This window comes from Kitasatospora sp. NA04385 (assembly GCF_013364235.1).
Lineage (GTDB): Bacteria > Actinomycetota > Actinomycetes > Streptomycetales > Streptomycetaceae > Kitasatospora.
This window is the reverse complement of record NZ_CP054919.1, coordinates 4,354,069-4,409,930: the sequence shown is the minus strand read 5'-3', so window position 1 is coordinate 4,409,930 and position 55,862 is coordinate 4,354,069. Positions and strand designations below refer to the sequence as shown.

The 55,862-nt window shown below is 74.0% G+C and carries 54 protein-coding genes, 2 pseudogenes and 1 riboswitch (1 of these 57 running past the window's edge); of the genes and pseudogenes, 37 read left to right on the top strand and 19 right to left on the bottom strand.

Translation table 11 applies throughout. The features are described from left to right. Nucleotides 1-48: 48 nt before the first annotated feature. Entirely contained in the window at nt 49-864 is an 816-nt protein-coding gene (locus HUT16_RS19755) for a hypothetical protein (RefSeq protein ID WP_176189454.1), read from the top strand. Nucleotides 865-936: 72 nt separating this feature from the next. Here the strand turns inward: HUT16_RS19755 and HUT16_RS19750 are convergent, their stop codons facing one another. Continuing rightward, nucleotides 937-1,731: a M23 family metallopeptidase gene (locus HUT16_RS19750; RefSeq protein WP_254897892.1), complete on the bottom strand. Its 795-nt coding sequence runs from the start codon at nt 1,729-1,731 to the stop codon at nt 937-939. 10 nt (nt 1,732-1,741) lie between these two features. Further along, nucleotides 1,742-1,904, bottom strand: a riboswitch (cyclic di-AMP (ydaO/yuaA leader). Nucleotides 1,905-2,141: 237 nt separating this feature from the next. Here HUT16_RS19750 and HUT16_RS19745 point away from each other — a divergent pair. The 16 genes from HUT16_RS19745 (at nt 2,142) to HUT16_RS19675 (ending at nt 15,379) form a co-directional block, all read left to right on the top strand. Further along, nucleotides 2,142-2,432, top strand: a complete 291-nt coding sequence (locus HUT16_RS19745; RefSeq protein WP_176189453.1) for a YiaA/YiaB family inner membrane protein — start codon at nt 2,142-2,144, stop codon at nt 2,430-2,432. Between the two features lie 125 nt (nt 2,433-2,557). Next, nucleotides 2,558-3,412, top strand: coding sequence for an alpha/beta fold hydrolase (locus tag HUT16_RS19740; protein WP_176189452.1), 855 nt, complete (start codon nt 2,558-2,560; stop codon nt 3,410-3,412). Then, complete coding sequence (locus tag HUT16_RS19735; RefSeq protein WP_176189451.1) at nt 3,412-3,996, top strand: TetR-like C-terminal domain-containing protein; 585 nt, start codon at nt 3,412-3,414, stop codon at nt 3,994-3,996. Before HUT16_RS19740 ends, HUT16_RS19735 begins: the two co-directional genes overlap by 1 nt. Nucleotides 3,997-4,026: 30 nt before the next feature. After that, nucleotides 4,027-4,221 carry a hypothetical protein gene (locus HUT16_RS19730; RefSeq protein ID WP_176189450.1) on the top strand — a complete coding sequence of 65 codons (195 nt, stop codon included), beginning with the start codon at nt 4,027-4,029 and terminating at the stop codon, nt 4,219-4,221. A 217-nt stretch (nt 4,222-4,438) separates the two neighbouring features. Beyond that, the gene (locus tag HUT16_RS19725; RefSeq protein WP_176189449.1) at nt 4,439-4,663 is read left to right on the top strand and encodes a hypothetical protein; all 225 of its coding nucleotides are present in this window, start codon (nt 4,439-4,441) and stop codon (nt 4,661-4,663) included. 130 nt (nt 4,664-4,793) lie between these two features. Beyond that, nucleotides 4,794-7,010, top strand: a complete 2,217-nt coding sequence (locus HUT16_RS19720) for a SpoIIE family protein phosphatase (protein ID WP_176189448.1) — start codon at nt 4,794-4,796, stop codon at nt 7,008-7,010. An 88-nt stretch (nt 7,011-7,098) separates the two neighbouring features. Next, nucleotides 7,099-8,385, top strand: coding sequence for an ATP-binding protein (locus HUT16_RS19715; RefSeq protein ID WP_217712087.1), 1,287 nt, complete (start codon nt 7,099-7,101; stop codon nt 8,383-8,385). Continuing rightward, entirely contained in the window at nt 8,369-8,779 is a 411-nt protein-coding gene (locus HUT16_RS19710) for a roadblock/LC7 domain-containing protein (RefSeq protein WP_176189446.1), read from the top strand. The genes HUT16_RS19715 and HUT16_RS19710 overlap by 17 nt, the downstream gene beginning before the upstream one ends. Next, nucleotides 8,776-9,120 carry a DUF742 domain-containing protein gene (locus HUT16_RS19705; RefSeq protein ID WP_176189445.1) on the top strand — a complete coding sequence of 115 codons (345 nt, stop codon included), beginning with the start codon at nt 8,776-8,778 and terminating at the stop codon, nt 9,118-9,120. Before HUT16_RS19710 ends, HUT16_RS19705 begins: the two co-directional genes overlap by 4 nt. Then, a complete protein-coding gene (locus tag HUT16_RS19700; protein WP_176189444.1) occupies nt 9,098-9,694 on the top strand; it encodes an ATP/GTP-binding protein in 597 nt (198 codons plus the stop codon). Before HUT16_RS19705 ends, HUT16_RS19700 begins: the two co-directional genes overlap by 23 nt. Then, nucleotides 9,691-11,103 (top strand): cytochrome P450, encoded by a 1,413-nt coding sequence (locus tag HUT16_RS38340; protein ID WP_254897891.1) that lies wholly within the window; start codon nt 9,691-9,693, stop codon nt 11,101-11,103. The genes HUT16_RS19700 and HUT16_RS38340 overlap by 4 nt, the downstream gene beginning before the upstream one ends. After that, nucleotides 11,100-12,182 carry a cytochrome P450 gene (locus HUT16_RS19695; protein ID WP_254897890.1) on the top strand — a complete coding sequence of 361 codons (1,083 nt, stop codon included), beginning with the start codon at nt 11,100-11,102 and terminating at the stop codon, nt 12,180-12,182. The genes HUT16_RS38340 and HUT16_RS19695 overlap by 4 nt, the downstream gene beginning before the upstream one ends. Nucleotides 12,183-12,309: 127 nt before the next feature. Further along, nucleotides 12,310-12,567 carry a hypothetical protein gene (locus HUT16_RS19690; protein ID WP_176189442.1) on the top strand — a complete coding sequence of 86 codons (258 nt, stop codon included), beginning with the start codon at nt 12,310-12,312 and terminating at the stop codon, nt 12,565-12,567. A gap of 74 nt (nt 12,568-12,641) precedes the next feature. Then, nucleotides 12,642-14,375, top strand: a complete 1,734-nt coding sequence (locus HUT16_RS19685; RefSeq protein WP_303392085.1) for a pyruvate dehydrogenase — start codon at nt 12,642-12,644, stop codon at nt 14,373-14,375. 184 nt (nt 14,376-14,559) lie between these two features. Continuing rightward, entirely contained in the window at nt 14,560-15,165 is a 606-nt protein-coding gene (locus HUT16_RS19680; RefSeq protein WP_176189441.1) for a helix-turn-helix domain-containing protein, read from the top strand. Nucleotides 15,166-15,199: 34 nt separating this feature from the next. Next, the gene (locus tag HUT16_RS19675) at nt 15,200-15,379 is read left to right on the top strand and encodes a DUF6126 family protein (protein WP_254897889.1); all 180 of its coding nucleotides are present in this window, start codon (nt 15,200-15,202) and stop codon (nt 15,377-15,379) included. On the opposite strand, the gene HUT16_RS19670 is transcribed toward HUT16_RS19675, so the two are convergent. Beyond that, complete coding sequence (locus HUT16_RS19670; protein WP_176189440.1) at nt 15,367-16,797, bottom strand: PLP-dependent aminotransferase family protein; 1,431 nt, start codon at nt 16,795-16,797, stop codon at nt 15,367-15,369. The two genes, HUT16_RS19675 and HUT16_RS19670, sit on opposite strands and share 13 nt — an antisense overlap. Before the next feature lie 50 nt (nt 16,798-16,847). Here HUT16_RS19670 and HUT16_RS19665 point away from each other — a divergent pair, with 50 nt between their 5' ends. Continuing rightward, nucleotides 16,848-17,321 (top strand): carboxymuconolactone decarboxylase family protein, encoded by a 474-nt coding sequence (locus HUT16_RS19665; RefSeq protein ID WP_176189439.1) that lies wholly within the window; start codon nt 16,848-16,850, stop codon nt 17,319-17,321. 139 nt (nt 17,322-17,460) lie between these two features. On the opposite strand, the gene HUT16_RS39805 is transcribed toward HUT16_RS19665, so the two are convergent. The 4 genes from HUT16_RS39805 to HUT16_RS19650 form a co-directional block, all read right to left on the bottom strand. After that, nucleotides 17,461-17,586, bottom strand: a complete 126-nt coding sequence (locus HUT16_RS39805) for a hypothetical protein (RefSeq protein ID WP_368662701.1) — start codon at nt 17,584-17,586, stop codon at nt 17,461-17,463. Beyond that, on the bottom strand, nt 17,532-18,074 hold the full coding sequence (locus HUT16_RS38330; protein WP_254897888.1) for an NUDIX domain-containing protein: 543 nt from the start codon (nt 18,072-18,074) through the stop codon (nt 17,532-17,534). Before HUT16_RS38330 ends, HUT16_RS39805 begins: the two co-directional genes overlap by 55 nt. Nucleotides 18,075-18,080: 6 nt before the next feature. Next, a complete protein-coding gene (locus HUT16_RS19655; protein WP_176189437.1) occupies nt 18,081-18,788 on the bottom strand; it encodes an NUDIX domain-containing protein in 708 nt (235 codons plus the stop codon). 404 nt (nt 18,789-19,192) lie between these two features. Then, complete coding sequence (locus tag HUT16_RS19650; RefSeq protein WP_176189436.1) at nt 19,193-20,410, bottom strand: helix-turn-helix domain-containing protein; 1,218 nt, start codon at nt 20,408-20,410, stop codon at nt 19,193-19,195. 103 nt (nt 20,411-20,513) lie between these two features. On the opposite strand from HUT16_RS19650, the pseudogene HUT16_RS38325 reads away from it, so the two are divergent. The 7 genes and pseudogenes from HUT16_RS38325 to HUT16_RS19620 all read left to right on the top strand — a co-directional run. Continuing rightward, nucleotides 20,514-20,746: pseudogene (locus HUT16_RS38325) on the top strand (XRE family transcriptional regulator); the annotation flags it as partial. Between the two features lie 30 nt (nt 20,747-20,776). Further along, nucleotides 20,777-21,247: an NUDIX domain-containing protein gene (locus HUT16_RS19645; RefSeq protein ID WP_176189435.1), complete on the top strand. Its 471-nt coding sequence runs from the start codon at nt 20,777-20,779 to the stop codon at nt 21,245-21,247. Nucleotides 21,248-21,412: 165 nt separating this feature from the next. Next, on the top strand, nt 21,413-22,030 hold the full coding sequence (locus tag HUT16_RS19640) for an SDR family oxidoreductase (protein ID WP_176189434.1): 618 nt from the start codon (nt 21,413-21,415) through the stop codon (nt 22,028-22,030). Between the two features lie 63 nt (nt 22,031-22,093). Beyond that, nucleotides 22,094-22,561 carry an SRPBCC domain-containing protein gene (locus HUT16_RS19635; protein WP_176189433.1) on the top strand — a complete coding sequence of 156 codons (468 nt, stop codon included), beginning with the start codon at nt 22,094-22,096 and terminating at the stop codon, nt 22,559-22,561. Between the two features lie 76 nt (nt 22,562-22,637). Beyond that, nucleotides 22,638-23,384 carry an HAD family phosphatase gene (locus HUT16_RS19630; RefSeq protein ID WP_176189432.1) on the top strand — a complete coding sequence of 249 codons (747 nt, stop codon included), beginning with the start codon at nt 22,638-22,640 and terminating at the stop codon, nt 23,382-23,384. Further along, nucleotides 23,381-25,783 carry a glycoside hydrolase family 65 protein gene (locus tag HUT16_RS19625; RefSeq protein WP_176189431.1) on the top strand — a complete coding sequence of 801 codons (2,403 nt, stop codon included), beginning with the start codon at nt 23,381-23,383 and terminating at the stop codon, nt 25,781-25,783. The genes HUT16_RS19630 and HUT16_RS19625 overlap by 4 nt, the downstream gene beginning before the upstream one ends. Nucleotides 25,784-25,918: 135 nt before the next feature. Next, nucleotides 25,919-27,094, top strand: coding sequence for a S8 family serine peptidase (locus HUT16_RS19620; protein WP_176189430.1), 1,176 nt, complete (start codon nt 25,919-25,921; stop codon nt 27,092-27,094). 58 nt (nt 27,095-27,152) lie between these two features. On the opposite strand, the gene HUT16_RS19615 is transcribed toward HUT16_RS19620, so the two are convergent. Further along, a complete protein-coding gene (locus HUT16_RS19615) occupies nt 27,153-27,698 on the bottom strand; it encodes a GNAT family N-acetyltransferase (protein ID WP_176189429.1) in 546 nt (181 codons plus the stop codon). 37 nt (nt 27,699-27,735) lie between these two features. Next, nucleotides 27,736-29,502: an ABC transporter ATP-binding protein gene (locus tag HUT16_RS19610; protein ID WP_176189428.1), complete on the bottom strand. Its 1,767-nt coding sequence runs from the start codon at nt 29,500-29,502 to the stop codon at nt 27,736-27,738. 202 nt (nt 29,503-29,704) lie between these two features. On the opposite strand from HUT16_RS19610, the gene HUT16_RS19605 reads away from it, so the two are divergent. Beyond that, nucleotides 29,705-30,241, top strand: a complete 537-nt coding sequence (locus tag HUT16_RS19605; RefSeq protein WP_254897887.1) for a SigE family RNA polymerase sigma factor — start codon at nt 29,705-29,707, stop codon at nt 30,239-30,241. Nucleotides 30,242-30,306: 65 nt separating this feature from the next. After that, entirely contained in the window at nt 30,307-31,656 is a 1,350-nt protein-coding gene (locus tag HUT16_RS19600) for an LCP family protein (protein WP_176189427.1), read from the top strand. A gap of 63 nt (nt 31,657-31,719) precedes the next feature. Here the strand turns inward: HUT16_RS19600 and HUT16_RS19595 are convergent, their stop codons facing one another. Together HUT16_RS19595 and HUT16_RS19590 are read right to left on the bottom strand one after the other, a co-directional pair. Continuing rightward, complete coding sequence (locus tag HUT16_RS19595; RefSeq protein ID WP_176189426.1) at nt 31,720-33,399, bottom strand: serine/threonine-protein kinase; 1,680 nt, start codon at nt 33,397-33,399, stop codon at nt 31,720-31,722. A gap of 124 nt (nt 33,400-33,523) precedes the next feature. Continuing rightward, nucleotides 33,524-34,408, bottom strand: coding sequence for an aminoglycoside phosphotransferase family protein (locus tag HUT16_RS19590; RefSeq protein ID WP_254897886.1), 885 nt, complete (start codon nt 34,406-34,408; stop codon nt 33,524-33,526). Between the two features lie 109 nt (nt 34,409-34,517). Between HUT16_RS19590 and HUT16_RS19585 the strand changes: the two genes are divergently transcribed. The 3 genes and pseudogenes from HUT16_RS19585 (at nt 34,518) to HUT16_RS38315 (ending at nt 37,036) form a co-directional block, all read left to right on the top strand. After that, nucleotides 34,518-35,066 carry an RICIN domain-containing protein gene (locus HUT16_RS19585; RefSeq protein WP_176189424.1) on the top strand — a complete coding sequence of 183 codons (549 nt, stop codon included), beginning with the start codon at nt 34,518-34,520 and terminating at the stop codon, nt 35,064-35,066. Between the two features lie 281 nt (nt 35,067-35,347). After that, nucleotides 35,348-35,857, top strand: a pseudogene (locus HUT16_RS38320) (carbohydrate binding domain-containing protein); the annotation flags it as partial. Between the two features lie 258 nt (nt 35,858-36,115). Further along, the gene (locus HUT16_RS38315) at nt 36,116-37,036 is read left to right on the top strand and encodes a chitinase (RefSeq protein ID WP_254898328.1); all 921 of its coding nucleotides are present in this window, start codon (nt 36,116-36,118) and stop codon (nt 37,034-37,036) included. A 101-nt stretch (nt 37,037-37,137) separates the two neighbouring features. Here HUT16_RS38315 and HUT16_RS19575 read toward each other — a convergent pair whose 3' ends face one another. The 4 genes from HUT16_RS19575 to HUT16_RS19560 all read right to left on the bottom strand — a co-directional run bounded on the left by HUT16_RS19575 (nt 37,138) and on the right by HUT16_RS19560 (nt 41,707). Then, on the bottom strand, nt 37,138-38,481 hold the full coding sequence (locus HUT16_RS19575) for a GH1 family beta-glucosidase (protein ID WP_176189423.1): 1,344 nt from the start codon (nt 38,479-38,481) through the stop codon (nt 37,138-37,140). A gap of 72 nt (nt 38,482-38,553) precedes the next feature. After that, nucleotides 38,554-39,396 carry a carbohydrate ABC transporter permease gene (locus tag HUT16_RS19570; protein WP_176189422.1) on the bottom strand — a complete coding sequence of 281 codons (843 nt, stop codon included), beginning with the start codon at nt 39,394-39,396 and terminating at the stop codon, nt 38,554-38,556. Next, nucleotides 39,393-40,391, bottom strand: a complete 999-nt coding sequence (locus HUT16_RS19565; protein ID WP_254897885.1) for a carbohydrate ABC transporter permease — start codon at nt 40,389-40,391, stop codon at nt 39,393-39,395. Before HUT16_RS19565 ends, HUT16_RS19570 begins: the two co-directional genes overlap by 4 nt. Before the next feature lie 5 nt (nt 40,392-40,396). Then, a complete protein-coding gene (locus tag HUT16_RS19560) occupies nt 40,397-41,707 on the bottom strand; it encodes a sugar ABC transporter substrate-binding protein (RefSeq protein WP_176189421.1) in 1,311 nt (436 codons plus the stop codon). 143 nt (nt 41,708-41,850) lie between these two features. Here HUT16_RS19560 and HUT16_RS19555 point away from each other — a divergent pair, with 143 nt between their 5' ends. The 4 genes from HUT16_RS19555 (at nt 41,851) to HUT16_RS19540 (ending at nt 46,916) form a co-directional block, all read left to right on the top strand. Further along, nucleotides 41,851-43,086 (top strand): ROK family transcriptional regulator, encoded by a 1,236-nt coding sequence (locus tag HUT16_RS19555; protein ID WP_176189420.1) that lies wholly within the window; start codon nt 41,851-41,853, stop codon nt 43,084-43,086. A 414-nt stretch (nt 43,087-43,500) separates the two neighbouring features. After that, nucleotides 43,501-43,803, top strand: a complete 303-nt coding sequence (locus tag HUT16_RS19550; protein WP_176189419.1) for a hypothetical protein — start codon at nt 43,501-43,503, stop codon at nt 43,801-43,803. Then, on the top strand, nt 43,800-45,647 hold the full coding sequence (locus HUT16_RS19545; protein WP_176189418.1) for a BTAD domain-containing putative transcriptional regulator: 1,848 nt from the start codon (nt 43,800-43,802) through the stop codon (nt 45,645-45,647). Before HUT16_RS19550 ends, HUT16_RS19545 begins: the two co-directional genes overlap by 4 nt. A 273-nt stretch (nt 45,648-45,920) precedes the next feature. Further along, entirely contained in the window at nt 45,921-46,916 is a 996-nt protein-coding gene (locus HUT16_RS19540; protein ID WP_176189417.1) for a LuxR C-terminal-related transcriptional regulator, read from the top strand. Nucleotides 46,917-47,002: 86 nt separating this feature from the next. Here HUT16_RS19540 and HUT16_RS19535 read toward each other — a convergent pair whose 3' ends face one another. Next, nucleotides 47,003-47,437 (bottom strand): MarR family winged helix-turn-helix transcriptional regulator, encoded by a 435-nt coding sequence (locus HUT16_RS19535; RefSeq protein ID WP_176189416.1) that lies wholly within the window; start codon nt 47,435-47,437, stop codon nt 47,003-47,005. A gap of 92 nt (nt 47,438-47,529) precedes the next feature. Between HUT16_RS19535 and HUT16_RS19530 the strand changes: the two genes are divergently transcribed. Next, complete coding sequence (locus tag HUT16_RS19530; RefSeq protein WP_176189415.1) at nt 47,530-48,501, top strand: zinc-binding dehydrogenase; 972 nt, start codon at nt 47,530-47,532, stop codon at nt 48,499-48,501. Nucleotides 48,502-48,576: 75 nt separating this feature from the next. Here the strand turns inward: HUT16_RS19530 and HUT16_RS19525 are convergent, their stop codons facing one another. Continuing rightward, nucleotides 48,577-48,972: a cupin domain-containing protein gene (locus HUT16_RS19525; protein WP_176189414.1), complete on the bottom strand. Its 396-nt coding sequence runs from the start codon at nt 48,970-48,972 to the stop codon at nt 48,577-48,579. Nucleotides 48,973-49,024: 52 nt separating this feature from the next. Between HUT16_RS19525 and HUT16_RS19520 the strand changes: the two genes are divergently transcribed. Next, nucleotides 49,025-50,035, top strand: a complete 1,011-nt coding sequence (locus HUT16_RS19520; RefSeq protein ID WP_176189413.1) for a GlxA family transcriptional regulator — start codon at nt 49,025-49,027, stop codon at nt 50,033-50,035. Nucleotides 50,036-50,290: 255 nt separating this feature from the next. On the opposite strand, the gene HUT16_RS19515 is transcribed toward HUT16_RS19520, so the two are convergent. From HUT16_RS19515 to HUT16_RS19505, 3 genes are all read right to left on the bottom strand, one after another. Then, nucleotides 50,291-51,889, bottom strand: coding sequence for an LCP family protein (locus HUT16_RS19515; RefSeq protein ID WP_176189412.1), 1,599 nt, complete (start codon nt 51,887-51,889; stop codon nt 50,291-50,293). Between the two features lie 520 nt (nt 51,890-52,409). After that, nucleotides 52,410-53,648: an arginine deiminase gene (locus HUT16_RS19510; RefSeq protein WP_176189411.1), complete on the bottom strand. Its 1,239-nt coding sequence runs from the start codon at nt 53,646-53,648 to the stop codon at nt 52,410-52,412. A gap of 345 nt (nt 53,649-53,993) precedes the next feature. Then, a complete protein-coding gene (locus HUT16_RS19505; RefSeq protein ID WP_176189410.1) occupies nt 53,994-55,421 on the bottom strand; it encodes a basic amino acid/polyamine antiporter in 1,428 nt (475 codons plus the stop codon). Nucleotides 55,422-55,721: 300 nt separating this feature from the next. On the opposite strand from HUT16_RS19505, the gene HUT16_RS19500 reads away from it, so the two are divergent. Then, on the top strand, nt 55,722-55,862 hold the beginning of the coding sequence (locus tag HUT16_RS19500; RefSeq protein WP_176189409.1) for an acyl-CoA carboxylase subunit beta. 1,473 nt of this gene lie beyond the right edge of the window; the window shows 141 of its 1,614 coding nt (coding positions 1-141); it begins with the start codon at nt 55,722-55,724; its stop codon lies off the right edge, out of view.

Genomic DNA, 55,862 nt, shown 5'->3' with positions numbered 1-55,862 from the left:
CCGGCTACCGTACCGGGCCGCCGTCCGGGGACCGGCTACCGTACCGGGGTGGACGACGAAGACCTGCACCTGCTGCCCCGCACCCGCTCCGCCGACCTGTTGGACTGGGCGGTCGCGGAGGGGTTCGACCCGGTGCCCGAGCCGGCGGTGCGGACGGTGCTGACCCTGCTGGAGCTGGGCGGGGCCCGGCTGCACGACGGCCTTCCCGAGCTGTCCTCCCCGGTGCTGGAGCGCCTGCTGTACGAGCAGCTGCACCTGTACGTCCAGCCGGACGGCGACCCGGCCGCGTACCCGGCGGCGGTGCGGCTGCTGATCGAGTGGCAGCGGGCGGCCCGTCGGCTGAACGCCAAGCGGGCGGAGAAGCTGCGCGCCGAGGCGGACTGGCAGGGCGAGGTGCTGCTCTCCCTGCTGCGCCGCTCCGACCTGGTGACCTGGCCCCGGCTGTACGCGCTGCTGCTGCGCGCGGACGGGGTGCCGTCCGACGACGGCCCCGGCCCGGTGCGGGAGTGGCTGGCGGCCTTCCGGGAGCTGCCGCCGGAGGAGCGGTTCGCCGCCTTCGACCGGGTGCCGGGCCTGGACGGGGACGGCAACTGGGACCAGCCGGGGCGCCCGCTGCTGATCGGGGTCTCCACCGACGGGGCGCGGCGGCTGCTGGAGCAGGGCCTGATGCGGCGCAGCTACCGCAACCTGGCCGAGCGGTCCGCCCGCGGGCTGCCGATGCCCGCCGAACTCTCCGGCGCGTTCGAGGAGTTCGAGGAGGCGGTGGCGCAGGCCGCGATCGACCTGTGCGGGGAGTGGACCGTCCCGGGGCTGCCGCGCCTGCTCCTGGAGGAGTTCCCGGAACTGGCCCCCGAGGAGTACTGAGGGCCCCGGGACCACCGGCCCGGGGGTACGGCGGGCGGCCTCCGGGTGGAGGTGCCGCGCGCCGCCCGCGGGCTACGGCCGGAGGCCGAGCTGCCGCAGCCAGGGGAGCGGGTCGACCGGGGCGCCGCCGGCGGGGCGGACCTCCAGGTGGAGGTGCGGGGCGGTGGCGCTGCCGGTGCTGCCGACGGTGCCGAGCACGGTGGCCGGGGTGGCCTCGCCGGCGGCGGTGCTGATCCGGGAGAGGTGGCAGTACCAGAGCTCGGTGCCGTCGGGGAGGGTCTGGATGACGCGGTAGCCGTAGGTGCCGGACCAGCCGGCCGCGGTCACGGTGCCCGCGGTGACGGCGGTGACGGGGGTGCCGGTGCGGGCGGCGAAGTCCAGCCCGTGGTGCAGCTGCGCCCAGTGCGCGCCGGCCTGGGCGAACGGCGCGGCCAGCCGGTAGTCGGCGACGGGCAGGGCGGGCGCGGAGTGGTCGGCGGGGGCCGGGGCGGCCGTCTCGGCCTGCCGGTCGGCGCGCTTGGCCTCGGCCTCCTGCGCGGCGGCGAGCCGGGCGGACTCCTCGGTGCTGGTGCGCTGCCCGTCGGCCTGCTGGAGGATGCGGGCGGCGAGGGCGAGGCCGGGGTCGGCGGCGGGCAGGCCGTCGGGGGCCTCGTCGGCGGCGGTGACCGGGGCCGGGGCGGGCACGGGGGCGGCCTGGGCGGTGGCGGTGGCGAGGCCGGTGGCGCCGAGCGCGGCGGTCATCGCGGTGACGCCCAGCAGGGGCGCGCCGGTGCGGGCCTGGCGGGGCAGCCGGTGCCGGAGGGGCTCGGCCTCGACCGGGTGGTCGAGCAGCTGGGTGCCGGTGCTCTCGGTGTAGGTCGACGCCACGGGGGCGCGCTCCTTCCTTCCCTGCCGCCGACCGGGTTAGCTGACGGGTTCGGAGGTGGAAGGTCTCCTACGGTCGGGCCCAGGGCCGTCCCGATTCACCCCGGTGGAACGTGGTTCCCCGGCTCCTGGACCTGCCGCGGGGCAGGACCGGATGGATTAGGCGTGGCGCACGGTGCCGCATGGTTACGGCGTTGCCGACCGCGCTGCGTTATCAAACGTTAATCCTATGGACCCCATGATTCCAAGCGCCTTCCGAGGTGCAGTGAAACTTTTCTGACGCCCTATGGGCGATTTGTGACGATTCGTCGATTCGCTCGGATTCGGCCGCCGCGAGGCCGCGACGGAACGTGACGGAGCAGTTGAGTATCCGTACTCACGACCCGCCCTTCGAGTGGCGGGACCCTGGGCGCATGACCGCTCCCGTGCCGCACCGCACCACGTCCGCCTACTTCCTGCAGGCCGTCGCGTCCTTCGCGTTCGCCACGGTCGCCCTGGTCCTGGGGATCGCCTACCTCCCGGTCAGCGCCTGGATGCGCGCCTTCCTCGCCGTCGGCCTGCTCTACGAGATCACCTCCGCGTTCACGCTGGCCAAGGTGATCCGGGACCGCCAGGAGGAGGGCGCGATCACCAGCCGGGTCGACCAGGCCCGGCTGGAGAAGCTGCTCTCCGAGCACGACCCGTTCAAGGTGGAGGGGATCTGAGCGGACCTCCGGGAGTCGGGCCGGGCTTGACGGCTAAGGCTATTAGCCTTAGCTTTATGGCTATCGGCAGCAGCCGGGCGCGCAGAGCCCGGGGCGCCGGACGACGCCCGCCCAGGAGGCCCGCGATGAACAGCACCCTCGGCACCACCACCCGGTACCTCGACGTCACCGGCGGCCGGATCGCCTACGACGACACCCCCGGCCCCGGCGTCCCGGTCGTCCTGCTGCCCGGCATGCTCGACAGCCGCGCCGTCTACCGCCACCTCGCCCCGCTGCTGACCGCCGCCGGGCACCGGGTGGTCACCATGGACCTGCGCGGCATGGGCGAGTCCTCCACCGGCTTCACCGACCACACCCCGGCCGCGCTCGCCGACGACCTGGCGGCGCTGCTGGACCACCTGGACCTGCGCGGCGCCGTCCTGGTCGGCAGCTCGTACACCGGCGCCACCGTGGTCCGGGCCGCGGCGCTCGCCCCCGGGCGGACCGGCGGGGTGGTGCTGGTCGACGCCTTCATCGAGAACCTGCCGCTGAACGGCTTCCAGAAGGCGCTGTTCGGGCTGGTCGGCCCGCTGGTCGGCGCCTTCCCCGGCCTGTGGGGCGCGGCGCAGAAGTTCTACTACCCGGCCGGCGCCCGGCCCGCCGACTTCGACGCCTACCGGGCCGACCTGGTGCGGATGCTCCGCGAGCCCGCCCGCCGGGCGGCGCTGCGCGGCTACCTGAAGGGCGACTCGGCGCCGGTCGGCTGGTGCGCGGCGGTCGACGTGCCCGCGCTGGTGCTGATGGGCGACCGGGACCCGGACTTCCCGAAGCCCGAGCTGGTCGCGGACCGGCAGGCCGCCGCGCTGCGCGGCCGTAGGGTGATGATCGGGGGCGCCGGCCACTACCCGATGGCCGGCCACCCGCAGGCCGTCGCCGACGCCCTGCTGCCCTTCCTGGCCGGCCTCGCCGGTCCGGCCGACGAGAACGGGACCGCCCGCTGATGCCCCGCGCCGGACTCTCCACCGCCGCCGTGGTGGACCACGCCCTGGAGCTGATCGACGAGCGCGGCGCCGAGGCGCTGACCCTGGCCGCCGTCGCCGCCCGGGCGGGCGTGGCCACCCCCTCGCTGTACAAGCACGTGGCCGGGGGCCTGCCCGAGCTGCGCCGCCTGGTGGCCGTCCGCACCGTCGAGGAGCTGGCCGGCCACCTGGCCGCCGCCGTCCTCGGCCACGCCCGGGACGGGGCCGTCCGCGCCCTGCTGGCCGCCTACGCCGGGTACGCCCTGGGCCACCCGCGCCGGTACGCGGCGCTGCCGCAGGCGCCGGAGCCGGACCCGGGCCCGGAGCTGGTCGCGGCCTCCGAGCGGCTGGTGGGGGTGCTGTACGCGGTGCTGCGCGGCTACGGGCTGGAGGGCTCGGAGGCGGTGCACGCGGCGCGGACGCTGCGGGCCGCGGCCCACGGGTACGCCTCGTTGGCCACGGCGGGGGCGTTCCAGCTCGCCGAGGGGACGGACGTCACGCTGGAGCGGCTGACCGGGGTGCTGGTCGAGGGGCTCGCCAACTGGCCGGGCGCGGAAGGCGCGTGACCTCTGGGGCGCTGCCGCGTTCTACCCGGTATGAAGAAGCGCAGCCTGCTCGCCTTTGCCTCGCTCGCCGTCGGCGTGGTCGCCTCCCTCACCGCCCCCAGCGCGCACGCCGCGCCGGAGCACTCGACCGGGCTCGGCCCGCTCAAGGACGCCGTCTCCGCCCCGGACCTGCCGGTCGCCGAGGGCCTCGCCCAGCAGGCCGCGACCGAACTGCCGGGCGTCTGACCGGGGGGCGCCGACCGCCGTTCCCGGTCGGCGCCGGGAGGGGCGCACGGGGCACGATCGACGGGGGAAGGCGCTGGTCGCGCGCCATGCACACCCTTTCGCAACCTCTCCCCCACCGTTTCGACACCATCGGTGCGTAACACTGTCCTTCGGTCGGGAAGTCATACCGCGTGGAGACCTTCCACGGGTGTGGCCGACAAGCACGGAGGATCAGGGAATGCCGCAGGCGACTCAGCACATCGAGCCTGGCACGGGGCTGATCCCCGCTCCCCGGACGGCACCGGACGACGCGCCCGGCGGCCCGCGCCCGGCGGTCGGCACCGGTCGGGAGGACTGGGCCGCCGCACTGCGGCACGGGGTCGCGGTGCTGCGCGGACTGCGCTCGCTGCGGCCGGTCGCGGCGCGTCCGCAGCGCGGCTACGGCGAGGTCGACGGCCAGTAGCGGGCCGGTCCGCCCCCGGCGGGATGCCGGAAATGTCGCGGATCCACCACGTGTCGCGAAAGCGGCCGGTTGCCCGGTGCGTCCATAAGATGGTCAGCACTGGCACGTCGACCGGAAGCGGGCGCTTCGCATGGACCAGAGCTCTCCGCGTCGTGCCAGCCGTTCCGAACTCCGCTGCGTGCGGGCGCTGCTGCGGGCGTCGAGCGCCGCGGAGCTGCTGGCCGCGCTGCTGGCCGAGGGCCCGGCGTGGATCACCGGCGAGGGCTCGGCGCTGTACCTGCTGGACGGCGGGACGCTCCGGCTGACCGCCTCGCACGAGCTGCCCGCGTGGGCGCACCGCAAGTACGCGGTGGTCGACCCGGCGAGCGAGCTGCCCGCGGCGCTGGCGCTGCGGCGGCGGGAGCCGGTGCTGCTGAGCCCGCAGCAGACCAGCACGGACTACCCGAACACGGCGGCGGGCCTGGGCACCGGCCTGGTCGCGCTGGCGGTGCTGCCGCTGGTGGTGGACGGGGACCCGGTGGGTTCGCTGGCGCTCGCGCTGGCCCACCGCGGGGCCGTCCCGAGGCGGGACGTCGAGCTGCTGGAGACCTTCGCCGACGTGGCCGCGCACCGGCTCTCGCACCTGCTGGACCACGTGCACGCGGCCGACCCGGCCTCGGACCGGCCGCGGTCGGAACTCCCCTCCGCCGACGGCGAGTTGCTGTCGCTGGCGGTGCGCTCGGCGGGTGCCGGGGCGTTCGAGCGGGACTTGGTGACCGGCGAGACGCTGTGGGACGCGCAGGCGTACCGGGCGGTGGGCCTGCGGCCGCCGGGGGCGACCGGGCGGGCGCCGGACCTGGCGGACGTGGTGCACCCGGAGGACCTGCCGGACGTGCAGGCCGCGCTGGCGGAGGCGCTGGCGACCGGCGGCCCGTACCGGATCTCGTACCGGGTGGTGCGCCCGGACGGTGCGCCCTGGCAGGTGGACGAGGCCGGCGAGGTGATGCTCGACGTGCACCAGCGGCCGGTGCGGACGGCCGGGCTGCTGACCGGGCGGGAGTGGCGGCCGGGCCCGACCGGCGGTTCGGCGGCGGCCGCGGCGGCGGGGGCGCGCTCCACCCTGCTGCTGGCGCTGACCAGGTCGCTGTCCCGGGCGGTGACGGTGCGCGAGGTGACCACGGCGCTGACCGACGTGGCGCGCCCGGCGCTGGGCGCGGCCGGCGTGGTGCTGGACCTGGTGGACGAGGGCCGGCTGACGCCGGTCTCCCCGGCGGTGTTCGGCGGCCCGCACCGGGCGGAGCTGAACCGGCTGCACGACCTGGCGGGCGGGGTGATGGAGCACGTGCTGGCCCGGGCCACGCCGCTGTTCAGCGAGCCGGGCCAGGAGCGCCGGGGCGCGGACGCGCCGGCCGCCTGGACGGTGCTGCCGCTGGTGGCCTCGGGCCGGCAGGTCGGCTCCTGCCTGATCACCTTCGCCACCGAGCGGTCCTTCAGCCGCGAGGACCGCACCATGTTCTCGGCGTTCGCGGGCATCCTGGCGCAGTCGCTGGAGCGGGCCCGGCTGTACGACGTCCACCACGAGCGGGCGAGCGAGTTGCAGCGGGCGATGCTGCCGCGCTCGCTGCCGTCGCTGCCGGGGATCTCCTCGGCGGCGCGCTACCTGCCGTCCACCGAGGGCATGCAGATCGGCGGCGACTGGTACGACCTGCTGCGGCTGCCGGACGGCCTGGTCGGGCTGGTGATCGGCGACGTGCAGGGCCACAACGCGGAGGCGACCGCGGTGATGGGCCAGCTGCGCTCGGGCCTGTGGGCGTACGCGACGGACGGGCACGACCCGGCGACGACGCTGGAGCGGACCAGCCGGCTGCTGGCCGGGATGGAGACCGAGCTGTTCGCCACCTGCCTGTACGTGGTGCTGGACCCGGCGACCGGCGCGCTGCGGGCGGCCCGGGCCGGGCACCCGCCGCCGGTGCGGATCTCGGCGGCCGGGGCGGTGGAGCTGGAGGTGCCGGGCGGCCCGCCGCTGGGGGTGCTGCCCGAGGTGCGCTACCCGCTGGCCGGCGCGCGGCTGGAGCCGGGCGAGACGCTGCTGGCCTACACGGACGGCCTGGTGGAGGTCCGGGACGAGGACTACGACGACTCGGTGCAGCGGATGCTGGGCGGGCTGGAGCTGTGGACGGCGGAGGCGGGCGGGGCCGGCCGGCTGGAGCAGCCGGAGGCGCTGGAGCGGCTGGCCGACCTGCTGACGCTGAACGTGACGGAGCGTGAGGTCCGGCAGGACGACGTGGCCCTGCTCCTGCTGCACCGGGTGCTCACCGGCGCGGTGGGCCGAGAGCGGAGCGATTCCGCCCGACCTGTCCGAAATTGACGGAATCTGAACGACAGAAGTTGGAACCGTTCATACGCAAGTAGTAACACCACCATAAACTCCGCGTGTGACGACCACTCAATGGTGCTTGGCAGCAGCCGCATTGCTCGCCCTCCTCGCCCTCGCGGCCGCCGCCCGCGCCCGGACCGTCACCCGGACCCTGCGCCGCCGGCTCGCCCACAGTGAGCGGGAACTCGCCGACGTCCGCGGGCGGTTGGCGGCCGAGCTGGCCGACCGGAAGGCGAGCACCGAGACCGCCCTGCACGAGCAGGAGCTGAACGCGGCCACCCGCCGGGCCTTCCTCAACGTGGCCCGCCGGATCCTGGTGATGGCGCACGACCAGCAGGCCGGGCTGGACGAGATGGAGCGCACCCACGACGACCCGGTCCTGCTCGACGGGCTGCTGCGGGCCGACCACGCCGCCGCCCAACAGGCCCGCCTGGCCCAGACCCTGGCCGTACTGTGCGGCGCCAAGGCCGGCCGGACCTGGCCCGAGCCCGTCCCGCTGGAGGACGTGGTGCGCGGCGCCCAGGGCCGGATCCTGCCGTTCCAGCGGGTGGTGGTGCACAGCCGGGTGGACACCGCGGTGCTCGGCGCGGCCGCCGAGGCGCTGATCCACGCGGTGGCCGAGCTGCTGGACAACGCCACCCGCTACTCGGCGCCCAACTCGCAGGTGTACGTCACGTTGCTGCCGGTGCACAACGGCGCGGTGCTGGAGATCGACGACTGCGGCGTCGGCATGACCGACGTGACGGTCGCCAAGGCCACCGCCGCGCTGGCCGGCGAGGGCTCGTTGGAGGTCTCCCGGATCGGCGAGGTCCCGCAGCTGGGCCTGGCCGCGGTCGGCCTGCTCGCCCGGCAGTACGGCTTCCGGGTCACCGTGCACTCCACCCCGTCCCCGTACGGCGGCGTGCGGGTGGTGGTGCTGCTGCCGACCGCGCTGCTCACCGACCCGCTGCCGCAGCACGGGCTGCCGAGCGCCCGCCCGCAGGCGGCCCAGGCCGCCCCCCGGGTCCAGTCCCACCCCCAGCCCCATCCCCGACCGCACCACCAGTCCCAGCCCCACCCTCAGGCGCAGCCCCCGCTGCCCACCCGCCCGGTCTCCCCCCGGACCGGGAGCGCCCCCTCCGCCGCGGTGCCCGGACAGGGCGGCCAGCTGCCCCGCCGGAGCAACCGCCGGGGCACCGCACCGCAGTACCGGTTCCCCGCGGAGCCGGCGGTCGCGCCGCGCTCCGCCGACGAGGCCCAGAGCTTCATGTCGCTGTTCCAGAGCGGCACCGCCGACGGCCGCGACGCAGCCCGGCGGTCCACCGCGGACCGCCCCGACGAATTCCCCGCTTCCCCCCTGGGAGACCCGCATGACGACCAACCCTGACCTCGGCTGGCTGCTGGCCGACATCGTCTCCGTGCCGGAGGTCCGGCACGCCCTCGTGGTGTCCAACGACGGCCTGGAGATCGGCCGCAGCCCGCGGATCGACCGGGACGACGCCGAACGCCTGGCCGCCGCCTGCTCCGGGCTGCAGTCGCTCTCCCGGGGGGTGGCCACCGGCTTCGGCGACGGCCGCACCCGGCAGATCGTCGTCGAGTACGGCGGCGGCTACCTGTTCGTGGTCGCCGCCGGGGCCGGGGCGCACCTGGCCGTGGTGGCCGGAGAGTCGGTCGACGCGGGCCTGGTCGCCTACCAGATGCAGATGCTGGTCGGCCGGATCGGCGAGCACCTGACCGCCGCGCCCCGGCAGGAGGGCGCGAGCGCCGGGGACGTGCGGTGAGCCGCGGACCGGTACGCCCGTACGTCATCACCGGCGGGCGCAGCCGGCCCCACTGGAACGTGCTGGAGTTCGAGAGCCTGGTGCGGGCCGTGCCGGGGGCCGCGGTCGACCCGATGGTGGTCAACCGGGAGCAGCTGGCGATCCTGGAGGTCTGCCGGGAGCTGCTGTCGATCGCCGAGGTGGCCGCCCACCTCGGCCTGCCGATCAGCGTGTTGAAGGTGCTGGTCGGAGACCTGTGGGAGCTGGGCGCCGTCCAGGTGCTGCCTCCCGCCCGCCCGGCCGAGCGCGCCCCGCTCGCCCTGATCGAGGAGGTGCTGGTTGGCCTCCGCCAGCTCCGTTGAGCCCGCGTACCTGCCGCCCAGCGTGCAGGGGGCGGTGAAGATCCTGGTCACCGGCCCGTTCGGGGTCGGCAAGACGACCCTGGTCGGCGCGCTGAGCGAGATCGCCCCGCTGCGCACCGAGGAGACCATGACCTCGGCCGGCGAGGGCGTGGACGACCTGACCGGCCGTCCGCACAAGTCGACCACCACGGTCGCGCTGGACTTCGGCCGGATCACGCTCAGCAGCCGGCTCGCGCTGTACCTGTTCGGCACGCCCGGGCAGCAGCGCTTCTGGCCGCTGTGGGAGGACCTGTCGCGCGGGGCGCTGGGCGCCATCGCGCTGGTCGACTCCCGCCGGATCGAGGAGTCCTTCGACGTGCTCGGGCTGCTGGAGGAGCAGCGCATCCCGTTCGCGGTGGCGGTCAACCTCTTCCCCGACACCCCGGCGTACCCGGAGTCCGAGCTGCGGGCCGCGCTCGACCTGCTGCCCGGGGTGCCGATCCTCACCTGCGACGTCCGCGACGAGGGCGCCGCGCACCGCCTGCTGATCGATTTCGTCGACCACCTGCGGGTCGGCGCCCTGGAGCTGTCATGACCGTTCCCGAACACCTGGCGGCCTCGGGCTGCCCGTACGCCGGACGCCCGGGTGCCGCCCCGCTGTACGGCACGGCGGTCTCCGACGACCCGCACGGCCTGTACGCCCGGCTGCGCGCCGAGCACGGCCCGGTCGCGCCGATCGAGCTGGAGCCGGGGGTGGAGGGCTGGCTGGTCATCGGTTACCAGGAGATGCTCGACCTCACCCGCAACGAGCAGCTGTTCTCCAAGGACTCGCGGCACTGGCGGGTGTCCCGGGAGGGGCGGCTGCGGGCCGACTCCCCCCTGGTGCCGATGACCATGTGGCGGCCCACCCTGCAGAGCATGGACGGCGCCGAGCACCACCGGCTGAGCACCGCGGTCGGCGAGGCGCTGGGCCGGATCGACCACCGGTGGCTGCGGGAGACCACCGAGGCCGCGGCGACGGCGCTGATCGAGAGCTGGGGGCCGGACGGCACCGCCGACCTGGTCGCCCAGTTCACCCGGCGGCTGCCGCTGCTGGTCTTCACCATGCTGCTGGACCTGCCCGAGGAGGACGGTCCGCGGCTGCTGGGGATGATCACCGGCATGGTGGACAGCGGCGAGGAGGCGCAGCGCTCCGCCGCCGCGTTCGGCGGCATGCTGGCGGCCCTGGTCGGGCAGCGGCGGGCCCGGCCCGGCGAGGACCTGGCGTCCTGGCTGCTGGCCCACCCCGCCGGGCTGAGCGACGAGGAGGTGGTGCACAACCTGATGGTGCTGCTGGTCGCGGGCAACGAGTCGACCATCAACTGGATCGGCAACACGGTGCGCCTGCTGCTCACCGACCGCCGCTTCCGCACCAGCCTGACCGGCGGCCGGGCGACCGTCGCGGACGCCCTCGACGAGGTGCTGTGGCGCGACCCGCCGGTGCAGAACTTCCCCGGCCGGTGGGCCACCTCGGACACCGTGCTGGGCGGCCAGTACATCAGCGCCGGTGACATGCTGGTGCTCGGCCTGGCCGGGGCCAACGACGACCCCGCGGTGCACGGCCCGGAGGGCCTCAGCGGCAACCGGGCGCACCTCGCCTGGGGCGCCGGCCGGCACGTCTGCCCGGCCAAGGACCCGGCCCGGCTGATCGTCGAGACCGCGATCGAGACCCTGCTGCACTGCCTGCCCGACCTCCAACTCGCCGTGCCCGCGCACGAGCTGACCTGGCGCCCGTCCCCGTGGTCGCGCGCCCTGGTCAGCCTGCCGGTGCTGTACAGCTCCTTCACCCCGTCCCGCCCCGCACCGCCCGAGAGGACCGCATGGACACCGCAGCCGCAGCCCGGGTCTGCCCCTACAGACTCGATCCCGCCGGAGCCGACCAGCTCACCGAGAACCAGCGGCTCCGCGCTCGCGGACCTGCGACGCAGGTTGAGCTCCCTGGTGGGGTGGTGGTCTGGTCGGTGAGCCACCACGCCACCTTGCAGCACCTGCTCGCCGACCCGCGGGTGGCCAAGAGCCCCGAGCACTGGACGCTGTACCGGGAGGGCCGGCTCCCCGAGGGCTGGCCGCTGATGACCTTCATCACCGTGCCCGGCCTGACCACCTCCGACGGCGCCGACCACCGCCGGCTGCGCGGCCTGGTCAGCCAGGCCCTCACCCCGCGCCGGATCGAGGCGCTGGCCCCGGCCGTCCGGCAGCGGGTCCTCGGCCTGCTGGACGACCTCGTCGGGGCCGTCGGCCCGGACGGGTCGGTCGACCTGCGGACCCGGTTCGCCTACCCGCTGCCGATGGACGTCATCGGGGAGCTGCTGGGCCTGCGGGCCGAGCAGCAGGACCGGCTGCACGAGCTGTCCGACATCCTGGTCAGCTCCTCCGCCGTGCCCGGGGCGGGCGCCGCCGCGGCCCGGGACATGGGCGGGCTGCTGGCCGCCCTGGTCGCCGAGAAGCGGGCCGAGCCCGCCGACGACCTGGCCAGCGCGCTGATCGCGGCCCGCGAGGAGCAGGACCGGCTCAGCGAGGAGGAGCTGATCGGCATCCTGCTGCAGCTCGTGGTGGCCGGCCACGAGACCACCCTCAACCTGGTCTGCAACGCGGTGCTCGCCCTGCTCGGCCACCCCGACCAGCTGGCGCTGGTGCTCGGCGGCGAGGTCCCGTGGTCCGCGGTGGTCGAGGAGACGCTGCGCCGCGACTCCCCCGTCGGCCACTTCCCGATGCGGTACGCGCTGGAGGACATCGACCTGGACGGGGTGGTGATCCCGGCCGGCGACGGCATCCTCGCCTCGTACGCGGCGGCCGGGCGCGACCCCGGCCACTGGGCGGACCCGGACCGCTTCGACCTGACCCGCTCGCCGATCCGGCACCTCTCGCTCGGGCACGGGCCGCACTTCTGCATCGGCGCGGTCCTGGCCCGGCTGGAGGCGGAGACGGCGCTGCGCGAGCTGTTCACCCGCTTCCCCGGCCTGCGGCTCGCCGAGGACGCGCCGTCGCCGATCGCCTCGTTCCTCAGCAACAGCGTCAGCAGCCTGCGGGTGCGGCTGTCCTGACGCCGTCTCCGTAGCGCCGTCTCCGGACCGCCGTCTCCGTAGCGCTGTCTCCGGAGCGCCGTCTCCGGACCGCCCCCGCCGGGTCAATCCACGTGACCGGGCGGGGGCGGCGCTCGTTGCACCTGCCATGAAGAAGCTCACCGCCCTCGCCGCCCTGTCCCTGGCCGGGATCGCCCTCGCCCAGGCGCCCGCCCAGGCCGCCCCGATCGCCCAGGCCGGCGGCCTCGGCCAGGCCCAGGGCCTGGACACCGGCTACCACGGCGCCCTGCCGTCCACCGCCGAGCTGTGCCACCGCGACCTGGCCCAGTACCCGGTGGTCGGCCCGCTCACCGACTCCGCCACCGGCGCCTGCGAGGCCCTCGGCACGACCGTCGACGGGCGGTAGCCACGACCCGGACACCCGAGCCGTTATGGTGCGGATGTCCGTTTCTTCCGTGGTTCCTGGCGTGAGGTGATCCCGTGGGCAGCGTGGCCGACCAGATGGTGGAGGTGCTCCGGCAGGCCGGGGTCGAACGGGTCTACGGGGTGGTCGGCGACAGCCTCAACCCGGTCGTCGACGCGATCCGCCGCGCCGAGGGCATCTCCTGGGTGCACGTCAGGAACGAGGAGGCCGGGGCGTTCGCGGCCGCCGCCGAGGCCGAGCTGACCGGGCGGCTCGCGGTCTGCGCGGGCAGCTGCGGCCCCGGCAACACCCACCTGATCCAGGGCCTGTACGACGCCCAGCGCAGCGGCGTGCCCGTGCTGGCGCTGGCCTCGCACATCCCGTCCGGGCAGATCGGCACCGGCTTCTTCCAGGAGACCCACCCCGAGCGGGTGTTCACCGACTGCAGCTCCTGGTGCGAGCTGCTCTCCAACCCGGCCCAGCTGCCCCGGCTGCTGCGGGTCGGCATCCAGCACGCGCTGGGCTCCCCCGGCGTCTCGGTGCTGGTCTTCCCCGGCGACGTCGCCGCGCTCGCCGCGCCCTCGCCCACCGGCAGCAGCAGCTTCCTCACCGAGCAGGCGGTGGCCGCCCCGCCCTGGTCCCAGGTGCAAGCCCTCGCCGAGGCGCTCAACTCGGCCGGCACCGTGACGGTGTTCGCCGGCGCGGGCGCCCGCGGCGCGCACGAGGAGCTGATGCACCTCGCCGAGACGCTGAACGCCCCGGTCGGGCACTCGCTGCGCGGCAAGGAGTGGGTGCAGTACGACAACCCGTACGACGTCGGGATGAGCGGCCTGCTCGGCTACGGCGCCTGCCACGAGGCGCTGCACGAGGCCGAGTTGGTGCTGCTGCTGGGCACCGACTTCCCCTACGACTCCTTCCTCCCGCAGGCCCGCACCGTCCAGGTCGACCACGACGCGACCCGGCTCGGCCGCCGCACCCCGCTGGAACTCGCCGTGCACGGCGACGTCGCCGCCACGCTGCGGGCCGTGCTGCCGCTGCTGGAGCGCAAGACCGACCGCCGCTTCCTGGACGGGATGCTGGACCGGCACTGCAAGGCGCTGGAGACGGTGGTCGGCGCCTACACCAAGGGCATCGAGAAGCACCGGCCGATCCACCCCGAGTACGTCGCCTCGGTGCTCGACGAAGTCGCCGCCGAGGACGCGGTGTTCACCGTCGACACCGGCATGTGCAACGTGTGGGCCGCCCGCTACCTGACCCCCAACGGGCGCCGCCGGGTGATCGGCTCCTTCCTGCACGGCTCGATGGCGAACGCGCTGCCGCACGCGATCGGCGCCCAACTCGCCTTCCCCGGACGGCAGGTGGTGTCGATGTCGGGCGACGGCGGGATCGGCATGCTGCTCGGCGAGCTGCTCACCGTGGCGAAGTACCGGCTGCCGGTGAAGACCGTGGTGTTCAACAACGGGGCGCTCGGCATGATCAAGCTGGAGATGCTGGTCTCCGGCTACCCCGAGGCCGAGATCGACAACGGCGACGTGGACTACGCGGCGATCGCCCGCGCCTGCGGCATCCCCGCCAAGCGGGTCACCGACCCGGCGAAGGTCCGCGAGGTGCTGGCCGACGCCCTGGACCGCCCCGGCCCGGCCCTGGTCGACGTGGTCACCGACCCCAACGCCCTCTCCATCCCGCCGCACATCACCGCCGCCCAGGTCAAGGGCTTCGCCCTGGCCGCCGGGCGCACCGTACTGACCGGCGGCGTCGGCAAGATGCTCGACCTGGCCCGCTCGAACCTGCGCAACATCCCCCGGCCCTGAACGGCTCCGGGCGATCCTGAGCGGCCCTTCCGGCGCGGGTGCCGGGGGCGGGAGGCGGGGCCGGTCGGCCCTGGTGCCGCGGGCGCGGGGGCGGGAGACTGGGGGGCCGGAGACCGGGGGCGGGCGAGTTTGCCTATGGGGCAAGTTTGTTGCCTCGCAGGCAGGGAGGGTGTCCACTGGTCCCATGACGGACAGCCCCCTCGACGAGGACCAGGAGGTCGCGGGCCTCGGTGCGCGACTGCGGGAGCAGCGGGTCTCCAGCCGCTTGACGCTGGAGGTCGCAGCGGCCCGGGTGGGCCTCTCGCCAGCCTACTTGTCCCGCCTGGAGACCGGGCGCCGGCAGCCCTCGCTGCCGGTGCTGCTGGGCCTGGCCCGGGCGTACGGGACGAACGTGTCCGAGCTGCTCGGCGAGCAGCCCGGCGAGCCCGACCCGGTGATCCGGGGCGGGCGGATCGAACCGGGCCGGGCCGGCGGCTGGGGGTACCGGCGGGCCGGTGCGCAGGGCCGGGCGATGCAGGCGCTGCGGGTGCACGTGCCGCCGAGCACACAGGACGCGGTGGTGCGGGTGCACCCGGGCGAGGAGTGGCTGTACGTCACCGCGGGCCGGATGAAGCTGGTGCTGGGCGACCGGGTCCACTTCCTGGACGAGGGCGACTCGGCGCACTTCGACTCGATGACGCCGCACGTGATCGCCGCGGACTCCGCCGCCGGCCTCGACCTGATCTTCGTCCACACGCTGGTGCAGAGCCCCGGCGGCGACCTGTGCCTGGGCGACGCCCCGCGCCTGTAGCCCCACCACCACCTCCACGTCAGGAGACCGCGCCGTGACCGACACCGGAAAGCCCGCCCAGCACGCCCCCGTCCCGAAGTACGCGGAGACCATCGACGCGGGCTACCGCGCCTCGAACCGGGTGTGGATCCGAGTGTGGATCTACATCGTCTCGGGCCACGTCTTCGTGGCCTTCCTGTTCCTGCTGTTCTACGTGGGCAGTCACAAGGGCTGAGCGAGCAGCGCGCACAGCGCGTCGAGCGCGGCCTCGAAGGCGTGCTCGGGCGGCGTGCCGTAGCCGATCACCAGCCCGGGGGGCCGCCCGGGCCCGGGGGCCGCGCCGGGCGCCAGGCTCCGGCCGAGGGTGTTCAGGGCGAGGCCCGCGCGGCGGGCCCGCCGCAGCAGTTCGTCCTCGCCGGGGCCGTCCGCGGGCAGTTCCAGGACGGCGTGCAGGCCCGCGTTGAGGCCGGTGACCCGCACCGCGGGGGCGCGTTCGGCGAGCACCTCGACCAGCCGGTCGCGGCGGCGGCGCAGCAGGTGCCGGCTGCGCCGGACGTGCCGGTCGTAGTCGCCGGAGCCGATCAGCTCGGCCAGGGTGAGCTGTTCCAGGGCGCCGCTCTGCCCGTCGGCCAGCCGCTTGTGCCGGGCCACCGGCTCGACCAGGGCGGCGGGCAGCGCCAGCCAGGCCAGCCGCAGGCCGGGGGCGAGCGATTTGGCGGCGGTGCCCGCGTACACCACCCGCTCGGGGTCGAGGGCCTGCACGGCGCCGATCGCGTGCCGGTCGTAGCGGAACTCGCCGTCGTAGTCGTCCTCCAGCAGGTAGCCGCCGCTCTGCCGGGCCCAGTCGACCGCGGCGGCCCGCCGGGAGGCCCGCAGCGGGACGCCGGTGGGGAACTGGTGGGCGGGGGTGAGCACGGCCAGCCCGGCGTCGGTGCGGGCGAGCCGGTCGGTCAGCGCGCCGCCCTCGTCCAGCGGCAGCGGGCGCAGCGCGAGGCCGCGGGCGGTGATCGCGGCGTGCTGCGACGGCAGGCCGTACTCCTCCACCGCGACGGCGGCCAGGCCGTGTTCGCGCAGCGCGGCGCAGAGCAGGCCGAGGCCCTGGAGGTAGCCGGTGCAGATCAGCAGCCGTTCGGGGTCGGTGCGCACGCCGCGGGCCCGGGCCAGGTAGTCGGCCAGGGCGCGGCGCAGTTCGATCCGGCCGCGCGGGTCGCCGTAGCCGAACGCCTCGTGCGGGGCGACGGCCAGCGCCCGGCGGGCGGCGGCCAGCCAGGCGGTGCGCGGGAAGCGGCTCAGGTCGGGCGAGCCGGGCTTCAGGTCGTGCACGGGCACGGACGGTGCGGGCAGGCCGGGCGGCGGCGCGGCGGGGCCCGGCTGCGGGCCGCGCTCGGCGACCACCGTGCCGGAGCCCTGCCGGGAGGCGAGCCAGCCCTCGGCGGCGAGCTGGGTGTAGGCCTCGGCGACGGTGTTGCGGGCGATGCCCAGGTCGGTGGCGAGCGCCCGGGAGGACGGCAGCCGCGTCCCGGCGGCGAGTCGGCCGTCGCGGACGGCGGTGCGCAGCGCGTCCTCCAGGGCGGCGCGCAGGCCCAGGCCGCGGGAGCGCCCGGCGTCCAGGTCGAGGTGCAGGTCGCCGCCGAAAGTGGCCCAGGAATCCATCCCGCAAATGAACCACGCCACCGGTCCACCGCGCGCCTACGGTGGGCCGTATGACCCACGACCCCACCGTTCCCGCCCCCGCCCTCCGCATCTCGCTGCGCGACCGCGCCCCCGGTTTCCACCGCTCCCTGCTGGGGGCCTCCCGCGCCGCGATCGAGGGCCTCGGCGACCCGGTCCTCACCGAACTGGTCAACCTGCGCGCCTCGCAGATCAACGGCTGCGCGTACTGCCTGGACAAGCACGCGGGCGACGCCCGCGCGAACGGCGAGCGCGACCACCGCCTCGACGCCCTCGCCGCCTGGCGGGAGACCCCCTACTTCACCGCCCGCGAGCGCGCCGCGCTGGCCCTGACCGAGTCCGTCACCCTGGTCGCCGGGACCCGCGTCCCGGACACGGTGTTCGACGAGGCCGCGAAGCACTTCTCGGAGACCGAACTGGCCCACCTGATCGGCCTGATCTGCGCGATCAACGCCCTCAACCGGGTGGGCGTGACGACCCGGCTGACGCCCGCGCCCAGGCCCTGAGCACGGCGCGCCGCCACTCGGGCGTCCGGGGCCGGGCCGAGGTCGGTCAGTGCGGGATACCGGCGACGATCTCGCGCGCGCCCTGGCGGAGGAGCTCGGCTGCGCCGCGGGCCCCGAGGCGGCGGGGCCTGTCGCCGAGCTACGCCAAGTCGCCCTGCCGCGAGTCCGCTTCGGCCGCCAGGGCGGGGGCACGCTCGCGCAGCGCCGCGATCACCATGTCGGTCTGCGCGAGGGCGAGCGGCGAACTACGGGTGCCGATCCGCAAGGGTCGGGCGGGGTGCTCGGCCGTCGCCACGGAGTTTCGGTTCGGGTCTCTTGATAGGCGACGCTTCCGGGCCAGTGGAGGGGCGAGCGGATCCGGGCGGCGACGGCGGGGTGCAGGAGTCGGCGGGCGTCGTTTCGGTCGGCCCAGCACCACGCGGCCAACTCCCGCCGCTCCAGCTCGATCCGGTCGGTGTCGGCGCTGCTGAGCATCGGCCCGGACCACAGGAACACCACCCGGTCCCGGGCGCCCTCGCGGCGGGCCTGCGCCCACTCGATGCCGAACAGGTCGTCGGGCAGCAGGTCGAGCACCAGGCCGAGTTCCTCGCGCACCTCACGACGGACGGCATCCAGCGGGGATTCGCCCACCTCCACCACCCCGCCCGGCAGGTGCCACGTCCCGACCCCGGCCGCCCGCACGATCAGCAGGCGCGACGCCGGATCGGTGCACAGCACGTAGGACGTCATCGGGTGCCCGGGAGCGGGAGCCACCCCCCTTCACCTCCCCGCACCGAGCGGCACGGCGCCCGCCGGTTCCACGACGGACAGCAGCGGCAGGGGCCGCCGGTAGCCGCGCTCACGCGCATCGAGGACGACCCGGAGATGGGCGACGGCCGCCGGGTGCACCTCGTGGCCCAGCGACTCCGAGGGCACCCACACGATCCGGTCCACCGCATCCCGGGCCCCCGCCGGGACCGGATGCGTGAAGACCGCCTCGGAGGCCACCGTCCCGCCGTCGCACACGTAGTGCGCGTCCTTGACGCTCTCCTCCACCCACCCCAACCCCAGCGAATGCGTCGGCGCACCGCCCAACCCGACCAACTCCCGCAACACCCGAGCCGCGGCCTCCGCCAACTGCTCACCCGGCTCGACCCGCACCCCGGGCAGCACGGGGTACTCCTCCCCGACCGGCCGCACCAGCAGCACCGCACCGTCCGCACTGACCACCAGCACCGAAACACCCACACTCCGCCACGAGCGCTCACCGATCAGATACCGCGCCGGGCCCCTGCTCCGCCGCGGTAACACCTGACCGCGCAAACCACGCTTCTCCAACTGAAGCTCCTTGCATGAGAGTTGCATGTCCATGTGTCCGACTCGGAGGATTTCCGCCGTCACGGAGGGCGGCTCCGTCGCGCAAAGCGGTCCGGGTCCGGCGCACACCCCGAGCGCCAGTGCGCCTGCCGTCGGCGTCGCCTTGGTCATTCGGGTTCCACCTCCGGAACCGCCACCATCGGCACGTCCGCGATCATGCGGAACGGCCGGCGGTCCAGGTGGCGCATCATGTGCATGCGCACCCAACCCTGGACCTTTACAAGGTCGTTGAGTTCGACGGGGACCGTCCCGCACCGGGCGCCGTCCTCGGACTCACCCCGGCACCCCAGCCGATCGCCCGTCCGGCCCGGACCCGCGCGCTCACCTGCGGGTCGTAGTCGTCCAGCGGTCTGCGGCCGACGTCCTGTGCGGCGGCTCGGCCCTGTTGGCGGAACTGATCGAGTGCGGTGTACATGCGGGCCTCCCCGGACCACGAAAGCTCTCCGTGAACAGAGACAGAGACTTCCGTAGCGGCCGGAGAGCGGACAGGGGCGTAGCGTCCTACTTTTTGACGCTTAATCAGCGAGGTTGAGCTGACGGGCCAGTTGGCGCAGTCCTGGTGGATTCTCGGGGCCCGCCAGCAGGTCGGTCACGATCGCCACTGCCAGGGTGTGGTGCCGTATCCAGCCCGGAGCCACCCGGTTGAGCTTCGTCAGAGCGGCTACCGCTTCGGTCGAGTTCCCCAAATCGGTGTAGGCCCTGGCCACGTCGAGCAGCAACCAGGTTCGCCAGGACGTGGGAGTGTCTGCGGAGAGCCGCAACCCTCGTGCCAGCGTCAACGCCTCTTCGGGACGGGCATGTTGGACCGCTAGCCGGACTCGTTCAATGCGGACGGAGGACCGGCTGAACACGGACACCATCCGGCCGTCTCCGGATGCGGGGAGCTTCGGCACACGGGCGGCCGACTTCTCGGCGGCCACCATCATGTCTGCGGCCCCGGTGTAGTCGCCGTTGCGGGCGGTGCTGGTCGCCGCCGACATGATCAGGCCGCCCCATACCCGCAGGTGTTCGGCGCTTGCCATGAGGTGGTCCCGTTCGACCGAATCGGCCGCGGCCACGGCAAGGTGCTGCGCGTCGTCCAATCTGTTCTGGCGCTGGTAGGCCCAGGCGATCGAGTTGCACATCATCGCTGTCAGCAGCGGGTCTTCCGCGGCGTCGGCTGCGGCTACGGCCCGTTCAAGGCTGGTCAGCCCGAGATCCGTTTTCCCCAGCCGGATGGCCAGGTGCCCCGCCAACTGCAGTGCCTTGCCCAAAGCGTGCTGTCCTGCCAGACGACCACGCCCAGCCCCTACCGCAGCCGCCAGCCGGGCGTCCGCGATGGTGTCGGGCAGCAGCTCCATCACCCGCCCGAAATCCGCTGCGTGGTAGAGCGACCAGGCTTCCGCGATCTCCTGCCGCAGCAGGTCCACAGAGAGGTTGTCCGCCTCGTCCCTGACCGGCGGTGGGGCGAACATCGGAGGCATGATCGCGCGGCGCACCGCGACCAGGCCCGCCGGCTCGGCGTCGCCGGTGGACGGCACCGCGGGCGGGTCGCCGATCAGCGCGGCAAGCTCCACCCCCAGCGCGCGCGACAACGCGTGCAGAGTGGGCAGCCGTGCGGAGTGCTTACGCTTCTGCTCCAGCCTCCGCACCACGTCGACATGGACCCCCGCTTTGATGGCGAGCCCTTCTTGGCTCAGTCGGGCATCCCTGCGCAACTTCCTCATGCGGTCACCGATATGAACAGTCCCCATGACTCGAAGGGTACGGCTGCCGGCCACCTCCGGCGGGTAGCAGGCGTGGGGAGGACGGGACGGGCGTGCGCAGCGTGTTCGGGGTCAGCCGTTGAGCACGTTCATCGTTCGAAAACGCGCTGCCGAAGGGTGCGCCGTTCGAATCGCACCTGGTGATCCCGACAGTGAGAACGTGAGGCGACGGGGGAAGAAGAGAAGTTCGGGCACGGCATCGAATCCCGTTGCGGGCTCACCCTCATGCACGACCGACCGTTGCTCGGCACGTCGGGGATCGGGCAGACGACCAGGTGTCGGTGAACGCGCACGCCTGGGGCCAACGCTTTCGCGGCCCCTGTCCGGTAGTCGTGGTGGAGGAGAGCTGATCACATGGCACGGACCGAGTTCTACGACGACCCCGACGCGCCCGAGCCGAACAGGCTGGTGGTCGCGGCGTCCGCAGTGGTGACCGACGGCGAGGGGCGCGTTCTGCTCCAGCGGCGGACCGACAACGGCCTGTACGCGCTGCCGGGGGGTGCCATGGACCTCGGCGAGTCGCTGCCGGGAGCGGCCGTCCGGGAGGTCCGGGAGGAGACCGGCCTCGACGTGGAGATCACCGGACTGGTCGGCACGTACACCGATCCCCGGCACGTGATCGCCTACTCGGACGGCGAGGTGCGGCAGCAGTTCAACGTCTGCTTCACCGCGCGCATCACGGGCGGGGCGCTCCGGATCTCCGGCGAGTCGACCGATCTGCGGTTCGTGGCGCCGAGCGGCTTCGCGGACCTGCCGATGCACCACACCCAGCGGCTCCGGCTCCAGCACTTCCTGGAGGGGCGGGCGACCCCCCATCTCGGGTGACGGTCGCCGCCAGGGGAAACCCGCCCTCCTCGCAGGACCGCGGCGCAGGACGAGCAGGCGCGCCCTCCCGCGACCACGCCGACGTGCGGCTCCCCGCCGCGGGCAGTTCCCCGGGCCCCTCTGTCGGCATGCCGGGCCCCCGCCTCGCGGGTAGCGTCGGGTTCCATGGACGTGGTGATCGCAGGTGGGCACGGAAAGATCGCGTTGCGGCTCTCGAAGCTGCTCTCCGCCCGGGGCGACGCCGTCGCCGGGCTGATCCGCAACCCCGGGCAGGCGGGGGACCTGCACGCGGCGGGGGCCAGGCCGGTGGTGTGCGACCTGGAGTCGGCCTCGGTGGAGGAACTGGCGGAGCACCTCGCGGGGGCGGACGCGGTGGTGTTCGCGGCGGGGGCGGGGCCGAACAGCGGGGCGGCCCGGAAGGAGACGGTGGACCGGGCCGGCGCGGTGCTGCTGGCCGACGCGGCGCGCCGGGCGGGGGTCCGGCGCTACCTGCTGGTGTCCTCGATGGGGCTGGACAGGATCGGCGACCCGGCGGTCACGCCGGAGTTCGACGCGTACCTGAAGGCGAAGTGGGCGGCCGAGGAGGCGGTGAAGGAGCGCCCGCTGGACTGGACGATCCTGCGCCCGGGCGCCCTGACCGACGAGCCCACCGAGCGGCACGCGCACCTCGCGCCGCCGCCGAACCGCTTCGGGGAGGTCTCCCGGGACGAGGTCGCGCACACCCTGGTGCGGCTGCTGGACGACGCCTCCACCATCCACCAGACCCTGGAGCTCACCACCTGAGCGCCCCGGGCGCGGTTGCCCGAGGCCGGGTCGGGCGGGATGGTGGTGGTTGAGGTGAGTGCGATGGCCGAGATCGCCCTGCAGGTCGACGTCGCGGCGTCCCGGGAGCGGCTGCTGGCGGCGCTGGACAGCCGCGAGGGGCTGGCGTCCTGGTGGACCACCGAGGTGGACCGGGACGGCGACGACCTGCTGTTCACGGTGCCGGACGCCCCGCAGCCGCTGCGCCTGCGCCGGGAGCGCGCGGACCTGGAGCGGGTGGCCTGGCGCAGCGTCGGGGTGTTCCCGCCGTCCTGGCAGGGGACGACGGTGACCTGGGACTTCTTCGACCACCCGGACGGCGCGCGGCAGTCGCTGCTGCTGCTGCGCCACCTCGGCTGGGCCGCCGACGCGGGCCCGTCGGTGCCGGTGGCGGCGGGCCGCTGGGCGGAGCTGGTCGTCCGCCTGAAGGACTACGCGCAGAGCGGCCGCCCGCAGCCGCTGTTCGTCCCGGCGGCGCACCCGCACCCGGGGGTGCACGCGGAGGCGGACTGACGGCGCGCGCGGGATGCGACGCGCCGGGCCGGGTGATGACCGGCATGGAGCGGCGCGGACGGGTGAGACTGGCTGCATGTTGGGACTTCCGGACCGCATCAAGGCCTTCCTGTTCGACCTGGACGGGGTGCTCACCCAGACCGCGAAGGTGCACGCCGCGGCCTGGAAGGACATGTTCGACACCTTCCTGCGGGCCGAAGCGGCCCGCACCGGCGGCGAGTTCACGCCGTTCGACCCGGGCGGCGACTACGACAGGTACGTGGACGGGCGCCCCCGGTTGGACGGCACCCGCCAGTTCCTGGCCTCGCGCGGCATCGAGCTGCCCGAGGGCACCCCGCAGGACCCGCCGGGCACCCGGACGGTCAACGGCCTGTCCAGCGCCAAGAACGACACCGTGCTGCGGCTGATCCGCGAGCAGGGCGTCCAGCCGTACGAGGGCTCGGTGGCGTACCTGCACCGGCTGCGCGAGCTGGAGCTGCCGCGCGCGGTGGTGTCGTCCAGCGCGAACTGCCGGGACGTGCTGAAGGCCGCCGGGATCGACGACCTGTTCGAGGTGGTGGTGGACGGGGTCACGCTGGCCCGCGACCACCTGGCGGGCAAGCCCGCCCCGGACACCTTCCTGGCGGCCGCGAAGGAGCTGGGCGTGGCCCCGGAGCACGCGGTGGTGTTCGAGGACGCGCTGGCGGGCGTCGAGGCGGGCCGGGCCGGGGGCTTCGGCGCGGTGGTCGGCGTGAACCGCACCGGCCAGGCCGACGCACTGCGCGAGCACGGCGCGTCCGTCGTGGTGGACGACCTCGCGGAGCTGCTGGAGGAGCGCGGATGAGCCCGTCCGAACTGTTCACCGTCGACCCGTGGGGGATCAGCGAGCACGGCCTCGACCTGCCCGGGCAGGCCCGCGCCGAGTCGGTGTTCGCGCTGTCCAACGGCCACATCGGGCTGCGCGGCAACCTGGACGAGGGCGAGCCGCACGGCCTGCCCGGCACCTACCTGAACGGCGTGTTCGAGCTGCGCCCGCTGCCGTACGCGGAGAGCGGCTACGGCTTCCCGGAGTCCGGGCAGAGCGTCATCAACATCACCAACGGCAAGCTGATCCGGCTGCTGGTCGACGACGAGCCGTTCGACCTGCGCTACGGCGAACTGCGCAGCCACCGGCGGACGCTGGACTTCCGGGACGGCATCCTGCGCCGGGAGGCGGAGTGGACCTCGCCGGCCGGGCGGACGGTCCGGGTGACCTCGTCCCGGCTGGTGTCGCTGACCCAGCGGGCGGTGTGCGCGGTCGACTACACGGTGGAGGCCGTGGACGGGCCGGTGCGGATCGTGATCCAGTCCGAGCTGGTCGCCAACGAGCAGCTGCCGGGCGGCGCGGGCGACGGCGACCCGCGGGCGGCGGCGGTGCTGGAGGCCCCGCTGGCGGCCGAACTCCAGCACGCCGACGGCACCAAGGGCGTGCTGGTGCACCGCACCCGGTTCTCCGGGCTGCGGGTGGCCGCCGCGATCGACCACGTGATCGACGGGCCGGAGCGGATCGACACCACCGCCGAGTCCTCCGACGACCAGGCCCGGATCACCGCCACCACGGTGCTGAACGCCGGGCAGAAGCTGAGCCTGGTCAAGTACCTGGCGTACGGCTGGTCGGCGACCCGCTCGCTGCCCGCCGTCCGGGACCAGGTGGAGGCGGCGCTGACCGCCGCCCGGTACACCGGCTGGGACGGGCTGGTGAGCGAGCAGAAGGAGTACCTGGGCCGGTTCTGGAGCGACAACGACATCGAGATCGAGGGCGACGTCGAGCTCCAGCAGGCCGTCCGGTTCGCGCTGTTCCACGTCTTGCAGGCGGGCGCCCGCAGCGAGGAGCGGGCCATCCCGGCCAAGGGCCTGACCGGGCCCGGCTACGACGGGCACTCGTTCTGGGACACCGAGACCTTCGTGCTGCCGGTGCTCACCTACTGCCTGCCGGACGCGGTCAAGCAGGCGCTGCGCTGGCGGCACACCACGCTGCCGATGGCCCGCGAGCGGGCGGCCCAACTCGGCCTGGCGGGCGCGGTGTTCCCGTGGCGGACGATCCGCGGCGAGGAGTGCTCCGGGTACTGGCCGGCCGGCACCGCCGCGTTCCACATCGGCGCGGACATCGCGGCCGCCGCGGTGCGCTACGTCCGGGCCACCGGCGATACCGAGTTCGAGCGCACCCACGGCCTGGAGCTGCTGGTGGAGACCGCCCGGATGTGGCGCTCGCTGGGCCACCACGACGCCAAGGGGAACTTCCGGATCGAGGGCGTCACCGGGCCGGACGAGTACTCGGCGGTCGCCGACAACAACGTGTTCACCAACGTGATGGCGCAGTCCAACCTGTGGAACGCGGCGAACACCGCGCTGAAGTACCGGCACGAGTCCTCGCTGCTCGGGGTGGACACCGAGGAGGCCGCGGCCTGGCGCGACGCCGCCGACAAGATGTTCATCCCGTACGACGAGCAGATCGGCGTGCACCCGCAGGCCGACGGGTTCACCGACCACCAGATGTGGGACTTCGAGACCACCCCGCCGGAGAAGTACCCGCTGCTGCTGCACTACCCGTACTTCGACCTGTACCGCAAGCAGGTGGTCAAGCAGGCCGACCTGGTGCTCGCCATGCAGGTGCGCGGCGACGTGTTCACCCCCGAGCAGAAGGCCCGCAACTTCGCCTACTACGAGCGCCTGACGGTCCGTGACTCCTCGCTGTCCGCCTGCACCCAGGCGGTGATCGCCGCCGAGGTCGGGCAGCTCGACCTGGCCTACGACTACACCGCCGAAGCCGCCCTGATGGACCTGCACGACCTCGGCGGCAACACCCGCGACGGCCTGCACATGGCCTCGCTGGCCGGCGCCTGCATCGCCCTGGTCGCCGGGTTCGGCGGCCTGCGCGACCACACCGAGCAGCTCTCCTTCCGGCCCCGGCTGCCCGCCGGGCTGCAACGGCTGTGCTTCTCGATGAACGTGCGCGAGCACCTGCTGCGGGTCGACATCACCCACGCCACCACCACGTACACGCTGCGGCGCGGCAGCGTGCTGCCGGTCCTGCACGACGACGAGCCGCTGCGGATCGAGGCCGGCAAGCCCGTCAGCCGCCCCACCGCCCGGGTCGACGCCCCCGAGGAGCGCCCCACCCAGCCCCCCGGCCGGGAGCCCGCCCGCCGGCACAGCCAGGCCGGCGTCCAGGTCGGGTCGGTCGACCACCTGCCGGCCGAGTAGCCCCTCGGCCGGGCGGGTGAGCGCACGTGTACTGATCCGACCGTCCGTCAACACTCCCTGCACCCCCGCGAACCGGCGGGTGCGGGGAGTGCCCGCCTCCCGCCTCCGGTTCCGCCGTCCCGAACGGAGGCCCCGTTGCGCACCCTCGCGCTCACCGCCGCCCTGCTCACCGCCCTCACCGGCCTCACCGCCGCCCCCGCCCCGGCCCGCGCCGCCCCGCGCTGGGTCCGCACCTGCACCGCCCCGGTCGGCGCCGACACCGCCACCTGCGACGCGCTGCGGGTCGTCAAGCCCGTCGCCGCCGCCGACGGCGACGCCGGCTACGGCCCCGCCGAACTGCGCGCCGCGTACGGACTGCCCGCGGACGGCGGCGAGGGCGCCACCATCGCGGTCGTCGACGCCTACGACCACCCGCGCGCCGAGGCCGACCTCGACGTCTACCGCCGCCACTACGGGCTCCCCGCCTGCACCTCCGACACCGGCTGCTTCCGCAAGACCGACCAGCGCGGCGGCACCCGGCTGCCCCGCGGCAACACCGCCTGGGCCGGCGAGACCGCCCTCGACCTCGCCATGGTCTCCGCGATCGCCCCGCGCGCCCGGATCCTCCTGGTCGAGGCCGACAGCGCCGCCGTCGGCAACCTCGGTGCGGCCGTCAACACCGCCGTCGCGCTCGGCGCCCGGTACGTGTCGATCAGCTGGGGCACCACCGAGAACGCCAACGCGGCCGACTACGACAGCCGCTACTTCGACCACCCCGGCGTGGTCATCGCCGCCGCCTCCGGCGACTCCGGGTACGGCGTCAACTTCCCCGCCTCCTCACCCCACACGGTCGCCGTCGGCGGCACCACCCTGCGCCCCGACGGCTCCGCCCGCGGCTGGAGCGAGACCGCCTGGACCACCGGCCCCGACGAGGGCGCGGGCAGCGGCTGCTCCGGCCGGCTCCCCAAGCCCGCCTGGCAGACCGACCCCGGCTGCGACTACCGCACCGTCGCCGACGTGGCCGCCGTCGCCGACCCCGCGACCGGCGTCGCCGTCTACCAGAGCTACGGCGGCAACGGCTGGTACACCTACGGCGGCACCTCCGCCGCCGCCCCGGTCATCGCCGCCGCCTACGCCCTCGCCGGCCCCCCGCCCGCCGACAGCCGCCCCGCCTCCTTCCCCTACCGCCACCCCGCCGCCCTCCACGACGTCACCACCGGCCCGACCCCCGTCGACTGCACCCCGGCCTACCTCTGCACGGCGGGCCCGGGCTACGACGGCCCGACCGGACTCGGCACCCCGAACGGGGTGGCGGCCTTCCGGGCCCCCTGACCGGACGCCCGAGCGGGGCACCGGAGTCTCCCGTGCCCCTGGTTCCACGCCCGGAGGGTCAGACGTCGTCCTGCCACTCCGTGGAGAGGACGCCCATCTGGACCTGGTCGTGCCAGCCGCCGGCGCGGAAGACGGCTTCGCGGCGGCGGCCCTCCTCGGTGAAGCCGGCGCGGCGGTAGGCGGCCAGGGCGCGGGTGTTGTAGCCGTTGACGGTGAGTTCGATGCGGTGCAGGCCGAGTTCGGCGAAGCCGTAGCGGATGGTGGTGCGCAGGACGTCGGTGCCGAGGCCGCGGTCCTGGTGGGGCGGGCCGATGATGATGGCGAGGGTGGCGCAGCGGTCCTTGGGGGTGGCGCCGTAGAGGGTGACGTGGCCGGCCAGGTCCCCGGTGTCGAGGGTCTCGACGGAGAGGCCGAGGTCGGTGCCGGTGTTCTGGCTCCAGGAGCGGAACATGTCGGCGAGCCGGGCGTCGGGCTGGGGGTGCACCGGGCCGGTGACCTGCTGGATGGCGAGGCCCGGCTCGCGCCACCAGGAGGTGAGGCGGGGGAGGTCGGCCTCGCGGAGCTCTCTGAGCCGGACGAGTCTGCCGCTGAGCGGGTCGGTCATGCGGGGCGGGTCCTGTTCCTCGGGTGGGGGCGGCGGGTCAGGCGAGCTGGGCGGCCTGGAGGCCGGCGTACGGGCCGCCGGTGCGCAGGAGTTCGGCGTGCGAGCCGATCTCGGCGATCCGTCCGTCGTGCATGACGACGATCCGGTCGGCGCCGCGGATGGTGGACAGGCGGTGGGCGACGACGAAGACCGTGCGGCCGCGCACCAGCCGGGCCAGGGCCTGCTGGACCAGGGCCTCGGAGCGGGAGTCGAGCGCGGAGGTGGCCTCGTCCAGGATCAGCACCCGCGGGTCGCGGATCAGGGCCCGGGCGATGGCCAGGCGCTGCTTCTGGCCGCCGGACAGCCGGGCGCCGCGTTCGCCGACCACGGTGTCCAGGCCCTCGGGGAGCCGTTCGATGAACTCCAGCGCGTTGGCGTCGCGCAGGGCGGCCAGCACGGCCTCCTCGGGGACGTCCTTCATGCCGTAGGTGACGTTCTCCCGGATGCTGCCCTCGAACAGGATGGACTCCTGCGGGACGACGGAGAGGAACGTCCGGTAGGAGCGCAGGTCCAGCTCCTCCATGTCACGGCCGTCGAGCAGGATCCGGCCCTCGGTGGGGCGCAGGAAGCCGATCACCAGGTTGAGGACGGTGGACTTGCCCGCGCCGGACGCGCCGACCAGGGCGATGGTCTCGCCGGGGCGGACCGAGAGGTCGAAGCCGGTGACGGACGGGGCGTCCGCGCCGGAGTAGCGGTGGCCGACGCCCTGGAAGTCGATCCGGCCGGTGACGGCGGCGACGTCCTCCTTGCCGGAGTTCTCCTCCAGGTCGGGGGCCTGGAGCACCTCGCCCGCCGAACGGACCGAGGCCAGGCCCTTGCCGAGCTGCGGGGTGAGGGTGAGCAGGGTGGTCACCGAGCTGGTGAGCGAGGAGAAGTAGGCGCTGAGCATGACGACGGCGCCGGGGGTGACGTTCAGCCAGCCGTAGTAGGCGACCAGCGCGGAGCCGGCCAGGCAGCCGACGCCGATCGAGTTGAGCAGGATCCAGGACATCGAGCCGAACCGGCCGTTGAGCAGGTCGAGGCGCAGGCCCTCGTCCAGGACCCGGCCCAGGGTGCGGTCGACCCGGCGCAGCGCGGTGCGCTCCAGGCCGTGCGCCCGGGTGATCGGGATCAGGGTGGTCATCTCGCCGATGCGGGACGAGAGTTGCTCGACCTCGCGGCGGAAGGACTCGTTCTGGATGCGCAGCCGCTCGCGCAGCCGGACCACCAGCAGGGCGCTGGCGGGGACGAGGACCAGGAAGACCGGCAGGAAGGCGGGGGTCTGGATGGCGATCACGACCAGGCCGCCGAGCAGGGTGGCGATCGCGGCCAGGCCGTTGTCGGCGGTCTGCTGGGAGGCGGTCTCGATGCCCTCGACGTCGCGGATCACCTTGGCCTGCAGGACGCCGGCGCTGACCCGGGAGTGGTAGCCGATGGACAGCTGCTGCATCCGGTGGCACAGCGCGGAGCGCAGCCGGGTGCCCATCCGGCGGATGGAGCCGTGCATCCAGTGCACGTACAGCATGTGCAGCGGCAGGTTGAGCAGCAGGATCGTCAGCAGGACGGCGGAGTTCCACCACAGCACGGATATGTCGCGGTGCTTGACCACGACGTCGACGATGTTGGCGGTGATCAGGGGCAGCAGCCAGACGGGGGCGTGCTTGGCGAAGAAGACGCCGACCGCGCCGAGGACCCGGGCGCGGTCGGGGCGGAAGAGGAACAGCAGGGTGCGGACGGGGTGCTCGCCGCGGTATCGGTGGCTGAGCGATCCGTCGGGCAGGGCCATGGGGGAGCTCCAGGGAAGGGACGAACAGGCGGTGCCGTCCCATCCTTCCAGCGGCCGGGGCCCCTCGGACTGTCCGCAACCGGACAGTGATACTCCATCGACGGACATGTTTCCCCCTTCTTCGGACCGGATCCGAACCCGGGTGAAACATCGCGGGGCCCCTGCGCCGTCATAGGGCGGATCGGGCGAGGGGAGACGCGTAGTGGGCAGCAGTCGGCGGGCCCCCGTGGAGGAGGAGTTCGTCGCGTTCGCGACGGCCCGGTCCGGGCAGCTCTACCGCTCGGCGTACTTCCTCACCGGCGGGGACGCCCACCTGTCGGAGGACCTGGTGCAGGAGACCCTGGGGCAGATGTACGCGCACTGGCACCGGCTGCACCGGCCGAGCTGGGCCGGGCGGATCGACAACCCGGCCGGCTACGCGCAGACCGTGCTGGTCCGGGCGTACCTGTCGCACCAGCGACGGCGCAGCAGCAGCGAACGGCCCAGCCAGGTGCTGCCGGAGGTCGCCGAGGACGCGCCGGACTCGGCGCTGCGCCTGGCGCTGGTCGAGGCGCTGTCCCAGCTGCCGCCCCGGGACCGGGCGGTGGTGGTGCTCAGGTACTGGGAGGACCGGAGCGTGGAGGAGACCGCGGCGATCGTCAAGGACAGCTCGGCGGCGGTGCGGACCAGGTGCTCGCGGGCGCTGGCCAAACTGCGCGGGCTGCTGGGCGGCGACCTGGCGGAGCTGGTGGCGCGGTGAGGCCGGGACGCGGCGGACGCGATGACGGCGGGCAGGACCCGGGGCGCGACGGACGGAGCGACGGAGTGGACGGCGGGGCGGACGGCGGGGCGGACGGCGGCGCGGTGCGCGGCACCGACGGTGGGGAAGGGGAGTTCGAGGTGCAGTTGGGGGCGGCCTTCTGGCTGACCGGCGGGCCCGGGCCCGAGCTGACGGCCCGGCTGGTCGACGGCGGGCTGGCGGCCGGGCGGCGGCGCCGGCGGGCCAGGCGGCGGCGCACGGTGCTGCTGGCGGGGGCGCTGACCGCGGTGGTCGCGGTCGGGGCGGGGCTGCTGACGCTGCCACGCGACCTCCCGGGGGAACGGACCTCCGCGGTGGAGCTGGCGCACTCGGGGCAGAGCCCGGCGCCCGCGCCGCTGACGGACGGGATGACGCTGCTGCTGGTCGGCACCGACGACGCCCTGGACGCGCAGGGCCGGCCGGTGCCGGAGGACCTGCTCCGCGGCGACCTGCACAGCGGCACGGCGGGCGCGGCGGACCGGACGGGCGTCACCGACACCATGATGCTGGTGCACATCCCGGCGGGCGGCGGCGAGGTGCGGCAGCTGTCGCTGCCCCGGGACGTGCTGGTCGAGGACACCGACGGCCGGGCGGTGCGGCTCAACGGGATCTACCCCGACGCCGAGCGGGCCGCACTGGAGCGGCCGGGCGGCAGCGGCGCGACGGACGGGGAGCTGTACGCGCGCGGCCGGGAGGCCGGGCGGGTGGCGCTGCTCAAGTCGGTCGAGCAGCTGACCGGCGTCCGGGTCGACCACTACGCGGAGGTGTCGATGGTCGGCTTCTACCGCGTCGCCCAGGCCCTCGGCGGGATCCCGGTCTGCCTGAACCACGCGGTGAACGACCCGTACAGCGGGGCCCGTCTCCCGGCCGGGCGGCAGGAGTTGGGGGCGGCCCAGGCGCTCGCCTTCGTCCGGCAGCGGCACGGCGTCGGCGAGGACTCCGACCTGGAGCGCACCCGGCGCGCCCAGGCGCTGCTGGCGGGGGTGGTGGAGAAGCTGCGCGCCGACGGGACGCTGGCGGACGCCTCGAAGCTGGCCGCGCTGTACCGGGCACTGGACGGCAGCCTGGTGGTGGACCGGGGCTGGAGCCCGGTGGACTTCGTCCGCCAGGTGCCGGCGCTGGCCGCCGGGAAGGGCACCTTGCGGACGCTTCCGGTCACCCTGGGCACCGGTGGCACCACCTTCCTGCCGGTGGCGGGCGCGGCCCGCAGCCTGCTGCTCGGCGACGCCGCCGCGGCCCCACCCGGCCCGTCGGACCCCGCCTCCCCGGCCTCCCCCGCCGCCCCTTCGGCGCCGTCGGACGGTTCCGCCACCAACCCGCCCGTCTCCTTCCTGCCGGCGCCGGTGCGGCTGGGCGGGGTGCCCTGCGTGGACTGACCGGGCGTCACCCGGTCGGTGTCCCGACCGCGCTGCTGGGCGGCGGAGGTGCCGCGCTGACGGTCAGGTCGTCCGGTGCATGGGCACCGGCTCCGCCCGCTCGCCGTCGATGACCGCCGTGTAGCGCAGGGTGCCGTCCTTCTGGAGGTCGAGCACCCGCTCCCCGCTGGTGGCGCACTGCCGGTCTGCGGAGCCGACCGGCCGCGAGGTGAAGCGGAGTTCGCCGTCCGAGACGGAGAGCAGGGTCCAGCTCGCGCTGCAGTAGCCGCCGGGGCCGCCGTTCAGCAGGGCGCCGGCCGCGAACTGGTCGCCGATCCTGCTCTTGCCGACCTGGATCCTGAGGTTCGAGTCGTCGGCGCCCTTCGCCTCCCAGACGCCGACGAACGCCTGCGGGACGTCGGTGTCCGCCGTACCGGCCGGGGACTTCGCGGACGGTTTGTCCGACGGTTTGTCCGACGGCTTCGCGGACGACGTGCCGGAGGGCGAGCCGGAGGGCTCGTCCGTGGCGGGGGCGGACGCGGCGGGTGTCCGGTTCGCGCCGTCGGCCGAGGTGCCGCCGCCGTTCCCGCCGCCGTCGCCGAGCTTCGCCAGCCCGTAGCCGCCCAGCGCCGCCACCGCCAGGACGGCGGCGATCAGCAGGACGATCCGTCGGCCCCGGCCGCGCCGGGGCTCAGGGGGCGGCGGCCCGTAGCCGGTCGGTGCGGCGGGGTGGGCCGGGTAGGGGTGGACCGGGTGGGGGTGGACCGGGCCGGAGAGGGTCGGCGGGGCGTGACCGGGCGGGGCGGGAATCGGCGGGGCGGGAGCGGGAATCGGCGGGGCGGGAGCGGGAATCGGCGGGGCGGATTCCAGGTCGAGCAGCCGGACGGCGGTGCGGCCGACGGCGGCGGCCAGGTCGGCGGAGAGCCAACTGCTGCGTCCGAGCCGTCCGGCGGCGGTGTGCTCGGGGTCGAGGCGCGCGCGGAGCTGCTGCGGGGTGGGCCGGTCGTCGGGCTGCTTGGCCAGGCAGGCGAGGAGCAGTTCGCGCAGCCGGGGTTCGACCTCGGCGAGGTCGGGCTGTTCGTGCAGCACCCGGTAGAGCAGGACGGCGCCGCTGACCCCGTCGCCGAACGGCTGGCGGCCGGTGGCGGCCAGGGCGAGCACGGCGCCGAGCGAGAACACGTCCGAGGCGGGCCCCGCGGGTCGGCCCTGGGCCTGCTCGGGCGACATGTAGCCGGGCGAGCCGACCACGTGCCCGGTCTGGGTCAGCCCCGAAGTGGCGTCCAGGGCGCGGGCGATGCCGAAGTCGATCAGCCGGGGGCCGTCCAGGGTCAGCAGCACGTTGGACGGCTTGACGTCGCGGTGCACCAGGCCGAGCGCGTGGACGTGGGCGAGCGCTTCGGCGAGGCCGACGCCGAGCAGCCGGACGGTCGGCTCGGGCAGCGGGCCGTGCTCGTGCACGGCTTCGGCGAGCGAGGGCCCGGCGACGAAGCCGGAGGCCACCCAGGGCTGCGGGCCCTCGGTGTCGGCGTCGAGGACGGGGGCGGTCCAGTCGCCGCCGACCCGGCGGGCCGCGGCGACCTCCTGCCGGAAGCGCTCGCGGAACTGGGCGTCGCGCGCCAGGTCGGGCCGGACCGCCTTCACGGCCACCGTGCGGCCGCCGGAGGTGCGGCCGAGGTAGACCTGTCCCATTCCGCCCGCACCCAGCCGACCGAGCAGGCGGAAGCCTCCCAGGTCCTGCGGATCGCCCGCTTCCAGCGGCTGCATGGTTCCCCTCCGACCGATCACCTGCTCGCGTGCCGACGGTATCGGTTGCGGGGAGACGCCGTGGAGGTTCCGAGGTCACAGTTCGATTCGATCAGACCGCCGGCTCCCGCGGCCGCACCGGCGGTCAGCCGAGCGGGGCCCAGCCCCAGGGGCGGGGCCCGTGCTCGCCGAGCAGGCAGGCCAGCCGGTGGCGGGCCTGGGCGCGGTGGCGCGGGTCGGCGGTGGCCTGCTGCAACGCGTAGCAGGTGAGCCGCAGTTCGCGGATGTCGCGGAGCACCGGGTAGCCGGGCGATTCGGTGACGTCGGCGCCGTAGGCGGCGCAGAACGCGGCGTACGTCCCGGGCGGGACGGTGCCGAAGGTGTGGCGGCCGACGGCGGTGGTGGTCAGGTCCCACTCGACCGGGCCGAGTGCGGTGCGTTCGAAGTCCAGCAGGTGGGCGGTGGTGGCGGTGACCGCGAGGTTGCCGGTCCAGGCGTCGCCGTGGACGACCCGGAACCGCCCGGCGGGGAGGGCGAGTTCGCGCCAGGCGGTGCGCAGTTCGGCGAGCCGGGCGTGCAGTCGGCGGCGGCGCGGGCCGTCCAGCCCGGCGGCGTCGATCCGCTCGGGGAGGCGGACGAACGGGTCGAGGGCGGGCAGCGGGTCCGGCGGCGGGGGCAGCCGGTGCAGGCGGCGCAGGGCGGCGGCCAGTTCGACGGAGGTGCCGGGCCGGTGCGGCGGCAGCTCGTGCCAGAAGGTGGCCGGGCGGCCGCGGACGGAGAGCGGGGCGGGCGGGTGGCCGAGCGGGCGGACGGCCGGCACCCGGTGCCGGTGCAGCCACCGGGCGACTTCCAACTCCTTCGCGGCGGACGCGAGTTGCCCGGGCCGTCCGATCCTGGCGACCACGCCGCCGGGCAGCCGCCACAGGGTGTTCTCGCCGCTGCGGATCAGCTCCGCGCCCGCGCCGGACCGTCCGGCGGCGGCGCAGGCTTCGGCGAGCAGGGCGGCGGGGGTGGGGCGTTCCACGTCCACGTCCGGTCTCGTTCCGCTCGGCGTCCGGGGCCACGGCCAGTGTGCGCCGCGGCGGGCGGCGGCGGGAAGGGCGTACGGGGGCACGGGCGCGCGCCCTAGGATGGCCGCCATGCCCCCGGGAGAGCGCCGCGTCAGTGCCGAGATCGGCATACCGTTCCTGCGGATCGGCACGGACGACGTGGGTTCGCTGTTCCGCCGCCGGGCCCGCAAGCCGCTGGGGCCGTTCCTGGTGGTCTCGGTGAGCAGCGGGCTGGCGCTGGACACCGCGCTGCGCGACACCCACGACAGCCGCCCGCACCTGTGGCCGGTGCACGGGCGTCCGCACCAGCTGTGGCTGCTCCGGCCGACCGGCCACGGCGGGGAGTTCCACCTGGTCTCGGTGGCCAACGACCTGCTGCTGGACGGCGGCGGGGTGCCGGACACCGAGCCGGTGCGGATGCGCGACCGGCACGACACGGACGCCGCCTGGCAGCGCTGGCGGATCGTGCCGGTCAACGGCGGCCGGGCGCACCGGATCGAGAACGTCGGCACCGGCCTGGTGCTGAACTGCCCGCGCACCGCCGAGGCGCGCACCCCGCCGTCGCTGCGGACGCCGCACGGCGGGGAGAACCAGACCTGGCTGCTGGCGGCGCCGTTCACCGCCCTCGCGGAGAGCTGACCGGCGGCTGCCCCCACCCCCGGCGCTCCCCTCCCCCGGCGGCTGCCCCCACCCCCGGCGCTCCCCTCCCCCGGCGGCTGCCCCCACCCGAGCGCCGCCCCTTCGCCCGGGTGGTCCAGACCCTCGCTAATGGTCCAGACCTATTGACGCCTCCTGCCCCCGCTCCTACGATCCGGCTGGGCACAACCCCCACATGTCCCCACCTCACCCACAGCCGGGCACCGCGCCCCCACAGCGCTGGTCATGCCCATGACCAGGTGTTTCGGCGGGAAGGGATCACGATGTTCCGTCGAAGGTCGTACACGCCCGTGGAGCGCGCCGCGCAGGCGCCCCGGGTCAGCCACGCGCGGAGCGGCCCGAGCGCCGCCCGGCGCACGCTGGCCGGGGTCAGCGCCGCCGCCGTGATCGGCGCCGGCCTCGCCGTGGCGGGCTCGGTCACCGCCTCCGCCGACGTCGCCAACCTGATCGCCAACCCCGGCTTCGAGAGCGGGCTCGGCAACTGGACCTGCACCGGCAACTCCGGTTCGATCGTCAGCACCCCGGTGCACGGCGGCACTTCCGCGCTCAAGGCCACCCCCACCGGCCAGGACACCGCGCAGTGCTCGCAGACCGTCAGCGTCCAGCCGAACTCGCAGTACACCCTGAGCGGCTTCGTCCAGGGCAGCTACGTCTACCTCGGCGCCACCGGCACCGGTGTGAACGCCTCCACCTGGGCCCCGGGCAACGCCTCGTACGGCCAGCTCAGCACCACCTTCTCCACCGGCGCCTCCACCACCTCGGTGACCGTCTTCGTGCACGGCTGGTACGGCCAGCCCGCGTTCTACGCCGACGACCTGGTGCTCAGCGGCCCCGGCGGCAGCAGCCCGTCCCCGTCCACCAGCGCGCCGACCTCGCAGCCGCCGACGTCCCAGCCCCCGACGTCCCAGCCGCCGACCTCGCAGCCGCCGACGTCCCAGCCCCCGACCTCGCAGCCGCCCACCTCGCAGCCGCCGACCAGCAACCCGCCCGGTGACGTCACCTGCCCGACCAAGCCCAAGCCGGCCGGCAAGGTGCTGCAGGGCTACTGGGAGAACTGGGACGGCGCCTCCAACGGCGTGCACCCGGGCCTCGGCTGGACCCCGATCACCGACAGCCGGATCGCCCAGCACGGCTACAACGTCATCAACGCCGCCTTCCCGGTGATCCTCTCCGACGGCACCGTGCTCTGGCAGGACGGCATGGACACCGGCGTCAAGGTGGCCACCCCCGCCGAGATGTGCCAGGCCAAGGCCAACGGCGCGACCATCCTGATGTCGATCGGCGGCGCCGCCGCGGGCATCGACCTCAGCTCCAGCGCGGTGGCCGACAAGTTCGTCTCGACCATCGTCCCGATCCTGAAGAAGTACAACTTCGACGGCATCGACATCGACATCGAGACCGGCCTGTCCGGCAGCGGCAGCATCGGCACCCTGTCCGCCTCGCAGTCGAACCTGATCCGCATCATCGACGGCGTGCTCGCCCAGATGCCGGCCGGCTTCGGCCTCACCATGGCCCCCGAGACCGCGTACGTCACCGGCGGCAGCGTCACCTACGGCTCCATCTGGGGCTCGTACCTGCCGATCATCAAGAAGTACGTCGACAACGGCCGGCTGTGGTGGCTGAACATGCAGTACTACAACGGCTCGATGTACGGCTGCTCCGGCGACTCCTACTCGGCCGGCACCGTCCAGGGCTTCACCGCCCAGACCACCTGCCTCAACAACGGCCTGACCATCCAGGGCACCACCATCAAGGTCCCCTACGACAAGCAGGTCCCCGGCCTGCCGGCCCAGCCGGGCGCGGGCGGCGGCTACATGGCCCCCGGCCTGGTCTCGCAGGCCTACGGCTCCTACAGCGGCCAGCTGAAGGGCCTGATGACCTGGTCCCTCAACTGGGACGGCTCGAAGGGCTGGAGCTTCGGCGACAACGTCAAGGCCCTGCAGGGCCGCTGACGCCCCGCGACTGGTAGAAAGTGCGACAAGGGGCAGGGCCCCGGGAGCGTTGGGTGCTCCCGGGGCCCTGCCTCTTCTTCCCCCGTGCGGGTGCGCCGGGGTCAGGCCCGGGCGCGGTGGGCGGCGATGAGCTGGGCGTAGCGCTCGCCGCTGGCCTTCAGGGTGCGGACCTGGGTGTCGTAGTCGACGTGGACGAGGCCGAAGCGCTTGTCGTAGCCGTACGCCCACTCGAAGTTGTCGAGCAGGGACCAGGCGAAGTAGCCGGCCAGCGGGGCGCCCTTGGCGACGGCGCGGGCGCAGGCGGCGAGGTGGGACTCCAGGTAGGCGGTGCGCTCGGGGTCGTCGACCCGGCCGTCGGCGGTGACGGTGTCCCGGTAGGCGGAGCCGTTCTCGGTCACGTAGATCTCGCGGACGCCGTAGTCCTCGGTGAGGCGCAGCAGCAGCTCCTCGATGCCGGGGGCGTGCACCTCCCAGTCCATGGCGGTGTGCTCGGGGTTCGGGCCGGGGACCTGGCGGAAGTTCGGGACGGCGCCGGTCGGGTCGTCCTCGACGATCTGCCGGAAGTAGTAGTTGAGGCCGACCCAGTCGAGCGGGGCCGAGATCAGCTCCATGTCGCCGTCGCGGACCGGCAGTTCGACGCCGTACAGGTCGAGCATGTCCTGCGGGTAGCCGCGGCCGAGGATCGGGTCGAGCCACCAGCGGTTGATGTGGCCGTCGGCGCGCAGGGCGGCCGCGAGGTCGGCGTCGGACTGCGAGGCCGGCTCGATGGTGGAGAGGTTGTTGACGATGCCGATCCGGGCGCCGGGGACGGCGGCGCGCAGCGCCTGCACGGCGAGGCCGTGGCCGAGGTGCAGGTGGTAGGAGGTGCGGACGGCCGCGGTCAGGTCGGTGACGCCGGGGGCCATCTTGCCCTCGAGGTGGCCGATCCAGGAGGAGCAGAGCGGCTCGTTGAGGGTGCACCAGTCGCGGACCCGGTCGCCGAGGCGCTCGGCGACCACCGCGGTGTACTCGGCGAAGCGCTCGGCGGTGGAGCGCTCGGGCCAGCCGCCGCGGTCCTGCTGGGCCTGCGGGAGGTCCCAGTGGTAGAGGGTCGGGAACGGGGTGAGGCCGCGCTCCAGCATGCCGTCGACCAGGCGGTCGTAGAAGTCGAGGCCGGCCGCGTTGACCTTGCCGTCGGCCAGCGGCACCACGCGGGGCCAGGCGATCGAGAAGCGGTAGGCGTCCAGGCCGAGCGAGGCGGCCAGGTCGAGGTCCTGCGGCCAGCGGTGGTAGTGGTCGCACGCGGTGTCGCCGGTGTCGCCGTTGTCGACCTTGCCGGGGGTGTGCGAGAAGGTGTCCCAGATCGACGGCGCACGGCCGTCGGTGCTCACGGCGCCCTCGATCTGGTAGGCGGCGGTGGCGGCGCCCCAGCGGAAGTTGGCCGGCAGCGCGTCGAGGTGGTTCACGGGATGGTCCTTTCGAGGGTGAGGGGGCGGCTGGTCCGGGAGTGCGTCACTTGACGGCACCCTGACGGTGCCTCACTTGACGGCACCGGCGGTCAGACCGGCCACCAGGTAGCGCTGCAGCAGCAGGAATCCGGCGACCACGGGGAGGCTGACGACCAGCGAGGCGGCCATCACCTGGTTCCAGTAGACGTCGGTCTGCGTGGCGTACCCCTGGAGCCCGACGGCCAGCGTGCGGGTCTGGTCGTTGGTCATGACGGAGGCGAACAGCACCTCGCCCCAGGCGGTCATGAAGGCGTAGACGGCGACCGCGATGATGCCGGGCAGGGCGGCGGGGACGATGATCTGCACCAGGGTGCGGATCGGTCCGCAGCCGTCCACGGCGGCGGCCTCGTCGAGGTCGCGCGGGATGGAGTCCAGGTACCCGGCCAGCATCCAGATGGAGAACGGCAGCGAGAAGGTCAGGTACGTGAGGATCAGGCCGCCGCGGCTGCCGTAGAGGGCGATGCCGGTCGAGTTGCCGATGTTGACGAAGATCAGGAACAGCGGCAGCAGGAACAGGATGCCGGGGAACATCTGGGTCGACAGCACGGTGATCGTGAAGATCTTCTTGCCGCGGAACCGGTAGCGGCTCACCGCGTAGCCGGCCAGCAGCGCGATCAGCACGGACAGCGCGGTGGCCGAGCCCGCGACGATCAGCGAGTTGGTGAAGTACTTCGCGAGCGGGACGGTCTTCCAGATGTCGACGTACGGCCGGAAGGTCAGCTCGCTGGGGATCCAGCGCCAGGGGCCCTGGACGTCGCGCAGCGGCTTGAGCGAGGAGCTCAGCATCACCGCGACCGGGGTCAGGGTGAAGACGGCCAGCACCAGCAGCACGATCCGGCGCAGCCAGCGGAAGGAGGCGGGCGGGTTGATCATTCTGCGTCCTCCCGACGGCGGTTGGTGGCGAGCAGGTAGAGCGCGGTCACCAGCAGCAGGAAGAGCAGCAGCAGGACCGACATCGCGGAGCCCTGGCCGAAGTTCCAGGTGATGAAGGAGGACTGGTAGATGTGGATCGAGATCAGGTCCGCGGCCTGCGGGGCGGACTTGCCGAACAGCACGAACGGCGTGTTGAAGTCGTTGAACGTCCACAGGAAGAGCACCAGCACCAGCACCAGGTTGACCGGGCGCAGCGAGGGCAGGGTGATCCGGCGGATCTGCTGCCACACGCCGGCGCCGTCCAGCGCGGCGGCCTCGTACAGCTCGCGCGGGATGTTCTGCAGGCCCGCGGTGAGGGTGAGGAACGCGAACGGCCAGGACTTCCAGACCGAGACGGTCAGCAGCGCCCAGAAGCTGTTGTCGCCGATCAGCCAGAACGGCTTGTCGCTGGTCAGGTGCAGCTGGTCGTGCAGCACGTGGTTGATCAGGCCGGTGTCCCGCTGGAACATGAACGACCAGGTGATCACGGCCGCGAACACCGGCAGCGCGTACGGAAGCATGAACGCCGCCCGCAGCAGCCCGCGGCCGCGGAACGCGTCCTGGGTGAAGACCGAGGCGGTGACGCCGATCAGCCAGGACAGGCCCACCGACAGCACGGTGAACATGCAGGTCACCCAGAACGAGTGCAGCAGCGCCTTGCCGACCGGGGCGTTGAACTCCAGCGCCACCTTGAAGTTGTCGAAGCCGGACCAGGGCGCCGAGCCCCAGTCGCGGATGAAGAACTGGGTGAGCTGCTTGAACGCCATCACGATGCCGGTGACCATCGGCACCAGGTGGATCAGCAGTTCGGCCAGCAGGGCCGGGAGCAGCAGCAGGTAGGGCAGTGCGCTGCGCCCGAACTTCTCGCGGATGCGCCGGCGGGCGGGGGCCGCCCCCTGCGGGGCGGCCTCCTTGCCGTTGCCGACGGCCTTGCGGTCGATGACTTTCTCGGACACGTGGGTCAGCTCGCCGGCATCTGCTGCTGGGCCTTGGACAGCTCGTCCTTGACCGCGGCCTCGGTGATCGGCTTGCCCGCGGCGGCGGACGCCAGCAGGTTCTTGACCGCGGTGCCGATCAGCGTCTCGAACTGGCTCTCGGTGGGAACCTGCGGGAGCGGCGCGGCGCTCTTCTGCAGGACGCCCGCGAGGGTCTGCAGCTCCGGGGTGGAGAACGCGGCGTCGGACTGCGCGGCCTTCACCGACGGCAGCGAGCCGTAGGTGCCGTTGAGGGTCTTCTGCTCCTCGTCGCTGGTCATGAACTTCACGAAGTTCAGGGCGCCGTCGAGGTTCTTGGTGTTCTTGAAGACCGCCAGGTTGATGCCGGCCACCATCGAGGTGGTGGCCTTGTCGCCGGTGGCGCCGGCCGGGGCCGGGACGGGGACGACGCCGTACTCGTCCGGGTTCATACCGTGCGACTTGAGGTTGGCGCCCGCGGACTGCCACATCAGCATCGCGGCCTTGCCGGTGGCGAAGTCGGTCAGCGACTGGTTGGCCGCGTACTCGGCGTTGCCGGGGGCGGCGATCTTGTCGTTGGCGATGAAGTCGACGTACTGCTTGACCGCGGCGACGGACTCCGGGCTGTCGAAGGTCGGCTTGCCCGAGGCGTCGAAGAAGCCGGTGCCGTGCTGCATGCCCAGGGCGAAGACGTTGTGCACGTTCTCCGAGACGTTGCCGCCCTCGATCACCAGGCCGTACTTGTCGTCGTGGGTCAGCTTCTTGCCGTCCTGGACGAGCTCCTCCCAGGTGGCGGGCGGGTTGGCGATGCCCGCCTCCTGGAACAGCTTCTTGTTGTAGTACAGGCCGTAGGCCATCGAGTACAGCGGCACGGCCGCCGGGTCCTTGCCCTTGGCACCGGCCGACGCGATGGTCGACTCCAGGAAGCGGTCCTTGCCGCCGATCTTGTCGAAGGTGGCCTGGTCGAACGGGAGCAGCGCGCCGGTGGCCTGGAGGGAGGCGGACCAGGTGTTGCCGATGTTCAGCACGTCCGGGCCCTGGCCGGACGCGGTGGCGGCGAGGATTCTGTTCAGCAGGTCGGACCAGGGGATGACCTCGAGGTTGACCTTGATGCCGGTCTGCTGCTCGAACTTCTTCAGCTCGGGCTCCAGCACCTGCTTGTCGTTCTCCAGGCTGCTGCCCTGGTTGGAGGCCCAGTACGTCAGGGTCTTCGGGCTGGAGTTGCTGCCGCCGCCGCTGTCGCCGCCGCCACAGGCGGAGGCGGTCAGGACGATCGCGGCGGTCAGGGCGAGGGCGGCGGAGATCCGGTGGGTGCGCATGGGAGGAGCCCCTCTCGGGCTGTCGTCTCGTGGGGGTGAAGAGGCAGTCAGAACTGCTTACTTCACGCCGAGATTTAACGTCTGAGAAAAGTAGACGTCAAGAGGCGCGACGGCGTAGATTCTGCAACGAAGAAGGGACACCGATGACACCCCGAGGCAAGCAGACCGTTCGCGACCTGCGCCGGAGCAGCCGTTCCACGCTACTGCGACACCTGTACTTCCACGGTCCGCTGAGCCGCCAGGAACTGGGCACCGCGACCGGGCTGAGCGCCGGATCGGTCAGCAATGTGACGGGAGAGTTGCTCACCGACGGGCTGATCGAGGAGTGCGGTTCGGTCGAGTCCGACGGCGGCCGTCCCCGCATCCTGCTCCGGGTCGCGCCCGACCAGGCCCACCTGGTCGGCATCGACATCGGCGAGACCCAGGTCCGGGTCACCCTGTTCGACCTCGCGCTGACCGAGCTCGCCTCGGCCGACCAGCCGCTGCTCGCCGCGCACGACCCCGAGCGGGTGGTCCGGATGATCGCCAGCGGCCTCGACCAGGTGCTCGCCGCCGCCGGCGTCCCCGCCGAGAACGTGCTCGGCATCGGCATAGGAGTCCCCGGCATCGTCGAGCAGGGCACCGGCGCCGACCCCGGCGCCGACGTCGTCGTGCACGGCCAGACCTTCGGCTGGGACGCCGTCCCGTTCGGCCGGATGCTGCGCGAGCACACCCCGCTGCCGCTGTACGTCGACAACGGCGCCAAGACCCTCGGCCAGGCCGAGATGTGGTTCGGCGCCGGCCGCGGCAGCCGGCACGCGGTGGTCGCCCTGTTCGGCTCCGGCGTCGGCGCCTGCGTGATCGCCGACGGCGCCCGCTTCCGCGGCGCGACCAGCTCGGCCGGCGAGTGGGGCCACACCAAGGTGCACGTCGGCGGCCGCCCCTGCCGGTGCGGCTCGCGCGGCTGCCTGGAGGCGTACGTCGGCGCCGAGGCGCTGGTCGAGCGCTGGGACGGCACCGTGCCCGGCACCAGCGAGAAGGCCGGTCTGGCGGCGCTGCTGCGGGCCGCCGAGGAGGGGCAGCCCAGCGCCGTCGCCCTGCTCGACGAGGCCGCCGAGCTGCTCGGCGCCTCCATCGCCGACCTGGTCAACCTGTTCAACCCCGAGCGGATCGTCATCGGCGGCTGGGCCGGACTGCTGCTCGGCCCCCGGCTGCTCCCCGCGATCGGCGAGGCCGCCACCCGCTACGCCCTCGCCTACCCCCGCTCGCGCACCACCATCACGCTCTCCGACCTCGGCCCGGACGCGGTGACGCTCGGCGCGGCGACACTGCCGCTGACGCACTTCCTGGACAGCGGCGGCGAGATGCCCGACCACCTGGCGACCGCCGTCGTCGTCTGACCGGGTGGCCCCCGGCCGCGTGGCCGCCCGGCCGGTCGCACCGACTCCGTCCCGCTCGCGCCCCGTCCCGCTCAAGACGGCGCGGGCGGGGCGGTTCACTTTGTGGGCGGGGCGAGCGGGGCGGGGCGGGGCGGTCCGTGACGTGACACGGAAGATTCGTGTCGTGACACGGATGATCCGTGACGTGACACGGGTAATCCGTGACGTGACATGGGTGGTTGGTGACGTGACACGGGTTGGCCGGGGTGGCCCGTGACGCGACACGGGTAATCGATGACGTGACATGGATGGTCGGTGACGTGACACGGGTGGTCCGTGACGTGACACGAGTCGGTCGGGACGGTTCATGCCGTGGCAGGAAACGACCATCCGGAAGCCGTTCGCACCGGCCGTCGCGGCGCCCAGGATGGCCGCATGCACCTGGTCCACGCACGCCTCCTGGCCCCGGTCGGCCGCGTCGTTCCCCCCGCTCTGGCCGACGCCGTCCGGGCCCGCGCCCTGCCCGCCGACGCGGTGGAGCACGTCAGCGTCCACCCGCAGTCGGCCGGCGAGGTCACGGTGGGCGTGTTCAGCCTGGCGCCCGGTCTGGCCGAGGCCGAGCGGCGGGCCGCGGCGCTGCTGCGGCGGACGGTCGCGCGGGAACCGGCGTTGGCCGGTTTCACCGTGCTGTCGGTGGAAGTCGTCCTGGTGCCCGGCCCCTGGTGGGACGCCCGGTGAGGCCCGTCCGGGAGGAGCGTCCCCCCGAGGTCGAGTTCCTGGTGCTGGGTGCCCTGGAGGTCCGCCGCGACGGCGTCCCGGTGGACGTCCCCGGCCGGCGCCAGCAGCGGCTGCTGGCGCTGCTGCTGCTGGACATCGGCCGGGTGGTGCCGAGCGACCGCCTGATCGACAACCTCTGGGACCGCCCGCCCGCCTCCGCCCGCCAGCAACTCCACAACGCCGTAAGGGACTTGCGTCGGGCCCTGGCCGACGACGGGCGCCTGCTGGCCACCTCGGACACCGGCTACCGGCTGACCGCCCCCGCGGACGCTGTGGACGCCGACCGCTTCACCCGGCTGACCCGCGAGGCCCGGGCCGCCGAACGGGACGGGCGGCTCCCCGAGGCCGTCCGGCTGCTCCGGCGGGCGGTCGGTCTGTGGCGCGGCGAGGCCTTCGCCGGTCTGCCCGGAACGGCCCTGGCCGCCGCCGCCACCCGACTCGGCGAGCAGCGCACCGGCGCCACCGAGGACCTGATGGCCTTACTCCTGCAGACCGGCGAATCCTCCTCCCTGGTAGGCGAGTTGACCGTACTGCTGGCCCGGCACCCACTGCGCGAGTCGCCGCGCCGCAGCCTGATGACCGCCCTGCACCGCAGCGGTCGGCAAGCCGACGCGCTGGCCGTCTACGACGAGGGGCGGCGTCTGCTGGCCGAGGAACTCGGCCTGGAGCCGAGCCCCGCACTACGCGCCCTGCACGCCGAGATCCTGACCGGCCGCCCCGCCGCTGCGCCCGCCGCACGCGGCCTCGGGACTCCCGCGACCGCCCCCACCGTCCCCACCACCCCCGCGTCCGCGTCCGCGTTCGCAGCGGTGGAGCCGCCCGGGCGGCCCAACTGCCTGCCGCACGACCTGGCGGACTTCACCGGCCGGGCCGCCGAACAGGCCCTGCTGCGGGCGGCGGTCGCCCGGCGGACCCCGGGCGCGCCGCTGGTGCTGGTGATCGACGGCATGGGCGGCGTCGGCAAGACCGCCCTCGCGGTGCGGCTCGCCCACGAGCTGACCGGGGACTTCCCGGACGGCCAGTTCTTCGCCGCGCTGGACGGGTTCGACGAGACCCGGCCACCGGTGCCTCCCGCCCGGGCGCTGGCCGCGCTGCTGCGTGCGGACGGGCTGCGCCCCGAGCAGGTCCCGCCCGCCCAGGAGGAGCGCAGCGCGCTGTGGCGGGCCCGGCTGGCCGGCCGCCGCTGCCTGCTGGTGCTGGACGGCGCGGCCGACAGCGCCCAGGTCCGCCCGCTGCTGCCGGGCGCCGGCGAGACCCTGGTGCTGGTCACCGGGCGGCGCAAACTGGGCGCCCTGGACGGTGCGGTGGCCCTGCCGCTGGACGTCCTGCCCCCGTCCGACGCGGTCGAACTGCTGGCCCGGGTCGCCGGCCGTTCCCGCGTCACCCGCGAACCGGACCGGGCCGCCGAGGCCGCCGCCCGGTGCGGGCACCTGCCGCTGGCGCTCCGGACCGCCGCCACCAAGCTCCGCGACCGCCCGGCCTGGACGGTCGCCGAGCTGGCCGCCCGCCTCGCCGACCCCACCCGCCGGGCCGCCTGCCTGCGCACCCCCGACCGGGACGTGCTGGCCCTGCTGCGCGCCTCGTACCGCCACCTGGACGGGGCCCAGCGGCGCTTCGCCCGGCTGCTCGGCCGCCGGGCGACCGGCGACTTCGACGCGCACCGGGCGGCCGCACTGACCGGCCTGAGCCCGGCCGAGGCCGAGAACCTCCTCGACGTCCTGTTCGAACACAACCTGGTCCGCCAGGGGCCCTCCGCCCTGTTCTCCATCCACCCCCTGCTGCGCGACTGCTCCGCCACCGTCTGAACCGGCCGCCGAACGCCACCCCGTGACCTTCCGTCAGTTACCTCTGCCGCCGGCCAGTAGGGGCAAACGCCGATCGGAGCGGGGGCGACTCACGCGCCGGGGCCGTCCACCGCCTGCTGCGCGACCGCCCCACGGCCGCCCGCCAGTTGCCCTTCCCGCCGGATGCGTCCGCCGTCCCGGCCCGACGGTCGCCGCCGGTTCCCGGGAGCCGCCGGTCAGTAAGCTCTGGGCCGGGGCAGGCGCCGCGGGCGCCGATCGGAGTGGGGGCGACTCATGCTGGAGACGCTGGGGCTGGACGCCGAGGCCGAGGCCGTCTACCGCCGGATGCTGGCCGAGCCGCAGGCGGGGGTGGCCGCGCTGGCGGCGGGGCTGGGGCTGGCGGAGGAGCGGGTGCGCGGCGGGCTCGACCGGTTGAGTGCACTGGCGCTGGTGCAGCCGTCGGACCGGGAGGGCATCGGGTTCCGGGCGGTCGGCCCGGAGGCGGCGATGGAGCTGCTGCTGGCCCGGCAGCAGGCCGAACTCGCCGCCCAGCAACTGCGGGTGGAAGCCTCCCGAGCGGCCGCCGCGCAGCTGATCGCGGAGTGCTCGGCGCTCCGGCCGACCGCCGCCGGCCCGGGCGCGGAGCAGCTGAGCGGCCCGGCGGAGATCCGCGAGCGGCTGGCCGAACTCGCCGACGCGGCCCGGCTGGAGGTGGCGACCTTCGCCCCCGGCGGCGCGCACACCGAGGAGGACCTGCGGGCCAGTCGGCGGCCGAACGCGGCGCTGCTGGAGCGCGGGGTGCGGATGCGCACGGTCTACCTGGACAGCGTCCGCAACCACCGACCCACCCTGGAGCACGTGACCTGGCTGCACCGCAGCGGCGGCCAGGTGCGGACGGTGCCCGCGCTCCCCGTCCGCATGATCCTCTTCGACCGGGAGCTGGCCGTCCTCCCGATCGACACCGAGGACGCCCGGGCCGGTGCCGTGGTGCTGCGCGGCGCGGGCACGGTGGCCGCGCTGTACGCGCTGTTCGAGGGCGTCTGGGAGGGTGCGGTCCCGATCGGCGAGGGCCCCGCGCCCGGTGCGGACGGGATGTCACCGCAGGAGCTGACGGTGCTGAAGCTGCTCGCCCTGGGCCACACCGACGAGACGATCGCCAAGCGGCTGGGCGTCTCCCCGCGCACCGCCCGCCGCCTCGCCGCCACCCTGATGGAGCGCCTGGACGCCCGCAGCCGCTTCGAGGCCGGGGTGCACGCCGTCCAGGACGGCTGGCTCCCCGCCACCCGCTGACCGCGGGCGCCAGGCACCGGGCACCGGGCACCGGGCACCCACCGGACCCGCCCGCCGCGCCCGTCGGCCCGCTGTCGCCGGACGGTTCAGCGGGCGTCGAGGAGCTTGCCGAGCAGGGCGGTGAGCTGCTCGCACTCGGCGGGGGTGAGCGGGGCGGTGAGGTCGGCGTTGGCCTGCCGGCCGAGGTGTTCGGCCTCGTGGAGGAGGGCGCGGCCGGCGGCGGAGAGGGTGATCAGGTTCTTGCGGGCGTCGCGCGGGTCGCGTTCGCGGGTGACCAGGGCGCGGGACTGCAGTTCGTTGAGCGCGGCGACCATGTCCTTGGGGTCGATCCTGACGGTGCGGGACAGTTCGGCCTGGGCCAGCGGGCCGTGCTCGGCGAGCGCGCAGAGCACCGCGTGGTGGCCCATCCGCAGGCCGGCTTCGGCGAGGCGTTCGGCGACCAGGCGGTGGGCGAGCGCACCGGCCCGGCCGAGCAGCCAACTGGGCAGGGTCTGGAGTCGGGTGAGCGCGAGATCGTCCATGGCCGGAAGCCTACTCCCGAAAACGTTGGACACCCCAATGAATCTCGGGTTATCGTTGGGACACCCAATGACCTCCTGAAGGGCCTTCCCCCATGCACGAGTTCACCTTGCACAGCTACGAAGGACCGGCCGGCCTCCGCCTCCAGGACGCCCCCGAGCCGACTCCCGGCCCCGGCGAACTGCTGGTCCGGGTCGAGGCCGCCGGGCTGACCCTGCCGCTGCTGCGCACCCTGCGCGGCCACGGCCGGGCCCCGCTGCCGCACTCCCCCGGCGGCGACCTGGTCGGCCGGGTGCTCGCCGTCGGCGCGGGCGTCACCACCCACCGCCCCGGCGACCGGGTCGGCGGCATCGCCTTCTCCGGCGTGTACGCCGAACTCGCCTTGGTGCGGCCGGAGTTCGTCACTGCCGTGGCCGAGGACACCCCCGCCGCCGACGCGCTCGCGGTGATCCGCAGCGGTCTGGTCGCGCTCGCCGCGCTGCGCACCGGCGCGCTCGCCCCCGGCGAGTCCGTGCTGATCACCTCGGCGGCCGGCGGCGTCGGCCACCTCGCCGTCCAACTCGCCCGCGCCCTGGGCGCGGAGCGCGTGGTGGCCGCCGTCAGCTCCCCCGCCAAGGCCGACTTCCTGTACGGCCTGGGCGCCACCGAGGTGGTCGGCTACGCCGACCTCGCGGACACCGACGTCCTGGACGGCCTCGAACCCGTCGACCTGCTGATCGACAACGCGGGCGGCGAACCCCTGGCCGCCGCGCACGCCGCCCTCGCCCCGTTCGGCCGTCTGGTCGTCAACAGCGGCGCCGGCGGCACCCTCGACGCGGGCACCCTGCTCCGCGGCATGCACACCGCCACCGGCCTCGCGATGTCCCAACTCTCGCGCCACCGTCCCGACTTCGTCGAGTCCTGCCGCACCGAGCTCTGGCGCCACCTGGCCACCGGCGCCCTCCGGCCCGCCGTCACCGCCTTCCCGCTCACCGCCCTCCCGGAGGCCGTCGCCCTGATGGAGCGCCGCGAGAACCTCGGCAAGGTCGCCGTACTGCCCACGGCCGGACCGACCGCACACGCCTGAAGCGCGGAAACCCGACTATCCTTATCAGCAACAGACATGACTGACAGTCAGAAAACTTCGACGGGCTCAGCCCGCTCAGCCGTCGAGGGCGTGCCCGGTGGTCGCGTCCACCTGCGCGGGGACTTCGTCGTGGCGGTCGCCCACGCTCGACGTGCCGGTCGGCTCGAACATCAGGATCGCGGCGCCGGACGCCGAGGACGGCCGGTGCCAGGTGCCCGCCGGAACGGTGAAGACCGACCCCTGCGGCAGCCTGACCGCGCGCTCACCGCCGGTCTCGCGCAGGGAGATCCGCAACTCCCCGTCGAGCACCAGGAAGAACTCGTCGGTGTCCTCGTGGACGTGCCAGACGTGCTCGCCCCCGACCTTGGCGATGCGGACGTCGTAGTCGTTGACCCGGGTGACGACGCGCGGGCTCCACAGCGCGTCGAAGGAGGCCAGGGCGTGCGCGAGGGAGATCGGCTGCTTGCTCATGTCCCCATCCTCGACCGCCCCCCGCGGGCGGCGTGAGCGCCAGGAATCGCACATGTCGAAAGAATCCTCGCAGCGGGCCCGCACGGCGGGCCTCCACCGGGTGGTCGTGATCGTGGACGAGAACTCGAACCCCTTCGAACTCGGCTGCGCCACCGAGGTGTTCGGCCTGCGCAGACCGGAGATCGGTCGTGAGCTCTACGACTTCCGGCTCTGCTCCCCCGCGCCCGCCACCGCGATGCGGGACGGCTTCTTCACCCTCAGCGGGGTCGCCGGGCTGGAGGCCGCCGAGACGGCCGACACCCTGATCGTCCCCAACCGCCCCGACGTCGAAGTCCCCCGCCGACCGGCGGTGCTGGACGCCGTCCGCCGCGCACACGCCCGCGGCGCCCGCCTGATCGGCTTCTGCAGCGGCGCCTTCACCCTCGCCGAGGCCGGCGTCCTCGACGGGCGCCGGGCCACCGCCCACTGGCAGTGGGCGGACTCCTTCCGGGCCCGCTTCCCCGCCGTCCGCCTCGAACCGGACGTGCTCTTCGTGGACGACGGCGACATCCTCACCGCCGCGGGGAGCGCCGCCGCGCTCGACCTCGGGCTGCACGTGGTCCGCCGCGACCACGGCGCCGAGATCGCCAACGCCGTCAGCCGGCGACTGGTCTTCGCGGCCCACCGGGACGGCGGGCAACGGCAGTTCGTCGAACGCCCGATGCCCGACGCCCCCGCCGAGTCCTTCGCCCCCGTCCTGGCCTGGGCCCTGGAACGGCTCGACTCCCCGCTCACCGTCCAGGACCTCGCCGCTCGCGCGGCGGTCAGCACGGCGACCCTGCACCGCCGCTTCCGGGCCCAGCTGGGCACCACCCCGCTGGCCTGGCTCACCGGCGAACGACTCACCCTGGCCCGCCGGTTGATCGAACGCGGCGAACCGGGTTTCGAGACGGTCGCCCGGCGCAGCGGCCTCGGCACCGCGGCCAACCTGCGCACCCTGATGCGCCGCGAGACCGGCATCACCCCGTCCGCGTACCGGCACCGCTTCGGACCCCCGGAGCCGGGTGCACACCGGGGAGGGTGACGCAGCCCGGTCGTGGGCCGCTCGCTGCTGGACGTCCGGCCGGGTGCTGCCCCCACTGGCGGTGCTCGCGCTGTTCGCGCTGTTCACGTCGGCGATGCCGCTGAAGGCGTTCCTGCCGCGCGTGTCCGGCAGCACCCACCTGGTCCGGGGCTACGTCCTGGTGCACCGACCGCCCGCCGCGGCCCCGGCCGCCCCGACGGTGCTGCTGCGGCAGTTCCCGGCAGCGGCCCGGGGCGGCCTCCTGCGGCCGGGGCCTCAGGGCGCCGAGTCCGGGACGCCCTTGCTGTGGTCGTACGCCTGGACGGGGGTCATGTCGCCCAGACCGGGGAGGTAAACGGTCTTCAGGTGGCCGACCGGGGCGCAGCCGCTGGTGTCGTCGGCGGTCCTGGAGTCGGCGCCCTTCAGCGCGGCCGCCGGGTCGGCGGGGGGCGCCGAGGAGGCGCTGCCGCCGGACGAGGCCGGGTAGCCGGTGCCGGTGGTCCAGTCGGTGCCGATCAGCAGCTCGACCGACGAGCCCTCCCCGGCCCGGACCGCGTCCGCGGGCAGGCCGAGCGCCGACGCGACCTGCTTGGCCGCCGCCTCCTTGCCCGCCGGGTAGGTCACCGCGCTGTGCTCGGCGGTGACGGCCGGGCCCGCGGCGGTGCCCTTGCCGAAGCCGTCCTTCTGCAGGGCCTCGGCGAGCACCCGGGCCCGGCCGTCGACGCCGGAGCCGTTGCGCACCACGACGGTGATCCCGCTCCGGTCCGGACCGTTCTCCGCCGGGGGCGCCGCCGGGGCGGACGGATTCGCCGGGACACCGGACGAGCCGTCGGCCGGGGCGGTGGACGGGGCGCCGGAGGCGGCGTCCGCGGGCTGCGGGTCGCCGCTGAGCGGCCGGTCGTCCTTGATCAACCGGAACAGGTCGGCCGCGTTCGGACCGATCACCCGCCGGTCGGTGTCCGCCGGGTCGGGCAGCACCTGCATGGTGGCGAAGGTGATCCGGTCGGAGGGCACCTTGCTGATGTCCTCGCCGAGGCCGACCAGCTTGGTGATGCCGTCCAGCCCGGGGTCGACGGTGAGCGCCTTGGTGGCGGCGTCGGCGAGCGACAGCAGCTCGGCCGGGTTGGTCAGCGTCCCGGCGCTCTTCAGCTGGCGGATCATCGAACCGAGGAACAGGTGCTGGGCCGAGGAGCGGCCGATGTCGGTGCCGTCCCCGAAACCGTGCCTGGTCCGGACGAACTGCAGCGCCGCCATGCCCTGCAGGGTGTGCTCGCCCTTCGACAGCTTGAGGTGCGACTGCGGGTCGTACACGTTGTCGCTGACGCACACCGGCACGCCGCCCACCGCGTCCGACATCTTGATCACGCCGCTGAAGTCGACCTGCACGAAGTGGTCGATCGGGAGGTCGGTGAGCTTGCGCACCGCCGCCACGGTGCAGCCGGGGCCGCCCTGCAGGGTCGCGTTGATGATGCCGTGGCGCTGCGCTTTGAACACCGACTTGCCCGACTCGTCCTTGCAGCCCGGCAGTTCGGTCATCAGGTCGCGCGGGATGCTCAGCACCGTCGCGTTGCTGCGATCCGCAGAGACGTGCAGCAGCAGGTTGACGTCGGCGTTGATGCCGCCGTCGCAGGCGCCGCCGCCGATGTCGCAGTCCTCCTTGCTGTCGCGCGAGTCGGAGCCGATCACCAGCACGTTGATCGGGGTGCGGCCGAAGGCGTCCGGCTTCTCCTTGCCCGCGTCGCCGTCCTCGCCCGCGTACAGCTGGGAGTGCTTGATGTTGGCGTTCAGCCGGTAGTACAGGTAGCCGCCACCCGCGGCGGCCAGTACCACCACCCCCGCCAGCCCGAACACCAGCACCTTCTGCCAGCGTCGCATCCGCCGCCGTCGGCCCCGCCGCCCCTGCTGCCGGGCCGCCGCCCGCCGCGCGGCCCGACCACCGGCCGCCGCGTCCGCCGCCCCCTCGGCCGAGCCAGGCACCGAGCCAGGCACCGAGTCCGCCGCCGGGTCCGCCGTCCCCGCCCGGCCGTTCGCCCGTCGCCGGGCCTCCGCCCGTCCACCCGGCCGCTGCCGGGGCACCGTGCCTTCGGACCCGTCGCCCGCCGGCTGGGCGGCCTCGGCCTGTCCGCGTATCACATCGCACCCCCGTAGCCCGGCCGTTCCGGGCTGTTCACCCCTATAGATGCGCGACCACCCACAGGTGTTGCACGACTTTCCGAACACTTTTCCGATCCGCGCAGCTCCACACCTCCCGCACCGCACTGGCGCAACGCCGCAACGCCGCACCGCTGCAACGCCGCACCGCCCCGGCCGGCGAGTGGCGGGGGCGGTGCAGGGGGGTACGGGAGGTGTGAGAGGTGCAGGAGGTGCGGAGTGGCGGGACCCGGGCCGGCCGACCTCAGAAGTCCACCGGCTCACGGATCAGCGGACAGGTCATGCAGTGACCGCCGCCGCGGCCCCGGCCGAGTTCCGCGCCGACGATGGTGACCACCTCGATGCCCGCCTTGCGCAGCAGCGTGTTGGTGGTGGTGTTGCGGTCGTACGTGACCACCACGCCGGGTTCGAGCGCGACGGCGTTGTTGCCGCTGTCCCACTGCTGGCGCTCGGAGGCGTAGACGTCGCCGCCGGTGCCGATCACCCGCAGCGCGGACAGCCCGAGCGCCTCGGCCACCACCTGGGTGAACGGCCGGGAGCCCTCGTCCACCACCTCCACCCCCGGGGCCCGGTCGGTCGGGTACAGCGAGAAGGCGTGCACCCCGTCCATGATCGCCGGGTAGAGCGTCACGGTCTCCCGGTCCGCGAAGGTGAACACGGTGTCCAGGTGCATCGCGGAACGCAGCTTGGGCATCCCGGCGACCACCACCCGCCGGGCCGCGCCCCGCGCGAACAGCGCGGCCGCGACCTGGGTGATCGCCTGCCGGGAGGTGCGTTCGCTCATGCCCATCAGCACCACGCCGTTGCCGATCGGCATGACGTCGCCGCCCTCGAAGGTCGACTGGCCCCAGTCCCGCTCCGGGTCGCCCCACCACACGGTGGCCCCCGCGAAGTCCGGGTGGAAGGTGTAGACGGCCTTCATCAGCAGGGTCTCGTCGTGCCGGGCGGGCCAGTACAGCGGGTTGAGCGTCACCCCGCCGTACAGCCAGCAGGTGGTGTCCCGGGTGTAGAGGGTGTTGGGCAGCGGCGGCATCAGGTACTCGCGCACCCCCGTGGCCTCCCGCGCCAGCGCCAGGTAGCCGGAGCGGAAATCCTCCGGCAGGTCGGCGGTGGCCAGCCCCCCGATCAGGAACTCGGCCAGCCCCGCCGGGTCCAAGGTCTCCAGGTACTCCCTGGTCCCGTCCACCAGCCCCAGCCCGACCTGATCCGGAACGATCTTCCGGTCCAGCAGCCAGTCCCGAGCGCCCGGCACCGCCATCGTCTGCGCCAGCAGGTCGTGCAACTCGACCACCTCGACGCCGCGCCCGGTCAGCTTGTTCACGAAGTCGGCGTGGTCGCGCTGGGCGTTCTCCACCCACATCACGTCGTCGAAGAGCAGGTCGTCGGCGTTGCCGGGGGTGAGCCGCCGGTGCGCGAGGCCCGGTCGGCAGACCAGCACCTTGCGCAGCCGGCCGACTTCGGAGTGGACGCCCAGAGCAGTCATCGAAACGGTCCCTTCGCGGTGGGAGGTTGAGGGTTGTCACGTCATGGGTGTCACGTCATAGGTGTCGCATCATGGGTGTCGCATCACCGATGCCCCGGCACCGATGGCGCGTCATGGATGCCACGTCACGCATGTCGCGTCACGCATGCCGCAGCACGGGTGTCACGACATCGGTGCTGGAGCATCGGTGTTGCAGCACTGATGTCGCGACACCGATGCCCACGCATGGATGTCACGGCATGGATGTCGCGACATGGATGTCACGTCACGGATGCCGCCTCACCGTTGCCACGACACCGTTGCCACGACACGAATGCCGCAGCACCGATGTCGCGTCACGGAAACTCACAGGCTGATCCACCCCGCAGCCAGCGCCACCACCCCCAGCACCGCCCCCGCCACCGACACCACCAGCACCACCCCCTCGCGCGGCGAGAACAGCCGCCGCCCCTGCTCCCGCCGGGCCATCACGAACAGCACCGTCGCGGGGGCGTAGATGATGAACGACACCAGAAGGTACGCCCAGCCCGCCGCGTACACCAGGAAGGCGGTGTACAGCGTGGCCAGCCCGGCCGTCAGCCACACCCCGAAGGCGGCGCGGTCCTGACGGGCCACCAGCACCGCGTACCCGGCGGCCAGCAGGTAGGGGATCAGGCTGAGCGTGCTGGTCAGGTCGAGGGCGAAGTCGAAGGCGTCGTCGGAGAACACCGTCACCACCAGCATCACCTGTGACAGCGCGGTGGTCAGCAGCAGTGCCGGCACCGGCACGTCCCCGTCGGTGGCGCGGGCCAGGAAGCGCGGCATGTCCTCGTCCTTGGCGGCGACGAACAGCACCTCGGCGGCCATCAGCGTCCACGCCAGGTACGCGCCCAGCACCGAGACGATCAGGCCGACGCTGACCAGCACCTTCCCCCAGGTGCCGACCGCCGCCTCCAGCACGCCCGCCATCGACGGCTGCCGCAGCTCGGCGATCTCGCCCATCGGCAGCAGGCCGTACGACACGATCGTCACCGAGGCGAACACCGCGAAGACGCTCAGGAAGCCGAGCACGGTGGCCCGGCCGACGTCCGAACGCCGCTTCGCGTGGCGGGAGTAGACGCTCGCGCCCTCCACGCCGAGGAACACGAACACGGTGGCCAGCATCGTCCCGTGCACCTGGTCGTACAGCGAGCCCGTGTAGGACGCGCCCTGGAAGTTGTCGGCGAACACGTCCGGCTCGAAGCAGAACAGGGCCAGCACGATGAACACCAGGATCGGCACCAGCTTGGCGACCGTGACGATCCGGTTGATCATCGCGGCCTCCCTCACGCCGCGCCGCACCAGCAGGAAGAACCCCCACAGCCCGGCCGAGGAGAGGACCACCGCCAGCGCCGTGTCCCCGTCCCCGAGCGCCGGGACGAGCGCCCCGACGGTCGACATGATCAGCACCCAGTACGTCACGTTGCCGACGCAGGCGCTCGCCCAGTAGCCGAACGCCGAGAAGAAGCCCAGGTACTCGCCGAAACCGGCCTTCGCGTACGCGTACACGCCCGCGTCCAGCTTCGGCCGCCGCACCGCCAGCAGTTGGAACACCAGCGCCAGCATCAGCATGCCCGTGCCGGCGATCAGCCAGGCGACCAGTGCGCCCAGCACGCCGGTCTCCTGCGCGAACCGCCCCGGCAGCGAGAAGACCCCCGCGCCGACCATCGAGCCGATCACCATCATGGTCAGCGTCGGCAGCGCCAGTTTCGCCGCGCCGACCGCCGGCTCCCGGACCGTCTCCTCCGTCGCCACGCGCGCCGCTCCCTCTCGCTCGCGGCACCCGAACGCCCCGGACGTCCCGGGGACCCCGGACCTCCCGGACGGCACCGCCCCGGACGCCACCGCCGCGGGCGGAACGCTACCAATCGGATGTCCGATTCGCCCGACTATGCGACCTGCCCGCGTGCCGCCGCCGGAACGGCCTCCACCACCGCCACGCTCCGACTCAACGGGCGCTCTAGGCCGGTGCCGCAGGATCGTCCGCCACGGGCAGGTCCGATCGGCGGAAGCGGAAGCGGAGCACGCGACATGGACAACGCGGAAGGAACGGGCATGGGCGCACGATCGACCGGCACGGAAGACCTGGCGACGCGGAACGGCACCGCGCCGGACGCGGACGGCGCACGGGCGCGGACGGCGGAACTGCACGAGCTGCGTGAGCAGGTCCGCCGCGGGCCGAGCGAGCAGGCCACC

Coding starts and splice junctions, on each gene's coding strand:
- HUT16_RS19670 (WP_176189440.1), bottom strand. CDS start 16,797: ATGGATTCCTGGGCCACTTTCGGCGGCGACCTGCACCTCGACCTGGAC.
- HUT16_RS19690 (WP_176189442.1), top strand. CDS start 12,310: ATGAAGAAGCTCACCGCCCTCGCCGCCCTGTCCCTGGCCGGGATCGCC.
- HUT16_RS19525 (WP_176189414.1), bottom strand. CDS start 48,972: ATGAGCAAGCAGCCGATCTCCCTCGCGCACGCCCTGGCCTCCTTCGAC.
- HUT16_RS19630 (WP_176189432.1), top strand. CDS start 22,638: ATGTTGGGACTTCCGGACCGCATCAAGGCCTTCCTGTTCGACCTGGAC.
- HUT16_RS19555 (WP_176189420.1), top strand. CDS start 41,851: ATGACACCCCGAGGCAAGCAGACCGTTCGCGACCTGCGCCGGAGCAGC.
- HUT16_RS19520 (WP_176189413.1), top strand. CDS start 49,025: ATGTCGAAAGAATCCTCGCAGCGGGCCCGCACGGCGGGCCTCCACCGG.
- HUT16_RS19540 (WP_176189417.1), top strand. CDS start 45,921: ATGCTGGAGACGCTGGGGCTGGACGCCGAGGCCGAGGCCGTCTACCGC.
- HUT16_RS19730 (WP_176189450.1), top strand. CDS start 4,027: ATGAAGAAGCGCAGCCTGCTCGCCTTTGCCTCGCTCGCCGTCGGCGTG.
- HUT16_RS19640 (WP_176189434.1), top strand. CDS start 21,413: ATGGACGTGGTGATCGCAGGTGGGCACGGAAAGATCGCGTTGCGGCTC.
- HUT16_RS19740 (WP_176189452.1), top strand. CDS start 2,558: ATGAACAGCACCCTCGGCACCACCACCCGGTACCTCGACGTCACCGGC.
- HUT16_RS38340 (WP_254897891.1), top strand. CDS start 9,691: ATGACCGTTCCCGAACACCTGGCGGCCTCGGGCTGCCCGTACGCCGGA.
- HUT16_RS19550 (WP_176189419.1), top strand. CDS start 43,501: ATGCACCTGGTCCACGCACGCCTCCTGGCCCCGGTCGGCCGCGTCGTT.
- HUT16_RS19595 (WP_176189426.1), bottom strand. CDS start 33,399: ATGCAGCCGCTGGAAGCGGGCGATCCGCAGGACCTGGGAGGCTTCCGC.
- HUT16_RS19585 (WP_176189424.1), top strand. CDS start 34,518: ATGCCCCCGGGAGAGCGCCGCGTCAGTGCCGAGATCGGCATACCGTTC.
- HUT16_RS19745 (WP_176189453.1), top strand. CDS start 2,142: ATGACCGCTCCCGTGCCGCACCGCACCACGTCCGCCTACTTCCTGCAG.
- HUT16_RS19655 (WP_176189437.1), bottom strand. CDS start 18,788: ATGACCAAGGCGACGCCGACGGCAGGCGCACTGGCGCTCGGGGTGTGC.
- HUT16_RS19560 (WP_176189421.1), bottom strand. CDS start 41,707: ATGCGCACCCACCGGATCTCCGCCGCCCTCGCCCTGACCGCCGCGATC.
- HUT16_RS19510 (WP_176189411.1), bottom strand. CDS start 53,648: ATGACTGCTCTGGGCGTCCACTCCGAAGTCGGCCGGCTGCGCAAGGTG.
- HUT16_RS19645 (WP_176189435.1), top strand. CDS start 20,777: ATGGCACGGACCGAGTTCTACGACGACCCCGACGCGCCCGAGCCGAAC.
- HUT16_RS19665 (WP_176189439.1), top strand. CDS start 16,848: ATGACCCACGACCCCACCGTTCCCGCCCCCGCCCTCCGCATCTCGCTG.
- HUT16_RS19710 (WP_176189446.1), top strand. CDS start 8,369: ATGACGACCAACCCTGACCTCGGCTGGCTGCTGGCCGACATCGTCTCC.
- HUT16_RS19725 (WP_176189449.1), top strand. CDS start 4,439: ATGCCGCAGGCGACTCAGCACATCGAGCCTGGCACGGGGCTGATCCCC.
- HUT16_RS19735 (WP_176189451.1), top strand. CDS start 3,412: ATGCCCCGCGCCGGACTCTCCACCGCCGCCGTGGTGGACCACGCCCTG.
- HUT16_RS19680 (WP_176189441.1), top strand. CDS start 14,560: ATGACGGACAGCCCCCTCGACGAGGACCAGGAGGTCGCGGGCCTCGGT.
- HUT16_RS19625 (WP_176189431.1), top strand. CDS start 23,381: ATGAGCCCGTCCGAACTGTTCACCGTCGACCCGTGGGGGATCAGCGAG.
- HUT16_RS19650 (WP_176189436.1), bottom strand. CDS start 20,410: ATGGGGACTGTTCATATCGGTGACCGCATGAGGAAGTTGCGCAGGGAT.
- HUT16_RS19535 (WP_176189416.1), bottom strand. CDS start 47,437: ATGGACGATCTCGCGCTCACCCGACTCCAGACCCTGCCCAGTTGGCTG.
- HUT16_RS19570 (WP_176189422.1), bottom strand. CDS start 39,396: ATGATCAACCCGCCCGCCTCCTTCCGCTGGCTGCGCCGGATCGTGCTG.
- HUT16_RS19720 (WP_176189448.1), top strand. CDS start 4,794: ATGGACCAGAGCTCTCCGCGTCGTGCCAGCCGTTCCGAACTCCGCTGC.
- HUT16_RS19615 (WP_176189429.1), bottom strand. CDS start 27,698: ATGACCGACCCGCTCAGCGGCAGACTCGTCCGGCTCAGAGAGCTCCGC.
- HUT16_RS19635 (WP_176189433.1), top strand. CDS start 22,094: ATGGCCGAGATCGCCCTGCAGGTCGACGTCGCGGCGTCCCGGGAGCGG.
- HUT16_RS19515 (WP_176189412.1), bottom strand. CDS start 51,889: ATGCGACGCTGGCAGAAGGTGCTGGTGTTCGGGCTGGCGGGGGTGGTG.
- HUT16_RS19530 (WP_176189415.1), top strand. CDS start 47,530: ATGCACGAGTTCACCTTGCACAGCTACGAAGGACCGGCCGGCCTCCGC.
- HUT16_RS19610 (WP_176189428.1), bottom strand. CDS start 29,502: ATGGCCCTGCCCGACGGATCGCTCAGCCACCGATACCGCGGCGAGCAC.